The 57,671-nt window shown below is 34.1% G+C and carries 47 protein-coding genes (2 of these 47 cut by a window edge); 26 read left to right on the forward strand and 21 right to left on the reverse strand.

Features of this window, described 5'->3' with window-relative positions:
• From UMM65_RS06310 to UMM65_RS06340, 7 genes are all read right to left on the reverse strand, one after another.
• A protein-coding gene (locus UMM65_RS06310; protein WP_321975645.1) for a hypothetical protein crosses the window boundary here: on the reverse strand, positions 1 to 140 show its 5' portion. The gene continues 469 nt to the left of window position 1, outside the view; the window shows 140 of its 609 coding nt (coding positions 1-140); its start codon is at positions 138 to 140; the stop codon falls past the left edge of the window.
• A gap of 5 nt (positions 141 to 145) precedes the next feature.
• The gene (locus UMM65_RS06315; RefSeq protein ID WP_321975646.1) at positions 146 to 505 is read right to left on the reverse strand and encodes a hypothetical protein; all 360 of its coding nucleotides are present in this window, start codon (positions 503 to 505) and stop codon (positions 146 to 148) included.
• Entirely contained in the window at positions 506 to 1,183 is a 678-nt protein-coding gene (locus UMM65_RS06320) for an SIMPL domain-containing protein (RefSeq protein ID WP_321975647.1), read from the reverse strand.
• A gap of 270 nt (positions 1,184 to 1,453) precedes the next feature.
• A complete protein-coding gene (locus UMM65_RS06325; protein ID WP_321975648.1) occupies positions 1,454 to 2,017 on the reverse strand; it encodes a transposase in 564 nt (187 codons plus the stop codon).
• 73 nt (positions 2,018 to 2,090) lie between these two features.
• Positions 2,091 to 2,495 carry a hypothetical protein gene (locus UMM65_RS06330; protein ID WP_321975649.1) on the reverse strand — a complete coding sequence of 135 codons (405 nt, stop codon included), beginning with the start codon at positions 2,493 to 2,495 and terminating at the stop codon, positions 2,091 to 2,093.
• A gap of 1 nt (position 2,496) precedes the next feature.
• Entirely contained in the window at positions 2,497 to 3,348 is an 852-nt protein-coding gene (locus UMM65_RS06335) for a hypothetical protein (protein ID WP_321975650.1), read from the reverse strand.
• A 70-nt stretch (positions 3,349 to 3,418) separates the two neighbouring features.
• Complete coding sequence (locus UMM65_RS06340; protein WP_321975651.1) at positions 3,419 to 4,069, reverse strand: hypothetical protein; 651 nt, start codon at positions 4,067 to 4,069, stop codon at positions 3,419 to 3,421.
• A 158-nt stretch (positions 4,070 to 4,227) separates the two neighbouring features.
• On the opposite strand from UMM65_RS06340, the gene UMM65_RS06345 reads away from it, so the two are divergent.
• Positions 4,228 to 5,370: a saccharopine dehydrogenase family protein gene (locus tag UMM65_RS06345; protein WP_321975652.1), complete on the forward strand. Its 1,143-nt coding sequence runs from the start codon at positions 4,228 to 4,230 to the stop codon at positions 5,368 to 5,370.
• Between the two features lie 267 nt (positions 5,371 to 5,637).
• On the opposite strand, the gene UMM65_RS06350 is transcribed toward UMM65_RS06345, so the two are convergent.
• Positions 5,638 to 6,111 carry a hypothetical protein gene (locus UMM65_RS06350; protein ID WP_321975653.1) on the reverse strand — a complete coding sequence of 158 codons (474 nt, stop codon included), beginning with the start codon at positions 6,109 to 6,111 and terminating at the stop codon, positions 5,638 to 5,640.
• A 44-nt stretch (positions 6,112 to 6,155) separates the two neighbouring features.
• Entirely contained in the window at positions 6,156 to 7,448 is a 1,293-nt protein-coding gene (locus UMM65_RS06355; RefSeq protein WP_321975654.1) for an aminopeptidase P family protein, read from the reverse strand.
• A 68-nt stretch (positions 7,449 to 7,516) separates the two neighbouring features.
• Here UMM65_RS06355 and UMM65_RS06360 point away from each other — a divergent pair, with 68 nt between their 5' ends.
• Both UMM65_RS06360 and UMM65_RS06365 read left to right on the forward strand, forming a co-directional pair.
• Positions 7,517 to 8,122, forward strand: a complete 606-nt coding sequence (locus tag UMM65_RS06360; protein WP_321975655.1) for a DUF6973 domain-containing protein — start codon at positions 7,517 to 7,519, stop codon at positions 8,120 to 8,122.
• Positions 8,123 to 8,214: 92 nt separating this feature from the next.
• Positions 8,215 to 10,200 carry a monovalent cation:proton antiporter-2 (CPA2) family protein gene (locus UMM65_RS06365; RefSeq protein WP_321975656.1) on the forward strand — a complete coding sequence of 662 codons (1,986 nt, stop codon included), beginning with the start codon at positions 8,215 to 8,217 and terminating at the stop codon, positions 10,198 to 10,200.
• Here UMM65_RS06365 and UMM65_RS06370 read toward each other — a convergent pair.
• Both UMM65_RS06370 and UMM65_RS06375 read right to left on the reverse strand, forming a co-directional pair.
• Positions 10,197 to 10,619 carry a mechanosensitive ion channel domain-containing protein gene (locus UMM65_RS06370; protein WP_321975657.1) on the reverse strand — a complete coding sequence of 141 codons (423 nt, stop codon included), beginning with the start codon at positions 10,617 to 10,619 and terminating at the stop codon, positions 10,197 to 10,199. The two genes, UMM65_RS06365 and UMM65_RS06370, sit on opposite strands and share 4 nt — an antisense overlap.
• A gap of 152 nt (positions 10,620 to 10,771) precedes the next feature.
• The gene (locus UMM65_RS06375) at positions 10,772 to 13,915 is read right to left on the reverse strand and encodes a WD40/YVTN/BNR-like repeat-containing protein (protein WP_321975658.1); all 3,144 of its coding nucleotides are present in this window, start codon (positions 13,913 to 13,915) and stop codon (positions 10,772 to 10,774) included.
• Between the two features lie 156 nt (positions 13,916 to 14,071).
• On the opposite strand from UMM65_RS06375, the gene UMM65_RS06380 reads away from it, so the two are divergent.
• From UMM65_RS06380 to UMM65_RS06395, 4 genes are all read left to right on the forward strand, one after another.
• Positions 14,072 to 14,896, forward strand: coding sequence for a TPM domain-containing protein (locus UMM65_RS06380; protein ID WP_321975659.1), 825 nt, complete (start codon positions 14,072 to 14,074; stop codon positions 14,894 to 14,896).
• Between the two features lie 19 nt (positions 14,897 to 14,915).
• The gene (locus tag UMM65_RS06385) at positions 14,916 to 15,356 is read left to right on the forward strand and encodes a hypothetical protein (RefSeq protein WP_321975660.1); all 441 of its coding nucleotides are present in this window, start codon (positions 14,916 to 14,918) and stop codon (positions 15,354 to 15,356) included.
• The gene (locus UMM65_RS06390; RefSeq protein WP_321975661.1) at positions 15,353 to 16,297 is read left to right on the forward strand and encodes an MBL fold metallo-hydrolase; all 945 of its coding nucleotides are present in this window, start codon (positions 15,353 to 15,355) and stop codon (positions 16,295 to 16,297) included. Before UMM65_RS06385 ends, UMM65_RS06390 begins: the two co-directional genes overlap by 4 nt.
• An 88-nt stretch (positions 16,298 to 16,385) precedes the next feature.
• Positions 16,386 to 18,611: a DUF7133 domain-containing protein gene (locus tag UMM65_RS06395; protein ID WP_321975662.1), complete on the forward strand. Its 2,226-nt coding sequence runs from the start codon at positions 16,386 to 16,388 to the stop codon at positions 18,609 to 18,611.
• A gap of 17 nt (positions 18,612 to 18,628) precedes the next feature.
• Here the strand turns inward: UMM65_RS06395 and UMM65_RS06400 are convergent, their stop codons facing one another.
• Together UMM65_RS06400 and der are read right to left on the reverse strand one after the other, a co-directional pair.
• A complete protein-coding gene (locus UMM65_RS06400; protein ID WP_321975663.1) occupies positions 18,629 to 21,412 on the reverse strand; it encodes a TonB-dependent receptor in 2,784 nt (927 codons plus the stop codon).
• Between the two features lie 107 nt (positions 21,413 to 21,519).
• Positions 21,520 to 22,821, reverse strand: coding sequence for a ribosome biogenesis GTPase Der (gene der, locus UMM65_RS06405; protein WP_321975664.1), 1,302 nt, complete (start codon positions 22,819 to 22,821; stop codon positions 21,520 to 21,522).
• A 200-nt stretch (positions 22,822 to 23,021) separates the two neighbouring features.
• On the opposite strand from der, the gene UMM65_RS06410 reads away from it, so the two are divergent.
• Positions 23,022 to 23,543, forward strand: coding sequence for a GTP-binding protein (locus UMM65_RS06410; RefSeq protein ID WP_321975665.1), 522 nt, complete (start codon positions 23,022 to 23,024; stop codon positions 23,541 to 23,543).
• 116 nt (positions 23,544 to 23,659) lie between these two features.
• On the opposite strand, the gene UMM65_RS06415 is transcribed toward UMM65_RS06410, so the two are convergent.
• The gene (locus UMM65_RS06415) at positions 23,660 to 24,406 is read right to left on the reverse strand and encodes an HNH endonuclease (protein WP_321975666.1); all 747 of its coding nucleotides are present in this window, start codon (positions 24,404 to 24,406) and stop codon (positions 23,660 to 23,662) included.
• 68 nt (positions 24,407 to 24,474) lie between these two features.
• Positions 24,475 to 25,296 carry an orotidine-5'-phosphate decarboxylase gene (gene pyrF / locus UMM65_RS06420; protein ID WP_321975667.1) on the reverse strand — a complete coding sequence of 274 codons (822 nt, stop codon included), beginning with the start codon at positions 25,294 to 25,296 and terminating at the stop codon, positions 24,475 to 24,477.
• A 316-nt stretch (positions 25,297 to 25,612) separates the two neighbouring features.
• On the opposite strand from pyrF, the gene tpiA reads away from it, so the two are divergent.
• The 7 genes from tpiA (at position 25,613) to UMM65_RS06455 (ending at position 32,268) form a co-directional block, all read left to right on the forward strand.
• Positions 25,613 to 26,371 (forward strand): triose-phosphate isomerase, encoded by a 759-nt coding sequence (gene tpiA / locus UMM65_RS06425; protein ID WP_321975668.1) that lies wholly within the window; start codon positions 25,613 to 25,615, stop codon positions 26,369 to 26,371.
• Positions 26,372 to 26,379: 8 nt separating this feature from the next.
• Positions 26,380 to 27,216 carry a 50S ribosomal protein L11 methyltransferase gene (gene prmA / locus UMM65_RS06430; protein ID WP_321975669.1) on the forward strand — a complete coding sequence of 279 codons (837 nt, stop codon included), beginning with the start codon at positions 26,380 to 26,382 and terminating at the stop codon, positions 27,214 to 27,216.
• 51 nt (positions 27,217 to 27,267) lie between these two features.
• Positions 27,268 to 27,546: an ATP-dependent Clp protease adaptor ClpS gene (locus UMM65_RS06435; protein WP_321975670.1), complete on the forward strand. Its 279-nt coding sequence runs from the start codon at positions 27,268 to 27,270 to the stop codon at positions 27,544 to 27,546.
• Between the two features lie 192 nt (positions 27,547 to 27,738).
• Entirely contained in the window at positions 27,739 to 30,006 is a 2,268-nt protein-coding gene (locus tag UMM65_RS06440; RefSeq protein WP_321975671.1) for an aconitate hydratase, read from the forward strand.
• Between the two features lie 240 nt (positions 30,007 to 30,246).
• The gene (locus UMM65_RS06445; protein ID WP_321975672.1) at positions 30,247 to 30,840 is read left to right on the forward strand and encodes a Crp/Fnr family transcriptional regulator; all 594 of its coding nucleotides are present in this window, start codon (positions 30,247 to 30,249) and stop codon (positions 30,838 to 30,840) included.
• Between the two features lie 240 nt (positions 30,841 to 31,080).
• The gene (locus UMM65_RS06450) at positions 31,081 to 31,959 is read left to right on the forward strand and encodes a pirin family protein (protein WP_321975673.1); all 879 of its coding nucleotides are present in this window, start codon (positions 31,081 to 31,083) and stop codon (positions 31,957 to 31,959) included.
• Between the two features lie 24 nt (positions 31,960 to 31,983).
• Entirely contained in the window at positions 31,984 to 32,268 is a 285-nt protein-coding gene (locus UMM65_RS06455; protein ID WP_321975674.1) for a GNAT family N-acetyltransferase, read from the forward strand.
• Positions 32,269 to 32,304: 36 nt separating this feature from the next.
• Here the strand turns inward: UMM65_RS06455 and UMM65_RS06460 are convergent, their stop codons facing one another.
• From UMM65_RS06460 to UMM65_RS06470, 3 genes are all read right to left on the reverse strand, one after another.
• Positions 32,305 to 34,830: a TonB-dependent receptor gene (locus UMM65_RS06460; RefSeq protein WP_321975675.1), complete on the reverse strand. Its 2,526-nt coding sequence runs from the start codon at positions 34,828 to 34,830 to the stop codon at positions 32,305 to 32,307.
• Positions 34,827 to 35,741: a FecR family protein gene (locus tag UMM65_RS06465; RefSeq protein WP_321975676.1), complete on the reverse strand. Its 915-nt coding sequence runs from the start codon at positions 35,739 to 35,741 to the stop codon at positions 34,827 to 34,829. Before UMM65_RS06465 ends, UMM65_RS06460 begins: the two co-directional genes overlap by 4 nt.
• A gap of 132 nt (positions 35,742 to 35,873) precedes the next feature.
• Positions 35,874 to 36,389: an RNA polymerase sigma factor gene (locus UMM65_RS06470; RefSeq protein WP_321975677.1), complete on the reverse strand. Its 516-nt coding sequence runs from the start codon at positions 36,387 to 36,389 to the stop codon at positions 35,874 to 35,876.
• Positions 36,390 to 37,183: 794 nt separating this feature from the next.
• On the opposite strand from UMM65_RS06470, the gene UMM65_RS06475 reads away from it, so the two are divergent.
• The 6 genes from UMM65_RS06475 (at position 37,184) to UMM65_RS06500 (ending at position 44,581) form a co-directional block, all read left to right on the forward strand.
• Complete coding sequence (locus UMM65_RS06475; RefSeq protein WP_321975678.1) at positions 37,184 to 39,076, forward strand: TlpA disulfide reductase family protein; 1,893 nt, start codon at positions 37,184 to 37,186, stop codon at positions 39,074 to 39,076.
• Positions 39,077 to 39,210: 134 nt separating this feature from the next.
• A complete protein-coding gene (gene uxuA / locus UMM65_RS06480) occupies positions 39,211 to 40,398 on the forward strand; it encodes a mannonate dehydratase (RefSeq protein ID WP_321975800.1) in 1,188 nt (395 codons plus the stop codon).
• Positions 40,395 to 41,804, forward strand: a complete 1,410-nt coding sequence (gene uxaC, locus UMM65_RS06485; protein ID WP_321975679.1) for a glucuronate isomerase — start codon at positions 40,395 to 40,397, stop codon at positions 41,802 to 41,804. The genes uxuA and uxaC overlap by 4 nt, the downstream gene beginning before the upstream one ends.
• Position 41,805: 1 nt before the next feature.
• On the forward strand, positions 41,806 to 42,780 hold the full coding sequence (locus UMM65_RS06490) for a TRAP transporter substrate-binding protein (protein WP_321975680.1): 975 nt from the start codon (positions 41,806 to 41,808) through the stop codon (positions 42,778 to 42,780).
• Between the two features lie 2 nt (positions 42,781 to 42,782).
• Entirely contained in the window at positions 42,783 to 43,274 is a 492-nt protein-coding gene (locus UMM65_RS06495; protein WP_321975681.1) for a TRAP transporter small permease, read from the forward strand.
• Positions 43,275 to 43,276: 2 nt separating this feature from the next.
• The gene (locus UMM65_RS06500; protein ID WP_321975682.1) at positions 43,277 to 44,581 is read left to right on the forward strand and encodes a TRAP transporter large permease; all 1,305 of its coding nucleotides are present in this window, start codon (positions 43,277 to 43,279) and stop codon (positions 44,579 to 44,581) included.
• 208 nt (positions 44,582 to 44,789) lie between these two features.
• Here the strand turns inward: UMM65_RS06500 and xylA are convergent, their stop codons facing one another.
• The 3 genes from xylA to UMM65_RS06515 form a co-directional block, all read right to left on the reverse strand.
• A complete protein-coding gene (xylA, locus tag UMM65_RS06505; protein ID WP_321975683.1) occupies positions 44,790 to 46,115 on the reverse strand; it encodes a xylose isomerase in 1,326 nt (441 codons plus the stop codon).
• Positions 46,116 to 46,127: 12 nt separating this feature from the next.
• Complete coding sequence (locus UMM65_RS06510; RefSeq protein WP_321975684.1) at positions 46,128 to 47,612, reverse strand: xylulokinase; 1,485 nt, start codon at positions 47,610 to 47,612, stop codon at positions 46,128 to 46,130.
• Between the two features lie 231 nt (positions 47,613 to 47,843).
• Positions 47,844 to 48,560 (reverse strand): ribonuclease activity regulator RraA, encoded by a 717-nt coding sequence (locus UMM65_RS06515; RefSeq protein WP_321975685.1) that lies wholly within the window; start codon positions 48,558 to 48,560, stop codon positions 47,844 to 47,846.
• Positions 48,561 to 48,699: 139 nt separating this feature from the next.
• Here UMM65_RS06515 and UMM65_RS06520 point away from each other — a divergent pair, with 139 nt between their 5' ends.
• The 5 genes from UMM65_RS06520 to UMM65_RS06540 form a co-directional block, all read left to right on the forward strand.
• Complete coding sequence (locus UMM65_RS06520) at positions 48,700 to 51,015, forward strand: chondroitinase-B domain-containing protein (protein WP_321975686.1); 2,316 nt, start codon at positions 48,700 to 48,702, stop codon at positions 51,013 to 51,015.
• Between the two features lie 13 nt (positions 51,016 to 51,028).
• A complete protein-coding gene (locus tag UMM65_RS06525; RefSeq protein ID WP_321975687.1) occupies positions 51,029 to 53,299 on the forward strand; it encodes an alginate lyase family protein in 2,271 nt (756 codons plus the stop codon).
• Between the two features lie 24 nt (positions 53,300 to 53,323).
• Positions 53,324 to 53,701 carry a cupin domain-containing protein gene (locus UMM65_RS06530; protein WP_321975688.1) on the forward strand — a complete coding sequence of 126 codons (378 nt, stop codon included), beginning with the start codon at positions 53,324 to 53,326 and terminating at the stop codon, positions 53,699 to 53,701.
• 171 nt (positions 53,702 to 53,872) lie between these two features.
• The gene (locus tag UMM65_RS06535) at positions 53,873 to 56,929 is read left to right on the forward strand and encodes a SusC/RagA family TonB-linked outer membrane protein (RefSeq protein WP_321975689.1); all 3,057 of its coding nucleotides are present in this window, start codon (positions 53,873 to 53,875) and stop codon (positions 56,927 to 56,929) included.
• 44 nt (positions 56,930 to 56,973) lie between these two features.
• On the forward strand, positions 56,974 to 57,671 hold the start of the coding sequence (locus UMM65_RS06540; RefSeq protein ID WP_321975690.1) for a RagB/SusD family nutrient uptake outer membrane protein. It continues 838 nt past the right edge of the window; only the first 698 of its 1,536 coding nucleotides appear in the window; its start codon is at positions 56,974 to 56,976; its stop codon lies off the right edge, out of view.

Below are 57,671 nucleotides of genomic sequence, written 5' to 3' on the forward strand. Positions count from 1 at the left end.
TTAACTATACCCAAATTCTTGGTCTCAATTAATTTATTAATATCTAAGTTCTTATCTTGACTAGTTAACCAAACAGATTTTTCTGTTAAAATTATATAACTCTTTTCGAATTCAGTTTCTGATAAAATCCAATGTTTCATTTTAATTAAGTTTTGTTTTTTGAAGATAAGCCCAAATTTAATCGATTTTCAATCCAATCATGAAAATAAATAATTATTCCTATGACAATATTGTAAAGACTAAATGCTGCTTCAATTGAATTCGGATTGCTTATCATGTATAGTGTGTAAATACCTGTAATGATATAATATCCTGATAAAATGAGAAGTATAATATTAGATTTTCTAATCAAAATAAATGCTATAAGAATGAGCTGAAATAGCAAACGCACAATCTGTCCAGGCAGCCTTTCATCACCAATTTTATGATAAATCAAAATTATTAGAATGACCTCGACCACTATTGCCAAAGTCATTGCAAAAATTAAAACAGGCCTGTTTTTCATTTATTCCGCCAAAAATTTTACCACAATGGCTTCCGTTTTTTGACCGTATAAGTTGTTTTTTATCCTATTCCAGGGTTTACCTTGTTGTGAAACCATAAATATATCTAACATACTGTATGAGATATTGTCAACTTCTTTTACTTCCTTAAAATCAACTAGTTTTCCTAATTTTAAACCTGATAATTTGGCGATCATCTGTGCTTTTTTGTTCGTTTTTTCTAAGATCTTTTTAAATAATCTTTCTTCAGATTTTTCTTCATCTTCATAATATATTTTACCAATTTTACCGTTTACAAAATCCAATTCCTTGAGGTCTTCAGATATTTTTTGTAAGTCATCAGATTTGTTTAATGTTATGACTATAGCATCATTTCTGGATAAGTAAGAACTGTTATTAACCTCGTAACTAAGATCATTTAAAGAAGAAAAAGAATAACCCTTATTTGTTAAAAAAGCTTGCAGTTCTGATAATTTTTCTTTCCTTTTTGTTTTGGCTACTTTAGGGTTGTAAGGTACATCAGCATTGAATTCCATAACCATTGAATCATCTATGCTAATATGATATTCAAATGTTTCAGGTTTTAATTGAATGGAATCCCTCACTTCAATTTCTATAAAACCAGGTTGGCTAAAACAAAGTGAAGAGGTTAATAGTAAAATAGAAAGTATTGTTTTCATAGATTGAATTTTTTAAAATACATTGCATATAAAAAGTTGGGTTGCGTAGGCAAGATAGTTATAATTTGTGATTGTTTTTTGTAAATTAAATTGTTTGATAATTGACGGTATATTCCCGAAAATTGCCCATGTTATTTTACGTCCACATCCCCGTAGGGGCGAATTGCATTCGCCCGTTTTATTAATTCGAATCACATTCGTTTGTTTTCAAAATGAATTGCATTTGCTCATTATGGGGTCATTCAAGGTTTACAATTTTGAAAACAATGTTTATTTCCGATAAAATTTATCATCTTCCCATTTTTCAGGATTATTTATGATATAATTTGAAATATTTATATAAGATTCTTCATTACGAATTATATGATCGTAATAATTGCGTTGCCATATTTTACAATCAATATTCAATTCATTTAATTGTTTGGTAACTGCTGATTTAAATCCACGTACAATTGCCCCTACTGTATTAGACGTACCACATTGGGGTGAATTCGATTTGTCTGTTGTATTCTGCAAATGCGATTTGATATTTGTATCGGGCGAATTCGATTCGCCCCTACCACCGTTTAAAATAATAATACCGTGCAAATGGTTGGGCATAATAACAAAAACATCCAATTCCACATTATTTCGAATTTCTGGGGTTTTTGACCATTCGTTATATGCAATTTTTCCATATGCATTCAATACCATTTCACCATTAATTACCTCACCAAATAAACAGTTATGTTCGTGGCAACAAATGGTGATAAAATACGCCCCATCTTGTGAATAATCATATCCTTTTAATCGGGTGGATTTTCGATTGTGGATATGTGGGTTGTATTTGTTCAAATTTTTTATTGAAATTAGGAATAAAATTATTCATTTAGAAGGAAATCACCAATTTAAAAAAATAATCTGCAAATTAAGCGACAGGGTTATCTTCCACTGCATCCTTTAAGCTGCCCATGGCATCTGAAATTGCTTGCGGATTTAAGCTAAAAATCGATGCTCCCAACGTAATAACATTAGTGGCAATGTCAATGGCTTTTTGTACATCTTCTAAAGATTGGTAAGACATTCTAATATTTTCGGTTATCGCATCCAGCTCTGCAAGCGAACTTTTTACATTGTCTATTACCAGCGTTGCAGACACAGTGTATAAATCATCAGAATAATCAAGGGTTCTTTTATGGGTTTCACGTAAAATTTTATTTTCTTCTTCAGTTAACACCTCATAGTTTTTATATCTGTAGTCACCAATAGATTGAGCCAACGCCAAAAAATTATTGGCCAATTCATGAACCTGTTTTGAAGTTAATTTCCCCATCTTATCCTTCTATTTTATTAAATTCTGAAATAATTACTTTGATTTCACTGGCATATTGAAAAAGAATTTGCTTTATTTCTTTTTCCTTTAAGCTGTCAATATTATCGTGTAATTGTTGATGTCCTTCTGCTATTTTAGACAATGTATTTGAATAGGTAAATAATTTACCTTGCTGACTTTCAATTTCTGATATCATCTGGAAGTATTCTTTTACCGCATTCCGCTTTTCCATGTTCGAAAGCGATTTGTCTTTTATCAAGTCAAAATAATCGGCTTTTATACGCTCTTTTTTTACATTCAATTTTCCATTTAAGTTTGCAGCAATATTAAAGTCCAAAAATGTTAGTAGTTCGATAACCGGCTCGTTAGCTTCGGTAACATATTCTTTAATCTCATTTCTTCTAAATGAATCTGTAAATGCTCTAATTAAAATGCGAGAAATCTTAGAGTAAGATTCCACGTTATTTTTATTTACGGTGATTGATCCAAAATCGCCTTCAGTTAAAGCCGTTTCCAATGCTGCTGTTTGATATGAGGTAAGTTCACCATCCGAAAGTTTGACTAATCCGTCAAAATAACCATATACAGAACTGTAAATCTTTAATGTTATGCTATCAGCTAATTCCTCTTGCTTGCAATCACATGCAGTAGTTATAATATCTAAGTTGTTGATGTTTTTGTCGATACATTTATCTAAACAACTTTGTTTAAAGCTATAGTTCAACTCTTCAAATGCAGTTATTCCCTGTAGCGAGGAAAAAGAAAATTCATTGACATGCTGCAAATTTACACAGCTTGAAAAAGCAATAGCTGTAAGCAGGGTAATTACTATAATTTTCAATTTTAAACGCATAGAATTAATTATTTATCAAATTTTAGCTTTAATACTCAATAAATATAACTAAAAACTTCTATCGTTGCAATTAATTAGGCCTGACATAGGTAATAAACGGAGAGTTGATTTCTTTTAGTTTGGGTGGCTCTTCAATGTCTTCCAAGAACTTTTCGTGAAGTGTTCCTTTTCGGTGGTGTTTAAGATATTTTCTGGCCCTAACGGTCAGTTTTATCTTGTTCTTACGTTTTTTGGCAAAGTCTAAGAATATTTCGGCAGCTTTTAATCGTACCTCTTGCACATCTTCTTGCATACTATAATTTTGACCCGCTATAGGCAAGCATTTTAATACACGTTTATGGTTTATTTTTTGATCTAACAAATAATTAACCATGCTAACCGCATAAATATATTGTTGGTTGCTTTCATTTCTAAGCTTATAATAAAAATTTCCGCCCAAGGGCATTCCATAACCTGTTTCTTGGTGCATCCAAAAACAAACAATTTTAGAAGCACTGACAAATTTTGCTGATTTTTTATCAACAGGATTGCTTAAGAGGTACTGTGTAGATTCAAAAACCAATTGTTCATAATCTTCAATACTGGGATTCTTAAGTTCTCTGATTTTTATAGAATCTTTTTTAGTTTGGGCATTGCAAATCTGAGTGGCCGTTTGCAGAAGTAAAAACAGCAACGCAACATTAAAAAGTTTAGTAAGTATTTTTAAAGTAGTTTTTTGCAATAAATAAATGTTTAGCGATGTTGTTATGTAACGGCTAAAATGTTCGTTTTATTGTATGTAAAGTAAATAAAATCAAAGGTTTGTATTTTGATGGGTTTGATCTTAGAGTTATAAGAATAATGTTTATATTTAATGTTGAGAGATAACAACAATAAATTATGAATGCTCACTATAACATCATTATTGCTGGTGCAGGAGGCATAGCCGAGGCTGCGGGACTTATTCTAGCTGAATGGAGCAATGTAGCTCCCACTATTTACATTGGAAATCGTACACTTTCAAAAGCTCAAAAAGTGGCTAAATGGATAGAGGAAGGAACTACAAAAAATTATAAGGTAATTCCCTTTCATCTTGATTCTGATGAAATTACCGAGGAGATGAAAGCCATTTTTACGGATGGTGATGCATTGTTGGATTGTTTGCCTGGGAAATTGGCACCCAAAATGGCGAGTTATGCTAAAGATTTTAATCTTTATTATGCCAACCTTACAGAATATGTTTCTGAGACCAATCAGATTATAGACCTCGCCAAAGATGCCAATACTGGTTTTGTGCTGCAAACGGGTTTGGCACCTGGATATATTGATGTATTGGCAAATTTTATGTTTCAACAATTTTGTAATCAATATAAGGTTGATACTGTTGATATCTTGGAATTTAAAGTCGGGGCTTTGACCAAAAATGCAGTCTCACCGCACTTTTACGGATTTACATGGAGTCCAATAGGTGTAGCAACGGAATATATCAAAGATTGTGTGGTAATTCGTAATTTTAAAAAAACGAATATTCCAGCATTGTCTGAAAGAGCAACCATTATTATTGATGGCATTACTTATGAAGAAGATCTTACTTCTGGAGGTGCTGCTGATTTACCCGATGCATTAAGCGGAAAAGTAAAAAGATTGGATTATAAAACCTTACGGCACCCAGGGCATTATGGTTGGGTAAATAGTCAATTAGAAGATTTGAAAGGTTCGGATAATCTTATTTCAGACTTACAAGAAATAATGCTGCGAGAAATTCCGCTAATTGAAGACGACCAGATTATATTGTATGCCGCGGTGGAAGGAAAAGATGCCAAAGGAAATTTACGAAGACAGGAAATTTCAAAAAACATAGAACCCCAAAAAGTGGGCAAACATTTATTAAGGGCGATACAAACTACAACAGCAGTACCATTGGTACAATCCGTACTGTGGTTGCTGGAGAAAAAACCCAGGGGCATCACACTTCAAAGTCAATTGGATACTAAAGCCTTTTTAAATGGTGATTTTGTAAAACGTGTTTATGGGGATGTTTAACATATAAAAATCAACCAGTTGTGTATTTTGAATCAAAACAGTATCAAAAAATCGTATCGAGAACTAATTAACAAGCCAAAATCCTTATTCTCGATATAAATTTTACTCATTTCAATCGTAAAATTCACTCGAATTGACAGAGTTTTATCAAAATGCACAACGGGTAAAATCAATATTATTTTATAGATTTTTATTTTTTACCAGCATGCAGTATTATCGGTTTTTCGATTAAGAATACACGTAATTAAAGGGTAGAATATTTGCCTTTTACAGAGCTCTTTTAAAAATATACCTCGTAATAAAAATACCTTGTCCGTCTTTATCTCCAGCGTCACTTTCAACGGCTGAGGCTACAAAAATCAAATCCCAACCTTCGGCCAACATATCCGTTAATTTTGAAGAAATAACCGCATCATTGGCGGCAATATTTTGAAACCTGATTCCAGCGATATTATAGAAATTTAAGAGTTTGGTTTCCTCAAAATCTTTTACACGGATGTCTTTCCTTTTAGATTTGTTACTACTGTTGTCATCTTCGGTCTGTTCAGAAGTAAAATCTTTATAATCACGATCAGCGTTGGCGGAAATAATTCTAGACCTTCCCAAACCACTGGGTACAATAGATTCTACACTTGTAATTACTTTGATTTCGAATTTTGGCTTTGAGGTTGTTTCCTCTTGTGCACTTAAGGAGAAGGCAAATACCGTTAAAAATGCGATAAATAGGTGTGCTTTTTTCATTATATTATCAGTTTAAATCTATTTCGTTATAGTATATTTTATTATTAACCGTTCATCAAATCCTCAATTTCCTCAATTTCAATTGGAATATTTTGCATTAAGTTAAACGGTTCCCCTTTTTCTTGAATAACTACATCATCTTCTAGTCTAATTCCAAATCCTTCATTAGGGATGTAAATACCTGGCTCTACCGTAAATACCATATTAGCTTGCATGGGTTCTGTTAATATGCCATAATCGTGCGTGTCCAATCCCATGTGGTGTGATGTGCCGTGCATAAAATACTTTTTATAAGCTGGCCATTCTGGGTCTTCGTTTTTTATATCGGCTTTATCCAATAGTTTTAAATCTAACAATTCGGAAGTCATCAATTTACCTACTTCTACATGGTATTCTGCCCAATCGGTACCTGGAACCAACATTTTAGTAGCTTCTTTCTTTACATGGTTTACAGCATTATAAACCTCTTTTTGTCTTTTGTTGAATTTTCCAGAGACGGGTATGGTACGGGTCATGTCACTTGCATAATTTGCATATTCGGCACCGGCGTCAATTAGTATCAATTCCCCTTTTTTACATTGTTGGTTATTCTCTACATAATGCAATACATTGGCATTATTGCCCGAGCCAATAATGGGTGTGTAGGCAAAGCCTTTGGATCTGTTTCTCAAAAATTCGTGCATAAACTCAGCTTCGATCTCGTATTCCCAAACACCTGGTTTTACAAAATTGAGTACTCGTCTAAATCCTTTTTCTGTAATATTACAAGCCTGTTGCATCAAGTCTATCTCTATCGGATTCTTTACAGAGCGTAAACGCTGCAGAATAGGGTTGCTTTTAGCCACAGAATGTGCGGGATATTTATTTAAAAGCCATTTTGTAAAGCGGTCTTCTCGGGTTTCTGTTTCAACAGACGCTCTATAATGTTCATTGGTATTTATATAAACCGTATCGCATTGCGTCATCAGCTCAAACATAATTTTTTCCATATCCTTCAGCCAGTACACGGTTTTGATACCGCTGGTTTTCAAAGCCGCTTCTTTGGTCAGTTTTTCACCTTCCCATACGGCAATATGGTCATTGGTTTCTTTTAAAAATAATAGTTCTCTGTGTTTTTCCTTGGGACAATCGGGAAACAAAACTAGGATGCTCTCCTCTTGGTCAACACCGCTCAAATAGAAAATATCTCGATGCTGCTGAAATGGCATAGTACTATCGGCACTTATCGGATAAATATCATTGGAATTAAAAACCGCCAAACTATTGGGCTTCATTTTTGCCATAAAATTTTTGCGGTTTTTAATAAAAAGTTTGTTGTCTATAGGATGATATTTCATGTGTTTGTATTTTTTGTTTTTAATTAATTTCAAAGTTATAAATTTGCGAGGATAATCGCTTTGTTTCTATGAAATACTTATTGCTTATTGTTTTGATTTTTGTGAGCAGTTGCTCCCCAAAGTTAAAACAATCCTATTCAAAATTATCAAAACCTGAAAGAACCTGGGTTGTTTTTCATCCTTTTAAGGCGAAGAAAGCTTATCAGGTTTCAAGAGAGGCATTGATTACCACTGATTCTATAGCTAAAGAAAATGTTATTGGAAAAGATATAAATGGCGGACAACTAGATGCCTTTAAACATAGTTTCTGGATGGCCAGATCGGCTCAAAAAATAGGAAAAAACGCATCGTTGAGTTTGGGTAAAGCTCACGAAAAAGGAAATTACCAAACATATAAAAAACGACAATTGGAAGATGGGATTTTACCTGATAAACCTTCTTCAGACATGGATTTATTTAATAACCAAATTGGTGCTACGCTGGGCAAGAAATATAAAAATTCCTCAAAAGAAAATATTGTTAAATATTTGTTGGATGCCATCCGTAAAGGTAAATTAAGAATCTTGAAAAAAGATAGCAATGGCAATTTTTTAAACTGTCAAGGACAAATTATACCCGTTGAGGATTTAAAAGGCAAATGGGAAAATGATAAGTGTTTAATTCCTACCAATTAACATTGAATTATTCTTATTTTTAACCCAATTTATTCTATTTTCGCATTAACGCACATTGAAAGATTTGTTGTAAATAAAAACCAAACTAAATTATGCATCATACGCCGTTATTGCAAGATTTTGTAATTTTATTAGGATTCTCTATCCTAATTGTCTTTTTGTTACAACGACTCAAATTGCCTTCTATTTTGGGTTTTTTAGTAACGGGTATCGTCATTGGCCCCCATGGACTTAGCTTAATAGGAGCAAGTGATCAAATTGAAGTAATATCAGAAATAGGTGTCATTTTACTATTGTTTGTTATTGGCATGGAGTTGTCTTTAAAGCAATTGGCATCAATAAAAAATACTGTTTTTATTGGTGGCTCTTTGCAAGTCGGGTTAACTATTTTAATTTCAGGATTTGCATATTATTTTTTAGGAAACTCGATTGAAGAGGCAGTTTTTGTTGGATTCTTGTTTTCTCTGTCAAGTACCGCTATTGTACTGAAAATATTACAGGATAGAAACGAAATGAAAACTGCTCACGGGCGTAACGCATTGGCAATACTCATATTTCAGGACATTATTGTAGTACCAATGATGTTGATAACGCCCATTTTGGCAGGTACATCTGAAAATGTTGGAATGAGCATCGTAATGTTGGTGGTAAAGTCGATTATCGTGGTTATTATTACCATTGTAAGTGCCAGATATATTGTACCCAAATTGATGTACGCCGTTGCCAAGACCAAAAGTCAAGAACTTTTTCTACTCACTACAATTGCAATTTGTTTTGCAGTTGCTTTTTTAACGTCCGAGGCGGGACTTTCACTGGCATTGGGAGCTTTTTTGGCGGGATTGATTATCTCCGAATCGGAATATTCACATCAAGCCACAAGTATCATCTTGCCATTTAGGGAATTGTTTACCAGTATCTTTTTTATATCCATAGGGATGCTGTTGGACTTATCATTTTTTATCGGACATATCGGCATAATTCTATTGCTGGTATTGACCGTTTTTCTAATTAAAACGTTGGCAACTTCTATAGCCGTAGCGGTTTTAAAATATCCACCTAAGGCCGTAGTGCTTACCGGCTTATCGTTATTTCAAATTGGGGAATTTGCCTTTATCCTGTCAACTATTGGGATAGAACATGGTTTATTGAGTGAAGAAACCAACCAATATTTTTTATCGGTTTCCATTGTTTCTATGATTTTAACTCCTTTCGTTATTATGTTCTCGCATACCATAGCGGATAAGTTTTTAAACACAAAATTGGGAAGAAAAATAGATAATACGCTTCCCAATACCACCGAAAACGATGATGTAATGGATAAGGAAATACATAATCACTTAATCATTATCGGTTACGGTATCAACGGTTCAAATTTGGCAAAGGCGGCTCAATATGCCGACATTCCCTATGTGGTCATCGAAATGAACCCAACCATCGTTAAATCGGCCAAAGATGACGGAATTCCAATTTTATTCGGTGATGCTTCACAGCCTCACATATTGGATACGGTAAACTTGTCAAGGGCACGGTCCGTAGTTATTGCAATTTCCGATAAAGAGGCTACCAAAACCGTAATTAGAAATATACGCGATACCTCGCAAACGGTTCATATACTAGTTCGGACACGATATGTGCGTGAGATAAGTGAATTAATTGCTTTAGGTGCTGATGACGTAATTCCCGAAGAATTTGAAACGTCTATTGAAATATTTTCAAGGGTAATGCATAATTTTTTAGTGCCTGAAAGCCAAATAGACAACTTGATAGAATATGTGCGGTCTGATAATTATGAGGTCTTTCAAATGAAGAAAAAAGTACCTAAAACCTTTACTCCTACTTCGATTCCAGATTTTAGCATTACCTGTGTCAGAGTAACTAGCGACAGCAGTAAAATTAACGGTAGATCATTAAAAGAAGCTAATATTCGTGCAAAATACGGTATTAGTGTATTGGCGGTTTCCCACAAGGATAAAATAATTGATGATATTCACCCCGACCAAAAAATATATCAGAACGATTTGTTATATGTCCAAGGAAGCTCAGAAAATATTGAGGAATTTAGGAAATTTGTGAATTAGGTTTTTTTCTTTTTCACCATTTTTTGCAAGAAAATATTGTTTGGTAGTAAAACCTCTTCCCCATCTTTGGTTTTTAATTTAATAAAGAAAAGTCCTATATCACTTATTCTACCCTCTACTTCAAAATCCTTATCAATGATGATAATAGTATCGTCTAATTTGGCGGAATGATTGAAAAAAATGATTAAGCCAGAAGTTAGGTTTGATAAATGAGACCATTGTGCAAATAAGGCGATTCCAATAACTGTTAAAACGGAAGCCATAAAAACAAATAATTCTTTTTGCTCTACGCCCCAAACCGTAAGAATAAAAATTATTGTAATTGTAATGAGGACAATAAAAACTATTTTTTTAATGATTTTCCCTCGGGTTTTTTGCAAAACATTTGTAGCAACAGTTCGCTCAATAAATTTATTCATTACTAAACGAAGTATAAAAAATAGTACAACTGCTATTGCTGTTTGGAGTATTTTAATTTCAGTTAGATTCATTTAACTTTGTAATAATATTAATCAGGTTATTGTCGCCCCAGTTGTATCCCCTTCCCTTGGGGAAGGGTTAGGGATGGGCTTTAATCCTTAAACAACGTAAAATCAATAGCTTCAATGTCTTTTCTATACGCTGACCATTCTTTAGTAAAGAAATCATCTATTTTTTTTATGACTTCATCTACTTTTTTATCCGCATTTTTTATCAGTTGTTGTTGTGTTTTTCCAGGTTTTTCTTGTAAACTGTTTACATAGCTCCGTGCGGTATATAAAAAGTTCATTGGCGTAAGCTCTGGGTTACGAGTAATCCCTTGTCTTTTATCTTCTTTACCGATTATGGCGTCAATTAATTTGTCAATCGATTTAACAATCGAATCACTTTTTTTAATGGCATCCTTATATTTTTTCTTGTCAACTTCTTTAAATTGCTTTTTGTAGCTGGATGCAATTTTTTTGGATTCGTTCAATTGCTCAACTGCTTTTCCAGTCCGTTCAAATTGTTTTTCCAATTGCTTTTGCAAGTCATATTTACTTTTTAAAACTTCAAAGGGCATTTCAACACGTGGGTCATAAGCTACTTTTATCGTAGTGGAATCTTTATGGTTTCCATAATCGAGTACCACTTTGTAGTTACCCGGTAAAACGGTTACGCCTCCTGGTTCAGGGGCATCTTTTTTGGTAATATTTCTGGAAGGTCCTCGGACTCCTTTTTCATCTAAATTCCAACTTGCTTCGTGCAGACCGCTTTCCTTTGGTGCTTTTTGTTTAAGGGTTCTAATTAATTCGTTGCTCACATTGTACACTTTTAAAGTAATAGAATCTGACTTTTTACTTTTTGCGGTATCCGTTGGTTTGTTAATGCTATAATTTATTTTTGCTCCTCTAATTGATCTGTTTTCACCATTAAAAAGTGCGTTGCCACCAAAACGAGAACCAGAAGGTTGTTGAATGAGATTGATAAAAGCATCGGGCGAATCATAAACTTTTAACGTATCATTTAAAACTTGAATGCCTTCTTTTGCCAGTGTTCGCAACGGTCTGATATCATCCAAGACATACATTGATCTTCCAAAAGTTGCAATTACCAAATCGTGTTCACGAGGATGAATACCTAAATCCATCGTAGATACACTCGGATAATCATTCGTCCATTTTGTCCATGTTTTAGCTTCATCCAAACTGACATACAATCCATTTTCAGTTCCTAAAAAGATTAGTTTTTTTTCAATCGGGTCTTGAATCAATGCCAAAGAATATCCAAAGATTTCGTCTTTACCCTCCAGCAAACTTTCCCACGTTTTTCCATAATCCCTTGTTCTAAATAGATAAGGTTTAAAATCAAAATTTCTATAATTGTTTACAACGGCATAGGCTTCCCCGGCATTAAATGATGATACCTTTATTTGTGCTATCCAACTACCTTTCGGAAACTTTTTATTCCTAATAGGTGTAACATTGGCCCATGTTTCCCCACCATTTCTGGTCAATTGTATTTGTCCGTCATCGGTGCCTACCCAAAGTAAACCTTTTTCCAACGTACTTGGGGTTATTGCTAAAATAGTGGTGTGGTTTTCCGCACCTGTGGCATCCATGGTCAAGCCACCGCTTTCATGTTGTTTTTGTTTTTCGGGATCGTTAGTGGTTAAATCTGGTGAAATTACCTCCCATTCATGGCCTTGGTTGGTCGATTTGTGCACAAACTGGCTTCCAAAATACAAGGTTTCACTATCAAAAGTATCCATAGCGATAGCGGCATTCCAATTAAAGCGTAATTTAACCTCTGGATCGGGATGTGTGGGGCGAATCATCTTTGTATTCCCCGTTTCCCGATCATATCTGCCTACATAACCTTGTTGTGACATTCCATAACCATATCTCGAATTTTTAGGATCTGGAATTACGTCAAAACCATCTCCAAACATTAATTCTTGCCAGTATGAATTTCTGACACCCTGTGCTTTCAACACGTAGGCTGGCCCAGCCCAAGAACCATTATCTTGCATGCCTCCATAAAGATTATAAGGATAATCCATATCGTATGCAATATGATAGAATTGCCCTACTGGTAGGTTTTCTACAAAACGCCAAGTTTTACCCTTATCACGGGTAATATTTAGACCGCCATCATTACCGTCTATCATAAAACTAGGATCTTCTGGATGAATGTACCAAGCATGATGATCGGGATGGATACCCGCATTGGAATTATAAGCGGGCATTAATTGTTTGAAAGATTTACCACCGTCGTCGCTAACATTTACGTACGTAAAGACCGTATATAACCTGTTTTCATTTTTAGAATCTACGAATAAATCATAGTAATAGAATGGACGATTTCCAATTTCTGGTTTATCGTTTATTTTTTTCCATTTTATGCCTCCATCTTCAGATTTATAAAGTGCATTTTTTTTGGATTCGATTAATGCATACACAATTTTAGGATTGCTTGGTGCTATTGCTAAACCTATTCTGCCTAAATCTCCTTTTGGTAAACCATCCTTGTCCGTTTTTTTTGTCCAATTTTCGCCACCATCATAAGTAATGTATAGCCCCGAACCTTCTCCTCCAGAATTGAAAGTCCATGGTTTACGACGGTGTTCCCACATAGCGGCAATTAGTTTGTTGGGGTTGGTTGCATCTACCACCAAATCAGCCGCTCCTGTTTTATTGTTTACAAAAAGTGATTTGGTCCAAGTTTTGCCTCCATCCGTAGTTTTAAAAACGCCACGCTCAGGATGTTCGCCCCAAGGAGATCCAATAGCTGCCACATAAACCGTATTTGGGTTGTCTTTATCGATAATTATGCGGTGAATATTCCGCGTTTTTTCCAAACCCATCAATTGCCAAGTAACGCCGGCATCCAAACTTTTATAGATTCCGTAGCCGCCATTGAGGCTATTTCTGGGGTTGCCCTCGCCCGTGCCCACCCAAATTACATCTGGGTTGTTTTGTTGGATGGCTATGGCACCGATTCCCTGAACTGGTTGTTTGTCGAAAATAGGTTTCCAGTCAATACCACCACTTTCCGATTTCCAAACACCACCAGATGCTGCACCAGCGTAAATAATATCCGGATTGCTATTTACAACATCAATTGCTGTAATACGCCCACTCATTCCCGCCGGCCCAATGGCCCTTGGTTTCATGCTTTTTAATTTTTCAAGATCTAATTGTTGGGCACTTAATAATGTGGTAATAAAAAATGTAAGAAGGGTAATTTTTTTCATAATTGAGTTAGGTTAAAAGAGCCACTAAAGTAGTTGATATTTTTATGAAATACAATTTTTTGATTTTCATTGGTTTCTAAATAAATGATAATCACTTTTATCTCCACTTTTTAGTATATTGCAGGTTCTAAAATTGGACATACCCTCTAGCGATAAATGCAAAAACTTCAGAAGAAATATTTACTTTTTTTACTAACTTCAACATTGTTTTTATCGATGAACGTCTCTGTTTTTTCGCAATTGGAGATACCGCCAAAACCCAATTTGCAAACAAGTTTTTATGATGGTGCCAAGCTATTGAGCGGTTATGAGAAAAATGCCTTAGAGCAAAAATTGATCAATTATAACGATACCACTTCAACGCAGATTGTTGTTGCAACTATTAATAACCTTAATGGAGAAGATATTGCCCTATATGCCACAAAATGGGCCCATGAGTGGGGTGTTGGTCAAGCAGAAGAAGACAATGGTGTTTTTGTGCTAGTGGCAAAAGACGATAGAAAATTGTGGATAGCTACAGGTTATGGCGTTGAACATTTATTGACAGACGCACTTTCAAAAAGGATAATTAACAATATTATTACCCCACAATTTAAACAAGGTGATTTTTATAGTGGATTGGATAAAGGGACTTCGGCCATTATACAGATATTAAATGGAGAGTACCAAGGAACGCCTCAGCATAGTAGCGATGGTGGAGATGGTATCCCTTTCATATTTATAATACTTTTTTTGATTATTCTATTGATAATTCTTTCCAATCGTAATAAAAGAAACCGTGGCAATAGAGGAAATAGAAGAGATGATACCGCACGTTCTATTTTAGAGGCTATTATTTTGAGCCGTGCGGGACGTGGAGGCTTTGGTGGCGGCGGTGGTTTCGGAGGCAGTTCTGGAGGCGGAAGTTTTGGCGGAGGTGGCTTCGGTGGCGGCTTTGGCGGCGGAGGCTTTGGTGGCGGTGGAGCCGGAGGTAGTTGGTAAAAAATTATAATAAAACATTATGAACACTCCATTTAAAACAAAGGGTATTTATGTAATAAAATTAAATCCTGAAAAAGATTTAGTAAATTACAAACCAACAAAATTGGGAAGAATATGGAATGTAATCACTAACCAGAAACATAAGGATTTTTACAGGGTATTAAAATTTGTGAAGAAATTCGATTACGAAAATCCTGATTTATATGTTGATGAGTATAGTGCGGATTTATACACTATTATGACTGAAAATATTTATGATTTAGCAAGTTGGGAGAAATATCGAGATTATAATTATGCTAAATATAAAAGAGTTGAATATGATATAGAATATTTTCAATTTGGAGATAAAGGTGATTTTTTTCATGGAAATATAAGAGAAGATTTTTTATATTTAAATGTTACACATGAAGATAGTAATGAATTTTTTAATTATAAATTTATTTATATACATTGGAATTGAATAAAATTCTGCTTTCTAGCCTATGTTTTTTCTTATTTTCATGCATAAATAAACAAGAAAAAAACACAATTTCCTCCAATCCCAACAATCCATATATTTTAGTTTTAGGTATAGCACAAGATGCAGGTTATCCACAAATTGCATGTCAAAAGGAATGTTGTAAACGAGTTGAGGAGAATCCTGAATTAAAAAGGAATGTGAGTTCAATTGCTTTGGTTGACCCTATTTCTAATGAAAGCTGGGTTTTTGATGCTACACCAGATTTTACTGCTCAGGCAAAGTTACTTTCAACACATTTAAACCATAAACAATTGCCCGATGGAATTTTTTTAACCCATGGACATATTGGACACTATACTGGGTTGATGTTTTTGGGCAGGGAAGCTCTGGGTGCAAATCAAATGCCAGTTTATGTCATGCCTAGAATGCAAACTTATTTAACTGAAAATGGCCCTTGGAGCCAACTGGTTAAACTTGAAAATATCGAATTAAAACCGTTGCATAAGGATTCTACTATAGTATTAAATAAACGAATTTCTGTAACGCCAATTCAAGTACCTCATAGGGATGAGTTTACTGAAACCGTTGGCTTTATTATCAATAATCAAGATAAAAAAGCATTGTTTATCCCCGATATTGACAAATGGGAAAATTGGGATAGAGATATAATCGACTACATAAAAGAGGTAGATCTGGCTTTTTTGGATGCTACTTTTTTTAAAGATGGTGAAATTAACCGGGACATGAACGAAGTACCACATCCATTTGTAGAAGAAAGTATGGATTTATTTAAAAATCTATCCGAAAAAGATAAGCAGAAAATCTATTTTATTCACTTTAACCACACCAATCCGTTATTGATTGAAGGAAGCGAAGCTCAAAAAAAAGTTATAGAAAAGGGTTTTAATTTTGCTAAACAAGGTTTGGTTATAGATTTTTAATAATTTATACCAACTGATTCTTTAGAGTGAATTGATTTCTTTTAATTTGCAATTCAATATTTATTTACTATAAACTTTAGATTTATTAATGAAATATATATTTTTCTGTATTATTTTCCTTTTAATAGTAACTAGCTGCAAACCAAAGAATTTTGAAGAGCCAAAAATTGCTTTGGACGATTACAAAATCGAAGAAGGGTTTGAATTAGAAGTCATTGCATCTGAACCTTTGTTAGATTCGCCCGTTGCCATTGATTTTGACAATCAAGGCCGCATTTGGGTTGTTGATATGCCTGGGTTTTTTATTGGAGAAACAGAACCCACAGGATCCATCAAAATTTTAGAAGATCTAGATCAGGATGGTGTTGCGGACCATACGAAAATTGTTGTTGATAGTTTGGTTATGCCCAGAGCCTTGGCTTTGGTATATGGAGGTCTGTTGTATGTGGAACCTCCAAACTTATGGTATGCTGAAATAGAAAACGATAAAGTAAAAAATAAAACTTTGGTCGATTCGCTTTACGCTCCTGATGGCAATCCGGAACATCAGCCCAATGGTTTATTGATGAATATTGATAATTGGATATATAGTGCAAGATCAAATTCAAGATATCAGAAAAGAGATGGTAAATGGATAAAAGAACCTAGTTCTTTTCGCGGTCAATGGGGTATTACAAAAGATAATTTTGGAAGACTATATTTTAACGATAATTCTCGGCAGTTATTAGGCGATTATGTATTGCCCAATCGATTGATTCGAAACAAATTCTATACACCCAAAGAAGGACTTAATAAGTTGTTGACAGACGATCAACGTGTTTATCCAATACATCCTACACCAGTTAATAGAGGTTATATTGAGGGTGTTTTAAACAAAGACAGTCTATTGGTTAATGTTACCGCAGCTTGTGGGCCATTAGTTTATCGTGGCGATAATTTTTCTGACGATTATAACCAAAATGTTTTTGTTTGCGAACCTGCAGCTAATTTAGTAAAAAGAAATATTTTAAGCTTTAACGGCGTTTACACGCAAGCACATCAAGCGTGGCAAGGCAAAGAATTTTTAGCCTCAACTGACGAGGGCTTTAGACCTGTTAATTTAAATAACGGACCTGATGGAAATATGTATATTGTAGATATGCACCGGGGTGTTATTCAACATTATGCCTATTTAAGTCCGTATTTAAAAAATAAATCGGCTGAGAAGAAATTGGATTCATTAGTAGATTTTGGGCGTATTTTAAAAGTGTCTAAACAAGGGGCTAAAAGTCAAGCTATACCTAATTTGAACATTTTATCAACTAATAAACTGATTGAATTATTAAAAAGCGAAAACGGTTGGTTTAGGGATAGAGCTCAACAAATTATTATCCATAAAAATGATAAAAAAGCAATTCCGTTACTAAAAAAAATAGTGTTGGAAGTAGAAAATCCATTGGCACAAATCCACGCCTTATATGCTTTGCAGGGATTGAATGCCTTGAATTTTGATATCTTAGTTGATGTTGCTAGAAATGGAAATGCCGAAATCGGGTCACATGCTATTATTTTAATGGAAAATTTCGCAGAAAAAGAAAATGTCTCAGTTATCGTAGGTCTTTTTAAAGAACTCATTGGTAAAAATAGTATGTCAATCGATTTTTATATTGCTACTTCGCTTGGGGTTTGGGCAAATATTGATAAAGAGGCATTTTTGCCTCTAATGGAAATGCTAAGTACAAAATATAAAGATCATAAAATTTTCCAAGAAGCGTTGGTAAGTGGGCTTTCTGACACAGCTATTGATTTACAAAACGAATTGATTGAAGGTATGAATGCTGAAAATCCCATTTTAAAGCAGGTTTTGGTTAAAAATACTGAACAATTTAAAAATAAAAAACCCAATGCACTTTATTTAAAAATGGGTGCAAATAAAGATGCACGTACCAATGGATCAAAATTATATGGCCAGATATGTGCAGCCTGTCACGGGCCAAGTGGTGAAGGTATTGAAGGACTGGCACCACCTTTGCTCGATTCGGAATATTTAGAAAACAGTATGGAAAGGCTCGGCCTTATTTTATTGCATGGTTTAAAAGGGCCTGTAACCGTAAACGGCACTTTGTATAATTTTAATAGTACTATGCCGGGATTAATTAACAATGAGAAAATTTCTGACCAAGATTTGTCGGCAATTATTTCTTATATAACCAATGCTTTTACTAATAACCCTAAAGGAATACCTGCAGTTAAAATTAAAGAACTTCGCAGCCGAAAATCTAAAAGTGGAATGGAATACACAGAGAAGGAATTGAATGAAATGTTTAAAAATTGAATTTTTTTCAAATAAATTTAAAACCTTCTAAACCTATCTTTTCTCACCTCACCGGCTTTACCCAACGTATTGAATTTATAGCTAAATCCGATCATAAAATATTGCTGTAATACAGTACTTTGCGAATCTTGAATATAGTTTTCATTGGAAATTCTTCTAGCATTGGTGTTCTGGTTTAATAAATCGTAGGCTTTTAAAGTAATCATACCTTTATCTTTCATAATGGAATAAGAAAGGGTGGAATTCCAAAACCAAGCACTTTTTTGAAACCCATCAGCAATATTGGAATTATAATTAAAACTAATTTCATTTTCCCATTCCAAATTTTTAGGTACGGTTGTACGTGTCGAGATTCCTAAATTGTGTGTGACAAATTCCCTATTGTCAAACCGCTCTAAATCAAACTTATTGGTGTTGAAAGATACTCTATAATTGGGTCGGAGTTCCATAATATCTTTCCATGTATAGGTAAAACCTATGTTTGGAGAGAATGAATTGTTTTTGGCAACATATTTAATTCCATTATTAAAATTATTGGATTTTCTTAGATTAAGACCTAGCCCAATATTTAATTTTAAGGTTCTAACTGTATCTAATTTTATGGTTTTGGAATAACCGCTACCTATATATAAATTTGAGTTACCATTAACATTGGTATACGTAGTGTTTCGCACAAAATTTTCATCGACAATGCTGTTGGATACTACATCGTTATTAGAAATACTACCTCCCATATAGGTGTATATACCTGTACCTTTTTGAAAGTCGTAGTTGTTAAAACTAAAACTCAAATCATGGGTATTTGTGGGTTCTAATGAAGGATTTCCGGTAATGATATTTAGCGGATTGGAAACATCTTGAAAAGGCTGCAATTGTCTTAATTGAGGCACTCGGTTGTCTAAGCGGTAACGCATATAAAGAGATTTTCTAGAGCTCATACGGTAACGTATTCTAGAATTCAATTCTAAATTACTAAAATTGCGTTTGAGGTTTAATTCAGGTCTTAAAAAGTCTTCGCTCTCTAAGGTTCTAAATACAACATCGCTACCAAAATTTATATTGAATTTATCTTTATCATAAGTTAAACGTAGGCCTGGTACATTTCTAAAATTTTTATATTCAAAATCTGTGCTAAGTTCTGTATTAAAATCAGAAAATGTTTGCGAAGATTCATTAAAATCAAAAGTACTTTTTTTACTGTCCGTATTTTCAAAACCGTAGGTGTATCTAAAATCTAAATATACTTTCTTGCCAACTAAAGGCAATCTGTACGTAAATCGCGAGGAAAAGCTTTTAGTATCATCATTGTTTTCAGAGAATTGATTTCTTGAAATATTTTCAGGATTATCACCAAAAATGGAAGTTTCTGAACTTAAAAAATCATCGGAATCATTGGAACTAAATTCATTGTCTAAATTGATACGTAAAAAAGAACCTTGGCTTCCAAACTTTTTGATAATATCAAAGTCGTTGCTAAAATTAGTCGCCTTGCTTTCCGAAAACAAAGAGGTATTAGATGTGTTGGTTACTACATTTGTTTCATCTCTTGACTCCTCTTCTCTATCAAATTCCCTTTTGTTAACTGAGTGTCTAAAAGAAGGTCTAATATTTATCATTAATGTAGTGTCAATGTTTATTTCAAAATCTAAATTGGCACTGTGGTTATCGTTATGATTCGAAGAGTTTGATTCTGAATCTGTAAAATACCTTGAGTCGGGCAATATGTTCTCTCTTTGCGTGGCATTTTTATCTTCGGAATCGCTAGTTGAATAAAAATAATCAGCAGATACTTCTACCTTTTTTCCAATTTGATCGGCATAATTAAAACCTGTATTTTTTGATGTGGTAATACCTTCACCACCACCAAAATTGAGCCCATTTACACCAAAAGACATACGTCCGCCAGAATAGTTCATCCTATAATTGCCGCGGCCTCCAAACATTTTTTGAATTTCACCAAAACTAAAGCCAGGGGAATTTGTATTGTTACCACCCGCCAAAACGCTAATACGCCTATTGTTATTAAAATAATTGAACATTCCAGCGGCTTCCCAGCGTTTGTCGGTGCCGGCACCTGCCGAAACGCGTCCAAAAATACCTTTATTATTTTCTTTTTTTATAGTTAAATTTATAGTCTTGTCCTCACCTTCACTATCTTCACCGGAAAAGGCTTGTGCTTTCGTTTTAGTGTCGGTAATTTGAATTTTTTCAATAATATCTTTTGTTAAATTTCGAGTAGTTATTGTGGGGTCGTTCCCAAAGAAAGGTTTACCGTTTACCAGTATTTTATTTACTTCTTTGCCGTTTACTGTAATTTTTCCATTTTCATCCACTTCAACACCAGGTAATTCTTTTAAAACATCTTCAACATTGGCATCCTTTTTCGTTTTAAATGAACTTACGTTAAATTCAACCGTGTCTTTTTTTATGGTAATAGGTGACCTTGATTTGATTAAAACTTCGTCCAACACATTGGCTTCAGATAAGGAAATAACTTTCAAATCGATTGCATTATCTTTATAGTCAATTAACTTTGAATAAGATTTGTAGCCAATAAACGAAATGTTCAATCTAAATCCTTTATATGGAGATTTACCTTCCAGTTTAAAGTTACCGTTTTTGTCGGTTATGGTATAAGTAATTAGGGTACTGTCTTTGGCCCTTTCTAAATATACCGTGGCAGATTCCAACGGGTTCTGATCGTTTTCTGAAACAATTTTTCCTGAGATTTGATAATTTTTTGATTGGGCAAAAATAGCGACGGTACATAGCAATGCTATGCAGGTAATAAGTTTTTTCATTATGGGTTGAAAATGGGTTTAGGCAGGCAAAGAAATGCATTTTCACAAAGCCCAACTAATTAATTAGTTTAAAGTTTTGTTAAAAAACTTCGGGCAATGTTTACGTTTTACTTCTGTCTAAAATAAATTATAATCGGCACCCCGTGAAAGTCAAAGATTTCTCGCATTTGATTCTCTAAATAGCGTTTGTAGGCTGGTCTAACATATTGTGGTAGATTACAGAAAAATGCAAACTGTGGCGTTGGCGTAGGTAATTGTGTGCAAAATTTGATTTTTACATACTTCCCTTTATAAGCAGGAGGTGGGTTTTGTTGAACAATCTCTAACATAGTTTCATTTAACTTGCTTGTAGATATTCGTTTTTTACGTTTTTCAAAAACTTCAACTGCAGTTTCAATAGCCTTAAAAATTCGTTGTTTGGTAAGCACAGAAACAAAGAGAATAGGCACATCGGTAAATGGTTCTATTTCCTTTCTAATTTTGGTTTCGAATTCTTTAGTGGTTTTGGTGTCTTTTTCTACCAAATCCCATTTATTTACAAGAATAACAATTCCTTTTTTATTCTTTTCCGCCAACCAGAAAATATTTTGATCTTGTCCTTCAAAGCCACGTGTGGCATCCAACACTAAAATAATCACATCTGAATGCTCTATGGCTCTAACTGAACGCATAACCGAGTAAAATTCAAGATCTTCTTTTACCTTGCTTTTTCGTCTAATTCCTGCGGTATCCACTAAATTGAATTCAAATCCAAAGCGATTGTATTTTGTATCTATGGCATCTCTAGTTGTACCAGCAATGTCCGTAACTATATATCTTTCTTCACCAATTAAGGCATTAATAAATGACGATTTTCCAGCATTTGGACGACCGACTACCGCAAAACGAGGCAAATCATCATCGTTTTCTTCCTCTTTTTCAGGTAGTACTTCAACCAATGCGTCGAGCAAATCTCCTGTACCACTTCCGTTAATACTAGCAATGGTGTAATATTCGCCCAAGCCCAAGGCGTAAAATTCTACAGCATCGGCATTTCGTTTACTATTATCCACTTTATTGATGACTAATAACACTGGTTTTTTAACTTTACGAAGCAATTTGGCTACATCTTCATCCATACCGGTAACGCCGGTTTCTACATCAACCATAAATAAGATTACATCCGCTTCTTCAATGGCGAGCTCTACTTGTTTGTCAATTTCTGCTTCAAACACATCATCGGAACCTTTTACATATCCACCCGTATCTATCAATGTGAATTCACGACCGTTCCATTCACTTTTTCCATAATGTCTATCGCGAGTAACCCCACTAACAGCGTCAACAATAGCCTCACGACGCTGAATTAATCGATTAAAAAAAGTTGATTTACCTACATTGGGCCTTCCTACAATGGCTACTATACTCATAACTAAAAAATTGGATGCAAAGATAGTTTAAAAAGCTGGAAGTCGGACGACCGAAGACCGAAGTTAATAGGGTTAATCAATTTGTCATTCCGAGGCACGAGGAATCTCATTAATGATAGTTGTAATCTTAAAAGAACCCTACCGCATTCAAATTGTATTACCAATTTATTTACTAAATTTAACCACAAACCATTAACCATTTGAAAACCTCAACACCAGACACTAAAATCAATAAAATTCTTTTAAAACCTCGTTTTAGAGAAGAGTTGAGTGAAAGCAAAACTACTATTTTAAAAAAATTTGCAACTGTTTTTGCTAAAAAAGAACATAAATTTAGAACTAAATTAGTAGATAATCATATTGTTATTGATGTGCCAACTGAAGAAGATCATTTTTGGTCGCCGCAATTACAAATCGAAATTGTTGAAGAAGAGAATAAAACCATTTTAAAAGGACTGTTTGGCCCAAAACCTCAAGTCTGGACAATGTTTATGTTTTTTCATTTTGCAGTAGCAGTAGCTTTTGTTGTTTTTTTAGTAATGGCTTATACAAAATACAGCTTAAAGCAAGAGTATCAGTTTGCAATGTATATGTGCATTGCCATGCCGATAATTTGGATTATTTTTTATGTTTTTGGACAGTTAGGTAAAAAGAAAGGCTATAATCAAATGGTAGAGTTGGATGTCTTTGTTAAGGGGATAATTAATGGTGGAAAGGCTTGAAGACGGGAGATAAAAGATTAACGAACAACGATTAACGATTTTTGATTTTTTTGGAAAGTGCGAAGTTCCCCTCTTGAGAGGGGTTAGGGGTGTGTTTAGGGCTTGACACGCTCATTTTAATTTATGTTTTTTACCCGATGTCTTTCCAAGTACTCTTCTTTAGGATAGTATTCTTCATGATTTGGCAGATTTAATTTTTTATATGTTATTTTTTTCAGAACCTTTAAGAGTCCGTCAGGTTTATCAGGAAAAGATATTGAAAAGTTATCGTTAATTGTTATAAGACGTTTATCAAAAGCAAGGTCATGTAAACCGCACAATAAAATCGCATTTTCAGGTTCTAATCTTATGCTTTCATCAGCACTCCATGGAACAATGTGGCTTACGGTCAATACTTCAACGGCATCTACATCGCACATGGCACATTTATTATTGTACAATTGTAAGATGAATTTTCTAAGTGTGTCCTGGCCCACCCGTTGAGAAACAATGGACGATTTATCGGTTTCGTTTATGTTTTTAAGTTTTTCAAAATAAGTATTCTCAATATCATTTTTCACTTTTGAAACTTCATCAATTTCAGAAGGATAATTAAATCGACAAATACCACCATTATTTGGGTAAGTTATTTGTAATCCATGAAATTTTCTTAAATGGCTAATGTGACTTGACGATCCATGTTCTCTTATATGTTTAGCATCTAATTCTATTTTGGTTGACCCGGAGAGTAGCATTTCATCAATTATTGCCCCACCACCACTATGCCCTAACCAATTTTTTTTACCTTCATTTTCAACGGGTAAATTTTTTATTTTTCGTTTAGTGTTTTCAATATCTAATTTAATGTCTCTATTTTCACTCATAAATGTTAATAGATTTTATAATTTTTTAAGAGAATCATAATGTTTCATCGAACAAAAACTGCCAACTGCTACTGCCAACTGCCTACTAATTGTTCCATTTCCCTTTGCAATTCCAACGCCTTTTTCATCGCTTTTTCAGCAAAATCCTCACCGCTGGACGCATATATAATCCCACGGCTTGAATTTACCAACAAACCAATGTCATCGGTCAAGCCATATTTACAAACATCTCTTAAACTACCGCCTTGAGCACCAACACCAGGCACTAATAAAAAATGATTGGGTACAATTTTTCTGATTTTCTGGAAATATTCAGGCCGTGTAGCACCAACAACGTACATCAAATTTTCAGAATTTTGATAGCTCAAAGATGTTTTTAATACGGTTTGGTAAAGCTGTTCGTTGTTATGTTCTAAAGTTTGAAAATCCAACCCTCCTGCGTTGGAAGTTAAGGCTAAAAGTATCGTAAATTTATCTTTAAATGCTAAAAAAGGTTCCACAGAGTCTCTGCCCATATATGGTGCAACGGTAATGGAATCGAAACTTAAATCTTCAAAAAAGGCTTTGGCATAACGGGTTGAGGTATTACCAATATCGCCACGTTTGGCATCGGCAATGGTAAAAATTTCAGGATGATTTTTATTGAGATAATTTATCGTTTTTTCTAAAGATTGCCATCCATTTATTCCATAAGCCTCATAAAATGCAATATTGGGTTTGTAGGCAACAGTTAAATGATGCGTTGCATCAATAATTTGTTTATTGAACTCAAAAATGGGGTCGTCTAGCTGCTTTAAATGTTCGGGAATTTTATCAAGATCCACATCCAAACCAATACATAAAAATGACTTTTTTAATCGGATTTGCCCTATAAGTTGCTCTCTTGTCATAAAAATCGATAAATTTTGACAAAAATAGGAATTAATAATAGATTCAAGCAGTAGCAACTTTAGTTTAAGCAACTTTCTTTGCCACGAATCCACGAATAATTTTGATGCCAGTGAAAATATAATTATTCCGAATAAAAAATCTATAGATTTTTTAAATTAGTGGCTATTCATTTAGTTTTCATTCAAAAACTATAAAAAATTAGTGAATTAGTGGTTATTTTTATTGCACTAATTATTCTTTCCAGTTTATAAAACAAAAGTCGGCACGAGTGCTTATATTTGTACTTTATTCAAAATTAAACTAAAAAACCACAACATGAGAAAAAATATAGTTGCCGGAAACTGGAAGATGAACAATAATTTACCTGAATCTAAAAAGTTGGTAAAAGGTATAAAAAAAGCCATTGAAGATAAAATTTTAGACAATACTAGAGTAATTGTTTCTCCATCCCACGTCAATTTAAGAGCTGTGGTTAAAAAAGCAAAAAAGTCTGCCATTGAAGTAGCTGCACAAAATATGCACCAAGCAGATAGTGGAGCTTTTACAGGAGAAATATCTGCGGATATGCTAAAAAGTATCGGCATAAAAACAGTTATTTTAGGGCATTCAGAGCGTAGGGAATATTTTGGTGAAACCGATAAGCTATTGGCTGAAAAAGTAGATCAGGCTTTAAAAAACAACTTAGAAATTATCTTTTGTTTTGGTGAAAAATTGGAAGAAAGAAAAAGTGAAAAACATTTTAAAGTGGTGGAATCTCAATTAAAAAATGCACTATTTCATTTAGAGGCCAACGCATGGAAAAACATCATTTTGGCCTACGAACCTGTTTGGGCGATCGGAACTGGAGAAACCGCTAGCCCCGAACAAGCTCAAGAAATGCACGCTTTTATTCGTGATCTAATCTCAAAAAAATACGATGCTGAAACTGCAAATAACGTTTCCATTCTATATGGCGGTAGTGTAAAACCGAACAATGCAGTTGAAATTTTCTCAAAAGAAGATGTTGATGGTGGGTTAATTGGCGGAGCGTCATTAAAATCGGAAGATTTTGTGGCATTGATTGACGCAATTTAACTTAAAAAATGTCGAACGTTTATATTGCTTATACTTTTACCGTTTCCCCTCTGCAACCCGTAACAGACATCTTAATCGCCGAACTGGGTTACGTTGGTTTTGAAAGTTTTGTGGAAAACGAAAATGGTTTTGTAGCATACATTCAAAAAGAGGATGATGCTGATAATATTTTAGATGAAATTTACATTCTTAAAAGTGATGAGTTCGAAATTTCTTATACTAAAGAGCAAATAGAACAAGTCAATTGGAACAGTGAGTGGGAGAAGAACTTCAGTCCAATCCAGGTTGACAATTTAGTAAGTATCAGAGCTCCTTTTCACCCCAACCCTAATCTGAAATATGACATTGTTATTGAACCAAAAATGAGTTTTGGCACTGGGCATCATGAAACCACTCACATGATGGTACAGCACTTGCTAAAATTAGACCTAAAAGATAAAAAAGTGTTAGATATGGGTTGCGGTACGGGAATTTTAGCGATTCTTGCCGAAATGAAAGGAGCAAATCCTACGGATGCTATTGATATTGACAATTGGTGTTATCAGAATTCAATAGAAAATGTAGAAAGAAACAATTGCAATCATATCAGTGTTTATGAAGGTGATGCAACGCTGCTTGTTAACAAAAAGTACGATGTGATTATTGCCAATATCAATAGGAACATTTTGCTCAATGATATTAAAGTTTATAATGATTGTCTTAACAATCAAGGTGTTTTGCTATTGAGTGGTTTTTATCGAGAAGATATACCTTTAATTGATGCGGAAGCTTCAAAATACAATTTGAAACAACAGGAAATTATTGAGCGAAATAACTGGGTAGCCTTGAAATATTTAAAAGGCTAAATTGTTAAAATATTTTGAAATTAGAATCTTTTTTTTACATTTACCAGCGTTATGAGCAGTACACAGCATAAACAACAGGAAGATTTTGACATTCTTGAGCAAGAAGTCAAACAGCATGAAATTATTCTTTTTAATGACGATGTTAATACTTTTGAACACGTTATAGAATCGCTAATCGACGTTTGCAATCATTCTTCAGTACAAGCTGAACAATGTGCCTACATAGTACATTACAAAGGGAAATGTGCGGTTAAAACAGGTGAATATGACGAGTTGAAACCGCGTTGTTCAAGGTTGCTTGAACTTGGTTTGTCCGCCGAAATCGTTTAAAAACTTATTTTTCATCTTTTTTACTGTTACTTAATCGCAATAAAACTTCATGCGATTTATATTTTTTGCAATTTTAGTGTCGTTTTTTGTTATTTATTCAATAACATGCTTAAACATTTAATTTATTTTAGGAATATTTTAGAAAGTTTTATTTATTAGTTATCTTTGTGTTTGATAAAATTTTAAAAAATTATGGCATTTGACATCGAAATGATAAAAAGCGTTTACAAAACTATGGGTGAACGCATCAATAAAGCAAGACAACTTACCGGGAAACCCTTAACATTATCTGAGAAAATCTTATATTCTCATCTTGATGAAGGTATGCCTACTCAAGTTTATAAAAGAGGAAAATCTTATGTAGATTTTAAGCCAGATAGAATAGCTTTACAAGATGCTACTGCACAGATGGCATTGCTGCAGTTTATGCAAGCAGGTAAGCCAAAAGTGGCGGTGCCAACTACAACTCATTGTGATCATTTAATTCAGGCGAAACAAGGTGCCAAGAAAGATTTAGTTAGGGCCAATGAAACGAGTAGCGAAGTTTTCGATTTTTTAGAATCTGTTTCCAATAAATATGGACTTGGCTTCTGGAAACCAGGTGCGGGTATTATTCATCAGGTGGTGTTGGAAAATTATGCTTTCCCTGGCGGATTGATGATTGGTACAGATTCACATACGGTTAATGCAGGTGGTTTAGGAATGGTAGCCGTTGGTGTTGGTGGTGCAGATGCGGTTGATGTAATGGCCGGAATGCCGTGGGAATTGAAATTTCCAAAATTAATAGGTGTAAAATTAACAGGAAAATTAAACGGTTGGACAGCTTCTAAAGATGTCATTTTAAAAGTGGCGGGAATTCTTACCGTAAAAGGTGGTACAGGTGCAATTGTTGAATATTTTGGTCCTGGTGCTAAAAATTTATCTTGTACAGGTAAAGGAACCATCTGTAATATGGGTGCAGAAATAGGAGCAACTACTTCAACTTTTGGTTATGACGATTCCATGGAACGTTTTTTACGTGCTACCGATAGAAATGATATTGCGGATGAAGCCAACAAAATTAGAGAACATTTAACCGGTGATGATGAAGTATATGCTGAACCCGAAAAATATTTTGATCAAGTTATAGAAATTGACCTTTCTACTTTACGTCCGCACTTAAACGGACCATTTACTCCAGATTTAGCCACACCAGTTGGTGAATTGGGCGAAAAAGCTAGAAAAAATGAGTGGCCAATAAAGGTTGATTGGGGATTGATAGGTTCTTGTACTAACTCTTCTTACGAAGATTTGACACGTGCGGCCTCTATCGCTCAACAGGCTATTGATAAAAAACTAAAACCGAAAAGTGATTTTGGTATTAATCCAGGTTCTGAGCAAATCAGATTTACCGCGGAACGCGATGGATTGTTAAGCGTCTTTGAAAATCTAGGAGCAACTATTTTTACGAATGCCTGCGGTCCTTGTATAGGACAATGGGATAGAAGTGACTTAAAGGGCGACGAAAAAAATACAATCGTACACTCGTTTAACAGAAACTTTTCTAAACGTGCAGATGGTAACCCCAATACACACGCTTTTGTAGGTTCGCCCGAAATGGTGGCAGCCATTGCAATTTCTGGTAAACTGGATTTTGACCCTATGAACGATACGTTACTGAACGAGGATGGACAACAAGTAAAATTAGACGAGCCTAGAGGAATTGAATTACCACCAGATGGTTTTGATGTAGATGATAATGGTTATTTAGCACCAAAAGAAGATGGTAGTAGTGTTCAAATAAAGGTCAATACTGATTCTGAACGTTTACAGTTGTTGGAACCTTTTAAACCTTGGGATGGTGAAAATATTACTGGAGCCAAATTATTGATAAAAGCTTTTGGGAAATGCACCACTGACCATATTTCAATGGCAGGCCCATGGTTGCGTTACAGAGGGCATTTAGATAATATTTCCAACAACACATTAATTGGTGCTGTAAATGCTTTTAACAAGCAAACCAACATGGTTAAGAATCAATTGACGGGTGAGTATGGTGCAGTACCAGATACGGCCAGAACTTATAAAAAAGCAGGAGTTCCATCAATTGTAGTGGGAGATCATAACTATGGCGAAGGTTCTTCTCGTGAGCATGCGGCTATGCAACCGAGGCATTTAGGTGTTATTGCAGTTTTAGTGAAATCGTTTGCTAGAATTCATGAAACTAACCTTAAAAAACAAGGAATGTTAGGTTTAACTTTTGCAAATGAAGCTGATTACGATAAAATTAAGGAAGATGATACTTTCGATTTTATTGACTTGGTTGATTTCGCTCCAGACAAGCCATTAACTATTTTAGTAAAACATGCAGATGGTAGTGAAGACACTATCAAAGCAAACCATACCTATAATGAAAGTCAGATTCAATGGTTTAGAGAAGGTTCTGCTTTGAATTTGATTAAAAAGGAGAATGCGGCTTAGTAAGCTGTAGTAAGTCTTTTAAAATAACATTAAACCTCACAAGTCTTCCTTGTACTCCGAAGTTTTTACGCAGGGGGTAAAGACCTGTGTGGTTTTTTTAGTTTGTTAAATAAGCGTTTATTGGAATGCTCTTAGGAGTCTTGCTTCTTTTTTTAATTTAACTACCTTAATATTGTAAAATTAAAGCGTTTTCAGAATTGTTGAATTAACCATAAATGACAAGGATAATTTTAAATAACAATGAACAACTTCAATTTAAAAACATTTTTAACCTCAAACCTTGATATTGAAGAAAAGGAAATAGCTTCATTACTAGAAAACTGCACTATTAAAAAGGTTAAAAGGGATGAGTCTTTGTTAAGAAGTGGCGAGTATTGCAAACATACTTTTTTTGTTGAAAAAGGATTGCTACGGCAATATTCAATTGATGAAAAAGGTAGAGAACACATCTTGTCCTTTGCACCTGAAAACTGGTTTGTTACAGATAGAGAAAGTACGTACTTCAATAGACCATCAGCATATTTTATTCAAGCATTGGAAGATAGCGAAGTTGTTATGCTCGACGAGAAATTTATTCAGTTGCTTTCAAGAAAAATTCCAACTTTTACTGATTTCAATAATAGATTACTTCACAACCATATCAGACAATTACAGAACAGGATTAACCTGTTATTAAGTGCAACAGCAGAAGAAAGATATTTACAATTTATCAAAATGTATCCTGATATATTGTTGAGAGTTCCACAAACAATGGTGGCATCCTATTTGGGCATCACACCCGAAAGTTTAAGTCGCGTCCGTAGGGAATTGGCACATAAAAACTTCAAAAAATAGGTTCTTATCATACATCAATGCACAGGTTTAGTTTCAATTGTACATTTGTAGTATAAAAATTATTATTTATCCATATTATTAATATAGCATAACGTCATGCTGAACCTGTCTGCCGACAGGCAGACTCGTTTCAGCATCTCATCACAATAAGCCATACAGCTATTTGTTGGATGTGACCCTGAACTAAATTCAGGGTGACGTACTTAATTGAATTATGGACAATCTTAAAAAATAAAAACCATGAAAACAAAAACTGTAGAATTAGTAGTAAGTCCTAGAGAACCTCACTTTGTCGGTGATGGTTTTAGAGTACATAACTTTATCCCAAGTGGATTTAGATTGGATATGCAACGTATGGATCCCTTTATTATGTTGGATTATAATTCAACTTATAATTTTCCACCTTCAAGCAAACCAAAAGGTGTTGGTGTGCATCCACACAGGGGTTTTGAAACGGTAACTATTGCGTACAAAGGTAAAGTCGCCCATCACGATAGTAGTGGTGGAGGTGGTATAATTGGCGAGGGCGATGTACAATGGATGACGGCTGCGAGTGGTGTGTTACATAAAGAATACCACGAAGAAGAATGGAGCAAAAAAGGTGGTGATTTTCAAATGGTACAACTGTGGGTAAATCTTCCAAAAAAGGACAAAATGAGTACGCCAAAATACCAAGCCATAAAAAACGCAGAAATGGGTCGTTTTGAGCTTGATAACGAAGCGGGCATTATAGAAGTCATTGCTGGAGCGTATAAAGATGTCAAAGGAACGGCTTCTACTTTTACACCCATACATATGTTGAACGCAAAATTAAACAAAGGTGGTAAAGCAAACTTTGAATTTCCTGCGAATTACAACACAGTACTACTGGTACTTGAAGGTGCTATTGTGGTAAATGGCAAAGAAGAAACGCCCACAGATCATTTGGCACTAATGGCTAATGATGGTGAAAAGTTTGAAATTGAAGCCACCGATGATGCAGTTGTATTGGTATTAAGCGGAGAACCTATAAACGAACCCATTGCCGCTCACGGGCCTTTTGTAATGAATACAAAAGAGGAACTGAGAGAAGCTTTTGATGATTTTAATAATGGAAAGTTCGGGTATTTAGAAGATTAAGATAAAAACTTATATATTACAAATATGAACAAAATAGAACGCGAAGATAACGGTAAAAAAGGACGGTTTGTCATTTATGAAAATTATGAATTTGCAGGAGAAATGACCTACACTTGGGCGGGAGAATCAAAGTTTATAATCGACCATACAGTAGTTGAAGACAAATTTGGCGGCAAAGGGTTTGGTAAAAAATTAGTGATGAAGGCTGTAGATTTTGCACGCGAGAATAATCTTAAAATTTTACCACTTTGCCCATTTGCCAAAGCGGTGTTTGATAAGGTTGAAGAAATACAGGATGTAAGATTTTAAAAGTTGATATTAGCTGATAAAAAATGTAAAGAGAGACTAGAAAAACACCCTAAATGCCACATTTGGCGTAATACCTAAAGAATAGGTATTTATGGTATCAACCTCATTTGTATCCTCATCAATTAAATAATAGGTATTTATTATGTTTTTTTTGTCCAAAACATTCAATACGGATACCGCAGCTTGAGCCCTTATCCGTTTTGAGAAATTGAAATCGTAAATAGCAGATGCATCCACTCGGAAATATGATGCCAAATTATCGCTATTGGCGGATTCGTAATTGATACTATTGTTTGAAATTTCATTACCGACCTTTGGTTTTGTTAAAGGTTTACCTGTACGCCAATTGGCACCTGCGGATAGTTTAAAGTTTTCAAAATTATAACCACCAGCTATTGAAACCGTATGTGTTATATCGTAATTACTTGGAAAATTCTGATTATCCAGTTCTTTAAATGTATAGTTGTTGTCCGCTAGAGAATAGCTTAACCAAGTATTAAATTTACCAAATCTATTATTTACCATAAAATCAAAACCCATGACATCATATTCGCCTACAGTATTTATGAACTCATATTGATTACGGAATCCTTGACTTTGCGTCGTAATTCCATCTACACTTTTATAGTAAACTTCGGCATTAACCAGTAAGCTGTTATAACTATAATTGGAACCCAAAGAAATTTGTTTACTTTTTAGTATGGGGATAGAACCGTTATTTGCCAATGTCCATCTTCTACTTTCAATACCTAAAAAATTATTTCTAAAATCATTGACCAGAGTAGTGGTTTGGCTTTTAAGTTCGCCCAAAACTTCTATTGTAATTTTATCATTTATTCTATAATTAAAATTCAGTCGTGGTTCAATAATAAATTTATCAAAAGCAGTAAGATAATTGGCTCTGACACCTAGGTTTATACTTGTTTTTCCGCCCTCAGACCTGTAAGCTACCGTAGATGATAAAGCATGGGATTGAACAGTCTCCTTAACAATAGTGTCCAAAACCGGAAAGTTTATTTTATCGGCATTTGTTATTTCTGTTGTTTTATAATGATAACCATTAAACATTGTAAAATAATCATTTAGCTCTAATCTCGAATTTAAATCTACCCCTACCTCAACAACTTTGTTTTTTTGATTTAAAACAAGTTCTTTAATAATATCAAAGTTAGTCCCATCCAATTGATAGGAAGTTGCATACAGTTGTGCCGTGGTCTGAAATTTTTGGTTCCATCTTCTTTTGTATTCTAAACCACCGGCAATATTGCTTTGGTCAATTGAGCTTTCGCGAGACGATGATTGCCCACCACCAAAAGCATTTTCACTAATGGTCAGGTTATTTTTGAGGTGTAAAAAATTCGCCCTTATATTGTCTTTTTCGGAAATTTTGTACAGCCATCGCATACTTACATCGTAAAAATTGAATTTTTCGTCCGTACTATTGGTATTGTTCGTACTTGTTACCACATCGGTATTCTGGAAAGCCCTGTCAAAATATTGGGTATAGGTTGGCGTGTTTAAAAACTCGTTTACAGAGGTTCTAGAGGCTATCTGCAAAGATGATTTTTTATGTATAGGAATATCAACGAAAGCATCCAGGTTTATAAAATTAAGTCCAGTTTCCGCATTCAATACTTTATTGATTCGTCTCTCTGACTCCATATCTATGGTACCAGAAATTCCATCGGAATACATCGTAGGTGTTCCGTTTTTATAGAGCTTTACTTTTTTTGTTATACGTGGGTTTACCGCAGAAATTAGACCAAAAAAATGTCCAGATTGGTAGAGTTTTATTCCATCCCATAAAATTAAGTTTTGATCGTGTGTACCGCCTCTGACATTAATGTTAGAAACCGTTTCGTCAATACTTTGAATTCCCGGAACTGCTTGTATAGTCTGCAGAACGTCCGTTTCAATAAGACCTGGAACGGTACCGAAGTTTTTATAGTTAACACTAATACTGCCATCTATTACTTTATTGATACCTTCGGTAATATAGTCTTTAAGTATGATTTCATTAAGGTTTTCAATTTTCGATTCCAAAAAAACAACTTCGCAATCTTTTGTTTTTAAGTTTTTGGCATAATCGGTAAAGATTTCATAACTAATATGCCTAAAGGTAACCATATCGTTTAGGGAAAGGTCTTCAAGTTTAAAATAGCCTACACTATCGGTAATCGTTGAGGCTTCTTTAAACTGTACCACGGCACTTTCAATAGGGAAATTAGTGGTGCCGTCCATCAAATACCCACAAATAGAGAATAAATTGTCCTTATTTTTTGTAATGGTAATATAATTGCTCCCAATCACCGTAAATACTAAAGAGGTGTTATTCCGTAAGTAATCAATTGAGTTTTTTAAATTGAGCGTATCTGCTGGGGGCTCAATATAAATGTTGCGGATATCTTTATCTATAAACGAAAAATTAGAGTCGAAACGCGACTCTAATTTTTCTAAAATTTTGATAAGCGACTGCCTATCTTTTTTGGTTTGGGCTGATATTGAAGTTATGCAAAAAAGAGAAAAAAAAATTATACTGAGAAGTAACTTTTTTTTTATCACTCTTTGGTTAAAACTATTTTGGTTTTATTTTCTTCGTTATACTTCAATTGTAAAGGTAAAGTTATCGCTTTTAAAGCTAATTCTTTGTCGTTCAATGCAAAACTACCAGTAAATAATTGGCTTGTATCTACATTTTTGGTTTCCACTTTAATATTATATTGTCTTTCAAATTCATTAATAACCTCACTAAATGGAACACTTTTAAAGCTGCTCATATTTTTACTTGACCACGTAGGTAATGAGTCTTGGGTTTCAATTTCAAAAGTTTCGTTACCAATAACTTTAAAAGATTTACCTGCTGAAAGCTTAATTTCCATTCCCTTGTAGTTTACGCTCACTAAGCCATCGTAACAGGTAACTTCAAAGTAGTTAACGCGTTGTTTAACGTTAAATTGTGTACCCAGAACGCTTACCTTACCTAACCAAGTGTTTACGTCAAATTGTGATCCTTCGGCAACATCGAAAAATGCTTCACCAACTAAATTCACTTCTCTGTTGTTTTTCCAATCACCTTTTTTGTATTGTAAAGATGAAGCTGCGTTCAGCTTTACACTGGAATTGTCAGGTAATTGAACAGTAGTTTGGTTACTTGCCAATGTTTTAACCGTAGTGGTATCTCCATATAAAGGAGCATAATAAATAGCCAAACCAACTATAAAGATGGCAGCTACCCGCATTAGAGGTTTTATCCAATTCAATGTTTTTACAGGGGTTTCTTGCCGACGTTCTTTAATTATAGCATTTATTTTGCTATATTCTAATTCTACATCATAAGATGTATCCTCAAAAAGCTTTGCCTTTTCAGAGAGTTTAGTGTAAGACGCGTACTCGGGCAATGCCTTAAAAGCTGTAAGCTCGGCATCGTTTAGCTCTCCGTCTAACCATTTTTGTATTAAAAGTTCTTTTTTCATATCAATGTTTCTTATTACATAACAACTGAAGTCTGGTTTTTCCTACCCTAGGTATTAAATGTTTTCTAATTCTTTTCAGGGCTACTTCACATATGTAACAATTACTTCGCATAAATTCCTACTTAATATAAATTAAATTCCGTCAATTTCTTTTCTCAATTTCTCTAAAGCACCATAAATCCTCTTTTCTACACCTTTTCTAGAGATACCTAATTCTTCGGCAATTTCTTTATGTTTTTTACCTTCTATTCTATTCATTAAAAAAGCCTCACGTTGAGCCTCGGTTAAATTACCTAATGCCCGTTGGTATTTTTTCATATACTCGGACTCCTCCATTATAAACTCCGGGTTCTCATTGGTATAATGCTTTGGCTTAACTTGTTGATGCTTTAATACAACCTTTTGATGTTTAACCTCGTTAAGCATCATATTGTTTGCCGTTGTAAATAAAAAAGATTTCGCTTTTTCTGGAGAAACCTTCTTGCAATTGTCCCAAAGTTTAATAAAAGCTTCTTGTACTTTATCTTTTGGGTTTAAATTATCCCCATATTTATAACGCAAAAAATTATGTACGTCTTTAGAGAGGGTTTTGAATATATTGGAAAAAATATGTTCTTCACAAACATCTGTATTTAAAGATTGTACCATATAGTTGATAAAATTTATTTAGTATTGGTTGATTTATGGTTCTTTTAAATAGCAAATGGAAGTACAATTAGTCTGGCTATTTCTTAAAGTATTTCCATTTATAAACACTCTAATAACTACAAAGTGGTATAAATTATTGTTTTTAGAGGTTAGAAATATATGATTATAGCCTTTACAGCAATTTATTATAAGAAAGGTTAACAAAAGCCTTTTTTATAAAATTGATTGATTTTAAATAAGATTAAAGTTAGCAAAATTCAATGTTATAAATTAAAAATCAAAAAAAATAAGAATTTTTTATAATTTTAAAATATTGATATACAGTTATTTGTAATCAATTCTAAAATTTTATAAAGTTGTGGTAGGAATTTTAGCACGGTTGTTGTTTTATACTTGAAGAGTCGAAACTAATTAGTTAAAAAAAATAAAACTTTTAATACTCTTGACAGGAATTTAATAAATGAAACATAAAGTAAACTTTTTAAAAGTCACTAAAAAGAAACATTTATTACCAAATTTAAAGTCAACAACGGTATAAAAGCGAAAAATGGGAAAATTGCTATAATTTTTATGTGAATTTGTCTGACTAGCTTAGGCAAATTCGCTTCCCTAAAAAAATCACTCATAGTATAAAATTTAGTTTAAGTTGATAGTTTAGTTAGAGAAGATTAGCCCACTGAAGAGTGGGCTTTTTTTTGTTCAATACTTTGTACACATCTAAATTTCAACTCCAAAAGACGAGTTAACAGGAAATATTTTTTAACTTTAACGCTTCAAATTTAATCATATTTATCATGAAAAAAATAGGAGTATTTATTGTATTGGCAATATTGGTTTTTACGGCTTGTAAAAAAGATAAAACAACACAAACTGAATTGATATTAGGGGATTTTAGTTTGTCAAAGGAAAAATTAATGGCTGGAGATGCTGTTGATATTGCCTATAATGGTGATAGTGAAGAAGTTGAAGGTTTGTATTATTACATGGTAAATAGTAGAGCTTTTCCTGCTGATATAAATTTATCGGAAGACAATAAAGCCACTATAACTATTCCCGATTCGGCACAAGCTGTGGCTTTTAATTTTAAGATAGATGATAAATACGATGATAATAATAAGAATGGATATTTGATACCACTTCATAATAATGAAGGTGATATTATCGCTGGAAGTAAAGCTTCACTTGCTTTATACGCGATGTATTTCGGTGAGCAATATGGGATAAAAAAAGAAAAGGACAGCATACTTAAGGATATTAAGGAAGATTTAACCAATCACCCAGAACTTAAAGATAAATGGAATACAACTTATTTAAATTTGCTCTATAGAAATGATAAAGTTGAAGGTGAAAAACAAATTAAGGATTATTTAGCAACTTTATCGGCTAAAAGCGATTTAACCGAGGACGAATATTCTGATTTAATAAACCTAAATAGAACACTAAATAATACCGCGTTATCTGATTCTATTTCGGAAATTGCAATTAATAAATTCCCTAATGGAAAAATTGTAAAAAACAGTTATGGTAAAAAGTTTTTTGACGCAAAAGATTTGGACAGTAAGGAAGAGGTTTTTAATGAATATTTGAACAAATATAATGACTTGGAAGGTGTTGGCGGTTATATGGCTCAAACATTAGCAAGGCAATATCATGCAAATGGCAATACCGATAAGTTTGATGAATATGCCAATAAAATAACCAATAAACAGTCAAAAGCAGGATTGTATAATAATATTGCTTGGCCTTTGGCAGAAAAAGGAGAGAATTTGGACTTTGCAGCTAAAATCTCTAAAAAATCGGTCGATTTGATGCAAAGTTTAAAAGATAATCCAACAGACAAACCGGATTATATGTCCGAAAATCAATTCAAAAACAATATTAATGGTACTTATAATATGGTGGCGGATACATACGCCCTTATTTTGTTTAAACAAGGTAAAGTAAAAGAAGCCATTAGCTATCAAGAAAGAATTTATGACAAAGGACAAACTGCCGAAGTAAATGAAAGATATATCGATTATTTGATGGCGGACGAGCAGTATGATGTTGCAATGGAAAAAGCTGAAAATTTTATAAAAAAAGGACAAGGAACGTCTAAAATAAAAGAAAATTACAAATTGGCGTTTTCAAAAAATAATCTTGATGGTGGCGATGCGAATACTGCTCTTGCAAAATTAGAAAAAATAGGACGTGAGAAGAAAATAGCAGAGGTTAAAAAGGAAATGCTGGACGAGCCTTCCTCTGATTTCACACTTAAAGACACCGAAGGAAAAGACGTTACCCTATCTTCTCTAAAAGGGAAAACTGTAATCATCGATTTTTGGGCAACTTGGTGCGGTCCTTGTAAGGCATCGTTCCCGGGCATGCAGCAAGTTGTTGAAAAATACAAAGACGATAAAAATGTAAAATTACTGTTTATAGATACATTTGAACGTGGGGATAATCGAGAAAAATTGGTTACGGATTTTATTAAAGATAACAAATACGACTTTCACGTTTTATACGACAATATGATAGAAGATAGTAACAACTTCGAGGTTGCCAAGAAATACGGGGTTACTGGCATCCCTATGAAAGTTATCATTGGCCCTGACGGTAATATTAAATTCAAATCTGTTGGTTTTAGCGGATCTAATGATAAATTGGTAAGTGAATTGGATATTATGATTGAGATATTAAAATCATAAAAGTCTATTTTTCTAAAAATAGAAAGTCCATCGTGTCATAAACGGATGGACTTTTTTTATGGTTATATGTTGTCTTAATTCTCGTGTACGTACACGAATATTATCTATATTTGGGTATCATTAATTTTAAAATGATTAACTTGGAACAAACATGGCGTTGGTACGGACCGAATGATCCTGTAACATTGTCAGATATAAAACAAACAGGGGCAACGGGAATAGTTTCCGCATTGCACCATATTCCAAACGGTGAAGTTTGGCCGATTGAAGAAATCAATAAACGTAAACAGACCATTGAACAAGCGGGGTTGACTTGGTCGGTCGTAGAAAGTGTGCCTATTCACGAAAATATTAAAACCCAAACAGGTAACTATAAATCGTACATTGAAAACTACAAGAAAACACTTACTAACCTAGGTGAGTGTGGTATCGATATTGTATGTTACAACTTTATGCCAGTTCTGGATTGGACAAGAACCGATTTAACATTTGAAGTGGAAGACGGCTCAAAAGCATTACGTTTTGATGCAATAGCGTTCACGGTTTTTGAGGTCTTTTTGTTGAAGCGACCTGGAGCAAAAGAATGTTATACTAAAAAACAATTGGATGCTGCTGAGGCCATGTTCAAAACTATGGGTGAAGCGGATAAGAAACTTTTAATTAAAAATATTATTGCGGGCTTGCCCGGAGCAGAAGAAGGTTACACTTTAAAAGAATTCAATACCATTCTCGCAACTTACAATAACATCGGTTCAAAAGATTTAAAAGAAAATCTTTTTTATTTTTTAGAGCAAATTATTCCAACAGCAGAAAAAGCAGGTGTATTAATGTGCATTCACCCTGATGATCCGCCATATCCTATTTTAGGATTGCCAAGAGTTGTGAGTACGGAACAAGACATTATCGACATCTATAAAGCGGTTGACAGCCCAAATAACGGATTGACATTCTGTACAGGGTCGTTGGGGGTAAGAACAGATAACAATTTGGCGAGAATGGTGGAAAGCTTGGGCGATAGAATTCATTTTATACATTTAAGAAGCACAAAAAGAGATGAAATGGGCAATTTTTACGAAGCTGATCATTTAGATGGAGATGTAGATATGTACGGGGTTATGAAAGCCTTGATTTTGGAACAACGAAAAAGAAAAAAGACAGGAAGAAAGGACGTAAGAATACCATTTCGTCCTGATCACGGACATCAGATGTTAGACGATCTGCATAAAAAAACCAATCCTGGATATTCGGCAATTGGAAGACTACGAGGTCTGGCAGAATTACGCGGATTGGAATTGGGAATTTCTAAAAGCTTAGATGAATGAAACAAATAAATTCTAAAAACTTTATTACAAATAATTTTCTGCTCAACTCAAAAGAGGCAGAAATGCTGTATCATGATTACGCGGCAGCTATGCCGATAATAGATTATCACAATCACCTATCTCCAAAACAAATAGCGGACAACTTACCTATTAAAAATATTACTGAAGCATGGTTAAGTGGAGACCATTACAAATGGCGTGCAATGAGAGCAAATGGTATTGAAGAGAAATATATAACCGGAAACGCATCAAAACAAGAAAAATTTGAGAAATGGGCAGAAACCTCACCTTATACATTAAGGAATCCATTATTTCATTGGACGCAATTAGAGTTAAAACGATATTTTGAAATAGATGATGTTTTGCAGCCAAGCACTGAAAAAGCTATTTATGAAAAGGCCAATGCAGTTTTAGAAAACAAAACACCGGCACAGCTTTTAGAAGATATGAAAGTTCAGGTTGTATGTACCACAGACGACCCAATTGATGATTTAAAATATCATAAAGAAATAGCCAAGTTGGGTTTTTACACTAAAGTATTCCCAACTTTTAGGCCAGACACTTTGCTTTTGATCGGAAAGGATACCTTTTCTAATTATATTAAAAAATTAGAAACATGTGTTGGGTTTCCTATTGAGAATCTAGATAATTTATTAGAAGCGATTCAAAGAAGAATAAAATATTTTAATGAACACGGTTGTCGTTTGTCGGATTATGGCTTAGAACAAATTTACGCCTATGATTTTACTGAGGAAGAGGTAAATGTCATCTTAAAAAAACGATTAAATGACCAAAAAATAACCAAGGAAGAGGCAAATTTATATGCTTCATGCATCTTATATAAATTATGCAAGATGTATCACGCTAAAGGTTGGGTACAACAATTTCATTTGGGAGCCTTACGCAACAATAATAACCGCTTACTAAAAGAAGTTGGTGCAGATGTAGGTTGCGATTCCATTGGTGATTTTAGACAAGCTGATGCAATGTCAAAATTGTTTAACAAGTTAGATTCTGAAAATTCTTTGAGTAAAACCATTGTTTATAATTTAAACCCATCTCAGAATGAAGTATTTGCAACAATGATGGGGAATTATAGTGAAAGTGGAATTCCAGGAAAAATGCAACTCGGTTCTGGATGGTGGTTTTTAGACCAAAAAGACGGTATGGAAAAGCAAATGAATGCACTTTCTAATATGGGTCTTTTAAGTAGATTCGTTGGAATGTTAACGGATAGCCGTAGTTTTTTATCTTTTCCGAGACATGAATATTTTCGGCGAATTTTATGTAATTTAGTAGCAGAAGATGTCAAAAACGGACTTGTGCCCAAAGACATGGAATTCCTTGGTAAGATGATACAAAATATTTGCTATCACAATGCGGTAAATTATTTCAATTTTAAATAATATGAAGTATAAATTAATACTAATTATATTTCTTTTTGGAATTATTTCATCTTGCAAAAAAGATGACGGCACACGGGTGCTTTATTTAGCCCATAGTTTACCACAGTCCCATCCCGTTCACAAAGGCATAGTGGAATTTCAGAAAGCCTTGGAGAAAAAATCCAGAGGTACTTTAAAAGTCAAGATTTTTCCTGACGGACAATTAGGTTCTGAAAGAGAAGTATTGGAATTGCTACAGATTGGTAGTGTTGCGGCCACCAAGGTGAGTGCAGCCACATTGTCCAATTTTGTGCCAGAATACCATCTTTTAGGAATTCCATATCTTTTCAGAGACAAAGACCATCAATTTGAAGTTTTAGAAGGACCTATTGGTAAATCCATATTAGAAAAAGGCTCTAAGTTTTGGTTACGTGGCCTTTGCTATTACGATGCTGGTAGCAGAAGTTTTTATACCAGTACCAAAGCAATTAGAACCCCCGAAGATTTAAAAGGACTTAAAATTAGGGTAATGAACAACCAAATGGCTATTAATATGGTAAACGCTATGGGTGGTTCGGCAACACCATTAGCATACGGAGAACTTTATACGGCAATTCAACAAGGGGTTGTAGATGGTGCAGAAAACAATCCGCCGTCGTTTGTTTCTTCAAATCATTACGAAATCAGTAAATATTATACGTTGGACCAACATTCCGCAGTGCCAGATGTACTATTAATTGGCACAAAATATTGGGATAAATTATCCGATGAAGAAAAAAAATGGGTGCAAGAAGCAGCAGACGAATCTGCCCAAGCCCAAAAAATATTTTGGAACGATTCTGTTGAAGAATCAATGCGAGTTGCCAAAGAAGCAGGGGTGGAAATTATAATTCCCGACAAATCGTTGTTTGCAGAAAAGTCGAAATCGGTTGTAGAAGAATTTGTTAAGGAATATCCAGAAATGGAAGATACTGTAAATCAAATTAAAAATCAATAGGTATGAAAACATCCGAACTCGTTTTTAATAAGGTCAATAAAATACTGGAATGGTTTCTAATTATAATTTTTGCACTGTTAGTGCTGGACGTATTATTTCAGGTATTTTCCAGGTATATTATAGGGGAATCTTTTTCCTGGACGGAAGAATTCGCTCGCTTTTCACTGATTTGGATGACCGTTTTAGGAGCAGCTTATCTCAATGCAAAAAGAGAGCATCTTTCCATGGATTTTTTATATGAAAAACTCTCTATGGCCAATAAAAGAAAAGCATCCATTCTCATAGAGCTATTTATATTTCTTTTTGCACTCATTGTTATGGTTATCGGAGGATCCAACTTAGTTTATACCACCTTACACTTAGAGCAACTTTCTGGTACTTTAAGAATCCCGTTGGGTTATGTTTATGCCATTATGCCTTTTAGCGGATTGCTTATTATGTGCTTTTCCATCTATCATATTTCAACAATATATTCTAACGAAACCAGTAATTAATTATGAGCATAGAAGTTATAAGTATTATTGTTTTATTTGTTAGTTTCTTTGTGCTATTATTATTAAAAGTACCTGTTGCATATAGTATCGGTATTTCAACCACGCTGAGTTTATTGTTGAATATTGATAATTTGCCAGGTTTAACAACCATTGCACAACGAATGACTACGGGAATTGACAGTTTTGCTCTATTGGCCATTCCGTTTTTTATATTGGCGGGGGAAATTATGAATCGTGGTGGTATTGCCAACAGACTCATAAATTTTGCAAAATCTCTGGTGGCGAGCCTTCCTGGTGGGTTGGCGTATGTAAACGTATTGGCTTCAATGCTTTTTGGAGCAATTTCAGGTTCAGCTCTTGCAGCAGCATCCGCAATTGGTTCAATTATGACTGATAGAATGGAAGATGAAGGCTACCCAAGAACTTTAAGTGCATCCGTAAATATAACCTCATCAACTACAGGATTGTTAATTCCACCAAGTAATATTCTAATTGTATATGCTTTGGCAAGTGGTGGAACAGCCTCGGTGGCAGCCCTTTTTATTGCGGGTTATTTACCAGGAATTTTATTGGGTTTTGCCATTATGGGATATGTCGCCTTTATTGCGATAAGCAAAAATTTTAAAAGAGGACAGCGGGCTACTTTTTTAGAAGTTTGGACTTTTTTCAGAAAAGCTTTTTTCAGTTTGTTACTCCTTGTCATTGTAGTTGGAGGAATTGTTGCGGGCGTTTTCACAGCTACGGAAGCATCCGTAATTGCAGTATTATACGCCGCAATATTGGCTTTGATTTACGGGGACATGAAAATGAGGGATTTCCCCAACATATTATTGGCTAGTGCAAAAACAACTGCCGTGGTTATGTTTTTAATTTGTACCTCTATGTCAATGTCATGGTTATTTTCCTTTGAGGGTATTCCTGAAATGATCAGTTCTTTTCTGTTAGAATCGTTAAACAGTAAAATTGCTATCTTTTTAGCAATCAATATTATTTTACTAATTATTGGCACCTTTATGGATATGACACCTGCCGTTTTGATATTTACCCCAATTTTTCTTCCAGTAGTAACCGCTTTAGGGATGGATCAGGTACATTTTGGTATCGTAATCGTATTAAATCTGTGTATTGGTGTTTGTACACCGCCGGTAGGTACGCTGCTCTTTGTGGGCAGTGGCGTTGCAAAAGTTTCGGTTACACAGGTAATAAGACCTTTGCTACCGTTTTTAGCAATTATGGTAGCTGTGTTGATGTTGATTACTTACATCGAAGAAATATCAATGTTTTTGCCAAGATTGTTTGGTTTATGAATTTAACACCTAACATGTTTGCTTGTGCAGAATATCCGAAATGCTCTGGACCAAATACTTTTCCATTATCACCTACAAGATTTTTTAAGTTTAAATGTAAACTAGTCGTTAAACCAAATAATGATTTGTTTTTGGAAGTAACACTTTCTTGATTGGATTTTGATTGTAACCTGAACAATACTAACCTTTGTATGTTGATTATTTTAGATTAAATATATTGATTAATAATGTTTTCAAAAAGTTCTTGTTTACCGCTTTTTAACGATAGTTCGCCATTTTCTTGGGCAATCTTATATAAATCTTGAAGGTTAAGTTTGCCTTGCTCAAAATCTTTCCCTTTTCCAGTATCAAAAGAACTATATCTCTCTTTTCTTAATTTCTCATAAGGTGAAGATGTAATAATTTTATCGGCAATTAATAATGCCCTGGCAAAAGTATCTGCACCGCCAATATGAGCATGGAAAACATCTTCCAAATCCGTTGAATTCCTTCTGATTTTTGCGTCAAAATTGATACCGCCACCTTGCAAGCCCCCAGCCTTTAAAAATACCAACATAGCCTCGGTTGTCTCTTGGATGTTGTTTGGAAATTGATCCGTATCCCAACCGTTTTGATAATCGCCCCTGTTGGCATCTAAGCTGCCCAACATTCCCGCTTTTGCCGCTACCTCCATTTCATGTTGGAAAGTATGTTGGGCCAGTGTAGCGTGGTTTACCTCTATATTAATTTTAAAATCTTTATCCAATCCATATTCTTTTAAAAAACCAATAGCTGTTGCTGTATCAAAGTCGTATTGGTGTTTCATGGGTTCCATAGGTTTCGGTTCAATAAAAAAGTTTCCTTTAAAACCTTGACTACGTGCGTAATCTCTAGCCATAGATAAAAACTGCCCCATATGATCTAATTCACGACCCATATCGGTATTTAATAAAGACATATAACCTTCTCTACCTCCCCAAAATACATAGTTTTCACCGCCTAATTTTATTGTGGCATCCAACGCTAATTTAATTTGCCCTCCTGCTCTTGCAACCACATCAAAATCAGGATTAGTAGCTGCACCGTTCATATAACGTGGATTTGAAAAACAATTAGCGGTTCCCCAAAGTAATTTAATACCAGATTTTGTCTGTTTTTCTTTAATATAATCTGTAATTGTATTTAATCTTTCTTCAGACTCAGCAAACGTTGCTCCTTCTTGAATCAGATCATAATCGTGAAAACAGAAATAATCGAATCCCATTTTAGAGATAAATTCAAATGCGGCGTCAGCTTTGTCCTTTGCAGCTTGAACTGGGTCAGAAGATTTGTCCCATTCAAAATTTTGTGTACCAGGACCAAAAGGATCCCCTCCAGTACCACAGAAGGTGTGCCAATACGCAATGGCAAATTTAAAATGCTCACGCATGGTTTTGCCTGCCACCACTTTCTTGGGATTATAATATTTGAATGCCAATGGATTGTTTGATTCTTTTCCTTCAAACTTAATTTCACCTATCCCTTTATAATACTCTTTGTTTCCTACTATTGCCATTATTGTAATTTTTTAGCTATGATTTATTATAATTTCTAGTTCTTTTTTCCAATTATGATAAGCTTTTTCATAAACCTTTTTATCCTTAAGTGGTTTAACGGTCATTACATAATCATTTTCCATTATAATTTTACCGAAATTTTCAAAACTCCCATTATGTAATTCGCATGCCCTAGCGGCACCAATAGCACCTGTTGTGCTGTAAATTTCTATATCTTGTTCTATAAGTGTTGCCACGGTGTTCGCAAAAATCTCAGAGCGGAATAAATTATCATTACCTACACGCATCACTTTGATTACAACCCCATCCGATTTTAGTATTTCCATACCATAAACAAAAGAAAAAGCGATACCTTCTAGGGCAGCCCGGCATAAGTGTGCTTTATTATGGTTGTTTAGGTTTAAGTTGATAATTCTTGTACCTATATTCCTGTTATTTAACATTCGCTCTGCTCCATTACCAAAGGGTAAAATGCAAACCCCATCAGAACCAACTGGAATTTCAGTTGCCAAACTGTTCATTTCTACATAAGAACTAACAGAGAGATTATTAAAGAGCCAACGGTATTGAATTCCCGCTCCGTTTATATTTAAAAGTTTACCCAAAACGGGGTTCTTTTTGTTGTAAGTAACATGGGCAAAATTATTGACCCGAGTACTTTCTTTGCCTGATAAATTATCCGTTACTGCATAAACCACACCCGAAGTACCTCCGGTAGCAGCTACCTCACCTGGATTAAAAACATTTAACGATAAGGCATTGTTAGGTTGGTCTCCTGATCTGTAGTAGATTGGAGTGCCCACAGCGAGACCACTTTCCGCCTCTCCCTTTTTATCAATTACAGATTGTAGGCCAAAAGTATCAACAATATCAGGGACTAAAGATTTATCAATACCGTAATGTCCCAATAAAAAATCGGCAACTTTTTCGTTTTTAAAATCCCAAAAAATTCCTTCAGATAATCCTGAAATAGTGGAGTTGATTACATTGGAAAATCTAAAGGCGATATAATCTCCTGGTAACATGAATTTATAGATTTTTTCATAAATTTCAGGTTCATTATCTTTTACCCATTTTAGTTTAGATGCTGTAAAATTTGCAGGTGAGTTTAATAAATGTGAAGTGCATTTTTCTTCCCCTATTTTTTGAAAAGCATTATTTCCTATCTCAACGGCCCTGCTATCGCACCAAATAATGGATTTTCTAAGAGGCTTTCCCTCTCTGTCAACAACAACTAATCCGTGCATTTGGTAAGCAATACCTATTCCTTTAATATCTATTTTTGATATATTATGAAGTTTCTTTAACTTTTTAATGGCGTTGCAAACATGTTGCCACCAATCTTCGGGGCTTTGTTCTGCCCAACCATTTTTTAACGCCAACATGCTCATTTCTGTTTCTGGTTCTTGAACTACGCCAACGCTTTTTCCAGATTCTATTTTAACCAATGCAGCTTTAATAGAAGAGCTTCCAATGTCTAATCCTATATGGTACAATTTTTTGTTTTGATTTTCTTTTGTTAATTAAGTAGCTCGCCGTTACCTCTTTCTCTAAGTAAAAAAGAAAAGGTTTTTGCAATGTAAAATTATATATTAATCTGGATATTTTGGTCCAACTAAAATCTCAGTATTCAGTATAAAGATAATATAAATATTGCTAATGGTAGGCAAATTAGACCAATATTTAAATAAGAAATTAAGTTGATTATCTATTAGTTGTAAATGTATTTATAATTTTTCTTTTTTCCATTTTTCGAATTCAGCTAAAGTTTCTTTTCTCGTTGGTGGATACAATCCGATAATAGATTTACCCGCATTCACTTTTTCCAACACAAAATTTTCAAAAATGGTCATTTCAATGCATTCGTCAGCCACTTCATCAACAATTTCAGCAGGAATAACCATAACACCATCATCATCACCCACAAGTACGTCGCCAGGAAATATGGCAACATCCCCACAACCAATTGGGGCATTTATTTCTATAGCCTGATGAAGGGTTAAATTTGTAGGTGCAGAGGGTTGTTGATGATATGAAGGAATTTCTAATTCAGCAATTTCAGCCGAATCTCTATATCCGCCATCTGTAACAATTCCAGCAACACCGCGTTTCATTAATCTCGTAACCAAAATAGACCCGGCCGAAGCAGCTCTTGCATTTTTTCTACTATCCATAACTAGCACGGCACCTTCTGGACAGGTTTCTACAGCAACTCGTTGTGGATGTTCAGGATTTTTAAAAACAGATATGTCATTTAAATCTTCCCTTGCAGGAATATATCTTAATGTATATGCTTCGCCTACCATTGTTGGTTTTCCTTTTTTAAGAGGTTTTACATTCTGAATAAATTGGTTTTTTAATCCTTTTTTAAAAAGACAAGTAGCAATGGTTGCTGTGCTTATTTTTTGAAGTTTAGCTCTGCTTGTTGATGATAATTTTTTCATGAAAATAAATTTATTTTATAAAACCCATTGTTTATTGAACAAATATATGTAATTTTGGTAAACCAAACTGGTAAACCAATTTATAATTACATATTAATATCGCTTTTTATAAAAGAAATAGGAATGAATCTCTATTAAAATGAAGAAAAATATTATCTTTCTATCAGTCCTTATCTTACTGCTTGCATGTGGCAAAAAATCAATTCTGAATGAAATAAAAGTAACTACGCCGACTGAATTATCCAACGCAATCTCAAAAGTAAAACCTGGAGACAATATTGTTTTAGCCAATGGAATTTGGAAAGACGTCGAAATAAAATTTACAGGAAAAGGAACAAAAGAAAACCCTATAACAATTAAAGCAGAAACCGATGGTGAAGTTTTTATTGAAGGTGTTTCAAACTTAGCTTTTGGTGGCGAATATTTAGTGGTTAGCGGTTTGCATTTTAGAAATGGTTATTCACCTTCAGAAAATGTAATAGCTTTTCGGATAGATGAAGATAGATTAGCAAATAATTGTAAAGTTACCAATTGCGTAATTGAAGATTTTAACAAACCAAAAAGAGATGATGACGATTTATGGGTTCAATTTTATGGACGACACAACGAATTAAGTAACTGTTATATTGCTGGTAAAACTAACAGAGGACCAACCGTACGGGTAAATATAGAAGGTATTGAAAGTATAAATAACCACCATCAAATTATAAATAACCATTTTGGACCTAGACCTGTGAAAGGTGGGCCAAGTGGAGAAACTATTCAATTGGGTGATAGTTTCACTTCTATGTCTCCAAGTCACACCTTGGTTGCCAATAATTTATTTGAAGAGTGTAATGGCGAAGTTGAGGTTATTTCAAGTAAAACAAACTTTAATGAATTTAGAAATAATGTGTTCTATAAAAGCGAAGGTTCTTTGGTAACTCGTCATGGCAATTATTCAATTATTGATGGTAATTATTTTATTGGTGACGGTATCAACGAAAATATTGGTGGAATTAGAATAATCAATACTGGCCATTGGGTCACCAATAATTATTTCTATAATTTAAAAGGGAAAAGTTTTAGAAGTCCACTGGCTGTGATGAATGGTATTCCAAAATCACCGTTAAATCGTTACAATCAGGTAACAGATGTTGTAGTTGCATATAACACATATGTAAACTGTAGTTCTCCTTGGCAGTTTGGTGTAGGCACAAACATTGCTCAAGCAGATGTACTACCAGAATCTGAAATCCGCTCAGCAAGAGCAATCAGAACTACCGTTGCCAATAATATTGTCTACAATGAGAAAGGGTTAGATAACATTGTTGTGGAAAATGATAAAGCGGATGGGGTTATTTTCAAGAGTAACATAGTAGATAATCAAGGTGTAAATTTCAAGGATTTTGATGGAGGAATTATTTCTGCGTCATTAGAATTGAAGAAATTATCAGATAACATTTTAATTCCAACAGGACTTCCAAGTGATGTAGATGTTTATAACGGATTCGGTTTTGATACTATTGTTAAAGACTTATTTGGAAACTCAAGAAAAGACAGTAACGGTATTGGTGCCGTTGTAAGTGCAGATGTTACAAATCCCAAAATTTTAGATAAATCGAGATATGGCACTACTTGGTATTCTAACGAAGTTGAATCTAAAGATCCAACAACACATGCTGTAACTAAGGTAGAAGAATTACAAACTAAAATAAACGATGCCAATAATGGAGATATTATCGCTTTAGCAAAAGGTGTTTACAGTTTAGATAAATCTTTAGTTATCAATAAAACGGTAACTATCCAATCTCAAGGAGACGAAAAAGCACAACTTGTGTTTTTAGGAGCGTCTGAAACACCATTATTTTTTTTACAACCTAAAGGAAAGCTAACGGTTAATAATATCATATTAAAAGGAAACAACACAAATTATGCCTTTGCAAGTTTAAAGGAAAATATGTCTAACCATTTCGGATTAACAGTTACAAATTCTGAAATCAGCGATTTTAACTATGTGTTAAAGGTGTATAAAGAATCTTTTGCAGAACGTGTAACTTTTGAAAACACCTCCATTTCAAATTGTGAAAACGGAATAGAATTATCCGAAGAAACCAACGATAAAGGAGATTACAATTCTGAGTATTTAACAATAGATAATTGCAACTTCAACAACGTAAAACAAAATGTTATTGATTATTATCGAGGTGGCTATGATGAATCGACAATTGGAGGGAACTTGTTGGTAACCAACTCAACCTTTACAAATTGTGGTGGAACAGAAGAAAATGGTATTCTTTTGAACACAAGGGGCATTGTAAATGTTGATATTCGAAATAATACTTTCAAAAATAACCCCGTAAAGTTAATCGCATTGCTATGGGGAGCCAAAAATAATTCACATGCTAACAATCAAATTTCGAATTCTGGAGAAATTAAGGTCCAAGAGAATTTGGAGATGAAATTAATGTATTAGAATAAAACCTATTATGAGAATAATTAAAGTATATTTAAGCATATTGATTTTATCATTGTTCGTTTTATCATCTTGTAAAAAACAATCTATATCTGAAAAAGTTGATGAGACATCTGTAAATGATAACAATCATCCAAAACTAATCCTAACAAAACAAGGTGTAAAAAATATTCGATCAAATTTAGGAAGTATTCCGATTTTTGATGAATCTTTAGCAGCTACAAAAGCCGAAATTGATGCCGAAATTGCTTCAGGAATAGAAGTACCCATTCCCAAAGATTATTCAGGTGGCTACACCCATGTTAGACATAAACGTAATTGGGATGTGTTACAAAAAGCAGGAGTATTATATCAAATTTTAGATGATGAGAAGTATGCCAAATATGTAAAAGATATGTTGATGCAATATGAGGAAATGTATAAAAAATTACCATTGCATCCAAAAACAAGATCTTATGCAAGAGGGAAATTGTTTTGGCAATGTTTAAATGATTCCAATTGGTTAGTTTACGTTAGTCAGGCTTATGACTGTATTTATAATTATTTAACAGAAGAAGAACGTAATAAACTGGAAACAAATCTTTTTAGACCATTTGCAGATCATATTTCGGTGGATAGTCCACAGTTTTACCAAAGAGTTCATAATCACAGCACTTGGGGAAATGCGGCAGTTGGTATGATTGGTTTGGTAATGGGTGATGAAGAATTGATAGATCGTGCTTTATACGGAATTAAAGATTTAAAATTAGATACAACGGCAAAAGATGATGATGGAGGATTTTTAAATAAGGATGGTAAAGCTGGTTTTTTAGCAAATATTGAAGAACCTTTTTCACCCGATGGTTATTATAATGAAGGACCATATTACCAACGCTACGCAATGTATCCTTTTTTAATTTTTGCAGAAGGCTTGCACAACGTAAAACCAGAATTAAAGATTTTTGAATATAAGGATGGTGTGCTTCTAAAATCTATAAATGCATTATTGAACCTGTCTGATGCAGATGGTGATTTTTTTCCACTTAATGATGGTCAGAAAGGAATGTCATATTATAACAACGCGTTAGTAACCGCTGTTGATATTTCTTATCATTATGGTGAACAAGACCCTGGATTATTAAGTATTGCGAAAAAACAAGATCGTGTATTGCTTGATGATTCCGGTTTGGCCGTTGCCCTTGGTATTAAAAAAGGACTCACAAAACCATTCGATAAAAAATCAATTAATTTATCAGATGGACCAGATGGTAAACAGGGAGGTGTAGGTATTTTACGAAATGATGATCTAGAATTGGTTTTTAAATATGCTTCTCAAGGATCAAGTCATGGTCATTATGATAAGCTATCGTATTCACTATATGAAAATGGAGAAGAAGTCATTCAAGATTATGGTTTAGCACGATTTGTAAATATTGAGCAGAAAGGCGGTGGAAACTACCTAAAAGAGAATAAAACTTGGGCAAAACAAACCATTGCACACAATACCGTGACGCAAAATGAAACTTCCCATTTTAATGGAGAGTATGAAATTGGCAGTCAGCACCATTCCGTTTTACATTATTTTTCTTCAGAAAACAAAAATGTTCAAGTTGTAAGTGCTAAAGAGGATAATGCCTATCCTGGAACTGAGATGCTTCGTACTATGGCAGTTATAAAAGATAGTGATTTCGAAAAACCATATCTACTGGATATTATGAAGGTGACTTCCATTTCAGCTAACCAATACGATTTTCCTTTTTATTACTTCGGGCAAGTATTGCAGACCAATTTTGATTATAAAACTTCAGCAATTTTGAAACCACTAGGTGATAAGAATGGCTATCAACATTTGTATCTAGAAGCAAAAGCAAAAGCAAATAGCAATAATTCTAAATTCTCATGGTTTAACAATAACAAGTTCTATACATTAACAACCACTACTAATAATTATGATGAATTATTATTTACCAGAATTGGTGCTAATGACCCAGAATTTAACCTACGTCGAGATCCTGCTTTAATATTAAGACGTAAAAATGCCAAAAACACCTTATTTGTTTCAACTATTGAAGCACATGGAAGCTATAGCCCAGTTTCAGAATCTGCAGTAAATTCAAACAGTAATATAAAGGAGCTTAAAGTAATTTTAGATAGTGAATCTTACACTGCTATACAAATAACCAATATAAAAGGTAATTCAAAAATATTTATAACAGCCAATACAAATGCTTCAACAGAAACAAAGCATACTGTTAAAATTAACGATAAGAATTATGAGTGGTCAGGTTCTTATTATTTCAAATAAAACAAAATAATTAAAATTAAATAAATGAAACGATTTAGCGAAAAGTACATCATCACAAAAAACATAGAATGGGAAGAACTTGGTGGTGGAGTATCAAGGAAGTTCTTGGGTTATGATAACCAAATTATGATGGTTCAAGTAAAATTTGAGAAAGGGGCATTAGGTTCACCACATCAACACTTTCACACACAAGCTACCTATTGTGTTTCTGGTAAATTTGAATTTGAAATTGATGGCGTAAAGCAAATTGTAGAAGCAGGAGATGGAGTATATATCGAACCAAATTTATTGCATAGTGCAGTTTGTTTGGAAGAGGGGATGCTAATTGACACCTTTAGCCCTGTAAGAGAAGATTTTTTAAGTGGTGATGGGGTCTCCTATTTCGGAGATAAGGAGTCTTAAGAGACCAATCTACCAGCCTATTTTCAAAAATTTTATGAAATAATGACTTTTTTTTGTTAAAAAATTTGTCAGAACAAAATATTAGTCTATTTTTGGAAAACCAAACTGGTAAACCAATTTGGATAACCAATTTGGACAAGTAAGTCTAACTTAACATAATACAAATTAATTATGAAATTAAAATCAAATTTAGCGTTCGCTGTAATATTATTATTCAGTATTACATTGTTCGCTCAAGACAATTACACCTTAACAGGTACGGTTACTGATGCTAAAGATCAGTCGCCAATTCCAGGTGCATCAATACTTATTGAAGGGACCTCTACAGGTACTACCACAGATTTTGACGGTAATTATTCAATTGACGTTAAAAGTGGTGATGTGCTACAGTTTTCATTTGTAGGTTTTGTAGCTCAATCGTTTACAATAACCGATCAAAAAACTATTGACGTAGCATTAGTAGAAGATGCCGCAATCTTAGACGAAGTTGTTGTCGTAGGTTATGGTGCACGTAGAAAAAGTGATGTAACTGGTTCAGTATCCTCGGTAAAAACCGAAGAATTGACGGCATTTCCTGTTTTGGATGCAGCACAAGCACTTCAAGGACGTGCAGCTGGTGTTGATGTTCAATCTAACAACGGTGGTGAGCCTGGTGCACCTATCAGTATTAAAATTAGAGGTAACACCTCTATTAATGCAAGTAGTGACCCACTCATAGTTGTAGATGGTTTTGTTGGTGCTAGTATGCCTCAAGCTGGTGATATTGAATCAATGCAAATTTTAAAAGATGCGTCTGCAACTGCTATTTATGGTTCTCAAGGTGCTAACGGTGTGGTATTGGTAACAACCAAAAAAGGTAAAAGTGGTAAATTAAATATTGAATTAAATTCCACTTATTCTGTTCAAAATACGGCCAATAAATTAGATTTATTAAACGCAAGTGATTTTGCCGATTATCAGAATCAAATAAGAACTAATCAAGGTAACACTAATCCTTACGTTCAAGGTGCAGCAGATACAGATTGGCAAGACTTAATTTATAGAACTGGTAGCACACAAAACCATCAATTATCAGTTTCAGGAGGTTCTGAAAAGGTAAATTATTATGCCTCTGGTACATATTTTAAGCAAGATGGTCTATTGGTTAATTCTGATTATGAAAGAGTAACATTCTTATCGAACTTAGATGCACAAGTTACCGATAAATTGAAAGTTGGGCTTAATTTGACAGGAGGTTTAAGTACAAAAAGTGGTGTTACAACCCAATCAAACGGTTCTGTAACAGTAGGTGGTGACGATGTTGTGTCTTTAGCAATGCGTTTTGCTCCAGACAAAGGTATTTACAATGAAGACGGTTCTTTTACAACCAATGACCAAATTGGTGATGAAGTAGATAATCCGTTCGCTGTTGCAACTCAAAGAGATGATGATACTGAAATAGAAAATTTCAGAGCAAATTTTTATGCAAATTATGAAATTATAGAAGGTTTAACCTTTAAAACTACTTTCGGAATAAGCACTAGAAATCAATTTAGAGGAATCTACATGCCACGTACTCTACAAATAACAGCAGGTGGAATTGACGGTAGAGCGATTATTGATGAAGGTAAGAGTAAGAGTGTACTAAGTGAAAACTATTTAACTTATAATAAAGAAATAGGAAAAGGTAATTTAACTCTATTAGCTGGTGTTTCATATCAAAAAAACACTAACAAAGGATCATATAACGAAGGTACTGGCACAATTTCAGATTCATTTTCTTACTATGGTTTATGGACAGCCACAAACTTAATACAGCCTGGATCTGGTGATATATTTGTAACAGAAAAAGAAATTCAATCTCAATTCGGGAGGGTAAATTTTGATTATGACGATAAGTATTTAATTACTGCTACAGTTAGACGCGATGGTGCATCAAACTTTGCTGAAAATGAAAAATATGCTATTTTCCCATCAGGTGCATTAGGTTGGAAAATTTCTAACGAAGACTTTTTAAAGGATAGCGAAACTATTTCTAACTTAAAGTTAAGAGCAAGTTATGGTGTAACTGGTAACCCAGCAATTAGTCCTTACCAATCTTTAGCAAGTTTAGAAAATATATACGCTTCAAGTAACGGTTCAACAGTTCAAGCTATTACTCCAAACCAACCAGCCAATCCAGATTTAAAATGGGAATCGTCTTATCAAACAAATTTAGGTTTGGATTTAGGATTGTTAAACAATAAAATTACACTTTCTTTAGATTATTATAATATTGATACCAAAGACCTAATTATGGTTGACAGAGGGTTGCCATGGTATTTAGGTTTCTATAATGATGAAATACTGAAAAATGTTGGAGAGGTTAAGAATAGAGGTTTAGAAGTTTTTTTAAGCACAAGAAATATTTCAAACGAAAATTTCTCATGGAATACAGATTTGGTATTCTCTAAGAATAAAAATACAGTAACCTCTTTAATAAATGGTGATGATTATTTTGGAAATGGTGCTCCAAGTTATTTTAGCGTAAATAATACTTATATCTTAAGAGAAGGTGAAGAAGTAGGTCTTTTTTATGGATTTGATTATGCCGGAGTTTACCAAGGAGGTGCTTTACCAGCTGGTACTGCAACTAGATCAGGTGGTGTTGCTGGTGACCCATTATTTGCAGATTTAGATGACGACGGAGATATTACTAATGATGATAGAACAATTATTGGTAATCCTAACCCAGATTTCACTTGGGGTTTTACAAATAACTTTAAATATAAAGATTTTGACCTGAACATCTTTTTCCAAGGATCACAAGGTGGAGAAATTTTTAATATGACCAACGTACAGTTGAATAATGGTGATGCCAATACTACTTATGATTATTTTAATAACGCCTGGACAGCTACAAACACCAATACAAATCAACCACGTGTAGGTAATAATAGCTTTAGAGAAATTTCTTCTCGTTTTGTAGAAGATGGAAGCTATATAAGATTAAAGAATATAGCCTTAGGTTATAATTTTTCTTCAGATGTTATTAAAAATATCGGTATAGAAAAATTAAGATTATCGGTAAGTGCTCAAAACTTGTTGACTATTACTGATTACTCAGGTTTAGATCCAGAGGTAAATTACTTTGGTGCTCAAGGCGGCCAAAGTGGTAATAATACAGCCCGAAATACAACGAGAGGGTTTGATTTCGGAAATTACCCAACAGTGAAATCTGTAAGTTTCAGCCTTAATTTAACATTTTAATCGAAACTAAAGAAAAGAATATTTTAATTTTAAAAGAAAAAATTATGAAAGTACACAAAATTTTACTGTTATTGATAGGATTGTCAATAATAGGATGTTCCGATTTAGAAGAAGAACCGGTAGGGCTATTGTCTCCAGATGGATTTTTTCAAACTACAGATGATATACAATTGGCGGTAAACGCTTCTTTAACCCATGCTATCAATGAAGAGTTTTGGGGAAGAAAATTATCTATAGCGTTATTGTTACGTTCTGATATGGTTAACCTTAACTCTTCTCAAACACACAGGGTAGAGATGAATATGCATACAATAACTGGAGATAATGAAATGGTTTATGACCCTTGGACCAGAACTTATTTAGGAATAGCAGCTGCGAATAACGCCATTGCCGGAGCTGACCAAGTTACTGCAGATGATGAATTTAAAAATCCAGTTGTAGCACAAGCGTATTTTGCAAGAGCGTTTTATTATTTTCATTTAGTAAGACTGTTTGGTGATGTTCCTTACATAGATGCACCCGCTTCTGATATAGAAGCAGCTAGTACAATAAGTAATACACCAGAAGCAGAGGTTTATGAAAAAATTATTTCAGATTTGGAATATGCTGAACAATGGTTACCAAATATCGTAACTTCTAGAGCTACACCTTCTAAAGCGGCTGCAAAGTCATATTTAGCTTTAGTATATTTAACATTGGCTGGCAATACTTCAGGTAGCCCATATTGGCAAATGGCTTATGA

Origin of the sequence: Aureibaculum koreense (assembly GCF_034296135.1) — a bacterium.
GTDB lineage: Bacteria > Bacteroidota > Bacteroidia > Flavobacteriales > Flavobacteriaceae > Aureibaculum.

Excerpts from the sequence above, each read along its gene's own strand:
- UMM65_RS06315 (WP_321975646.1), bottom strand. The coding sequence starts at position 505 with ATGAAAAACAGGCCTGTTTTAATTTTTGCAATGACTTTGGCAATAGTG.
- UMM65_RS06320 (WP_321975647.1), bottom strand. The coding sequence starts at position 1,183 with ATGAAAACAATACTTTCTATTTTACTATTAACCTCTTCACTTTGTTTT.
- UMM65_RS06330 (WP_321975649.1), bottom strand. The coding sequence starts at position 2,495 with ATGGGGAAATTAACTTCAAAACAGGTTCATGAATTGGCCAATAATTTT.
- UMM65_RS06335 (WP_321975650.1), bottom strand. The coding sequence starts at position 3,348 with ATGCGTTTAAAATTGAAAATTATAGTAATTACCCTGCTTACAGCTATT.
- UMM65_RS06345 (WP_321975652.1), top strand. The coding sequence starts at position 4,228 with ATGAATGCTCACTATAACATCATTATTGCTGGTGCAGGAGGCATAGCC.
- UMM65_RS06350 (WP_321975653.1), bottom strand. The coding sequence starts at position 6,111 with ATGAAAAAAGCACACCTATTTATCGCATTTTTAACGGTATTTGCCTTC.
- UMM65_RS06355 (WP_321975654.1), bottom strand. The coding sequence starts at position 7,448 with ATGAAATATCATCCTATAGACAACAAACTTTTTATTAAAAACCGCAAA.
- UMM65_RS06360 (WP_321975655.1), top strand. The coding sequence starts at position 7,517 with ATGAAATACTTATTGCTTATTGTTTTGATTTTTGTGAGCAGTTGCTCC.
- UMM65_RS06365 (WP_321975656.1), top strand. The coding sequence starts at position 8,215 with ATGCATCATACGCCGTTATTGCAAGATTTTGTAATTTTATTAGGATTC.
- UMM65_RS06370 (WP_321975657.1), bottom strand. The coding sequence starts at position 10,619 with ATGAATAAATTTATTGAGCGAACTGTTGCTACAAATGTTTTGCAAAAA.
- UMM65_RS06375 (WP_321975658.1), bottom strand. The coding sequence starts at position 13,915 with ATGAAAAAAATTACCCTTCTTACATTTTTTATTACCACATTATTAAGT.
- UMM65_RS06380 (WP_321975659.1), top strand. The coding sequence starts at position 14,072 with ATGCAAAAACTTCAGAAGAAATATTTACTTTTTTTACTAACTTCAACA.
- UMM65_RS06385 (WP_321975660.1), top strand. The coding sequence starts at position 14,916 with ATGAACACTCCATTTAAAACAAAGGGTATTTATGTAATAAAATTAAAT.
- UMM65_RS06395 (WP_321975662.1), top strand. The coding sequence starts at position 16,386 with ATGAAATATATATTTTTCTGTATTATTTTCCTTTTAATAGTAACTAGC.
- UMM65_RS06400 (WP_321975663.1), bottom strand. The coding sequence starts at position 21,412 with ATGAAAAAACTTATTACCTGCATAGCATTGCTATGTACCGTCGCTATT.
- der (WP_321975664.1), bottom strand. The coding sequence starts at position 22,821 with ATGAGTATAGTAGCCATTGTAGGAAGGCCCAATGTAGGTAAATCAACT.
- UMM65_RS06415 (WP_321975666.1), bottom strand. The coding sequence starts at position 24,406 with ATGAGTGAAAATAGAGACATTAAATTAGATATTGAAAACACTAAACGA.
- pyrF (WP_321975667.1), bottom strand. The coding sequence starts at position 25,296 with ATGACAAGAGAGCAACTTATAGGGCAAATCCGATTAAAAAAGTCATTT.
- tpiA (WP_321975668.1), top strand. The coding sequence starts at position 25,613 with ATGAGAAAAAATATAGTTGCCGGAAACTGGAAGATGAACAATAATTTA.
- prmA (WP_321975669.1), top strand. The coding sequence starts at position 26,380 with ATGTCGAACGTTTATATTGCTTATACTTTTACCGTTTCCCCTCTGCAA.
- UMM65_RS06435 (WP_321975670.1), top strand. The coding sequence starts at position 27,268 with ATGAGCAGTACACAGCATAAACAACAGGAAGATTTTGACATTCTTGAG.
- UMM65_RS06440 (WP_321975671.1), top strand. The coding sequence starts at position 27,739 with ATGGCATTTGACATCGAAATGATAAAAAGCGTTTACAAAACTATGGGT.
- UMM65_RS06445 (WP_321975672.1), top strand. The coding sequence starts at position 30,247 with ATGAACAACTTCAATTTAAAAACATTTTTAACCTCAAACCTTGATATT.
- UMM65_RS06450 (WP_321975673.1), top strand. The coding sequence starts at position 31,081 with ATGAAAACAAAAACTGTAGAATTAGTAGTAAGTCCTAGAGAACCTCAC.
- UMM65_RS06455 (WP_321975674.1), top strand. The coding sequence starts at position 31,984 with ATGAACAAAATAGAACGCGAAGATAACGGTAAAAAAGGACGGTTTGTC.
- UMM65_RS06465 (WP_321975676.1), bottom strand. The coding sequence starts at position 35,741 with ATGAAAAAAGAACTTTTAATACAAAAATGGTTAGACGGAGAGCTAAAC.
- UMM65_RS06470 (WP_321975677.1), bottom strand. The coding sequence starts at position 36,389 with ATGGTACAATCTTTAAATACAGATGTTTGTGAAGAACATATTTTTTCC.
- UMM65_RS06475 (WP_321975678.1), top strand. The coding sequence starts at position 37,184 with ATGAAAAAAATAGGAGTATTTATTGTATTGGCAATATTGGTTTTTACG.
- uxaC (WP_321975679.1), top strand. The coding sequence starts at position 40,395 with ATGAAACAAATAAATTCTAAAAACTTTATTACAAATAATTTTCTGCTC.
- UMM65_RS06490 (WP_321975680.1), top strand. The coding sequence starts at position 41,806 with ATGAAGTATAAATTAATACTAATTATATTTCTTTTTGGAATTATTTCA.
- UMM65_RS06495 (WP_321975681.1), top strand. The coding sequence starts at position 42,783 with ATGAAAACATCCGAACTCGTTTTTAATAAGGTCAATAAAATACTGGAA.
- UMM65_RS06500 (WP_321975682.1), top strand. The coding sequence starts at position 43,277 with ATGAGCATAGAAGTTATAAGTATTATTGTTTTATTTGTTAGTTTCTTT.
- xylA (WP_321975683.1), bottom strand. The coding sequence starts at position 46,115 with ATGGCAATAGTAGGAAACAAAGAGTATTATAAAGGGATAGGTGAAATT.
- UMM65_RS06515 (WP_321975685.1), bottom strand. The coding sequence starts at position 48,560 with ATGAAAAAATTATCATCAACAAGCAGAGCTAAACTTCAAAAAATAAGC.
- UMM65_RS06520 (WP_321975686.1), top strand. The coding sequence starts at position 48,700 with ATGAAGAAAAATATTATCTTTCTATCAGTCCTTATCTTACTGCTTGCA.
- UMM65_RS06525 (WP_321975687.1), top strand. The coding sequence starts at position 51,029 with ATGAGAATAATTAAAGTATATTTAAGCATATTGATTTTATCATTGTTC.
- UMM65_RS06530 (WP_321975688.1), top strand. The coding sequence starts at position 53,324 with ATGAAACGATTTAGCGAAAAGTACATCATCACAAAAAACATAGAATGG.
- UMM65_RS06535 (WP_321975689.1), top strand. The coding sequence starts at position 53,873 with ATGAAATTAAAATCAAATTTAGCGTTCGCTGTAATATTATTATTCAGT.